Origin of the sequence: Soonwooa sp. (assembly GCF_032062245.1) — a bacterium.
GTDB lineage: Bacteria > Bacteroidota > Bacteroidia > Flavobacteriales > Weeksellaceae > Soonwooa.
On record NZ_DAMBQF010000006.1, the window covers coordinates 57,672 to 115,342 of the forward strand.

53 protein-coding genes, 2 tRNA genes and 1 pseudogene (2 of these 56 cut by a window edge) are annotated in these 57,671 nt (G+C 35.1%); 38 read left to right on the forward strand and 18 right to left on the reverse strand.

Translation table 11 applies throughout. The features are described 5' to 3' along the window. Together RT037_RS05250 and RT037_RS05255 are read left to right on the forward strand one after the other, a co-directional pair. Window positions 1-1,307 carry the 3' portion of a peptide chain release factor 3 gene (locus RT037_RS05250; protein WP_313028625.1) on the forward strand. 289 nt of this gene lie to the left of the window's left edge, so the window shows 1,307 of its 1,596 coding nt (coding positions 290-1,596); the start codon falls outside the window, past its left edge; its stop codon occupies window positions 1,305-1,307. Window positions 1,308-1,549: 242 nt separating this feature from the next. After that, window positions 1,550-1,828, forward strand: coding sequence for a hypothetical protein (locus tag RT037_RS05255; RefSeq protein ID WP_313028626.1), 279 nt, complete (start codon window positions 1,550-1,552; stop codon window positions 1,826-1,828). A 77-nt stretch (window positions 1,829-1,905) separates the two neighbouring features. Here RT037_RS05255 and pruA read toward each other — a convergent pair whose 3' ends face one another. Next, on the reverse strand, window positions 1,906-3,531 hold the full coding sequence (gene pruA, locus RT037_RS05260; RefSeq protein ID WP_313028628.1) for an L-glutamate gamma-semialdehyde dehydrogenase: 1,626 nt from the start codon (window positions 3,529-3,531) through the stop codon (window positions 1,906-1,908). 198 nt (window positions 3,532-3,729) lie between these two features. Between pruA and dacB the strand changes: the two genes are divergently transcribed. Beyond that, on the forward strand, window positions 3,730-5,103 hold the full coding sequence (gene dacB, locus RT037_RS05265) for a D-alanyl-D-alanine carboxypeptidase/D-alanyl-D-alanine-endopeptidase (RefSeq protein WP_313028630.1): 1,374 nt from the start codon (window positions 3,730-3,732) through the stop codon (window positions 5,101-5,103). Continuing rightward, window positions 5,104-5,613, forward strand: coding sequence for a DNA-deoxyinosine glycosylase (locus tag RT037_RS05270; RefSeq protein WP_313028632.1), 510 nt, complete (start codon window positions 5,104-5,106; stop codon window positions 5,611-5,613). It abuts the gene before it with no gap. Here the strand turns inward: RT037_RS05270 and RT037_RS05275 are convergent. Further along, window positions 5,576-5,764 (reverse strand): hypothetical protein, encoded by a 189-nt coding sequence (locus RT037_RS05275; RefSeq protein WP_313028634.1) that lies wholly within the window; start codon window positions 5,762-5,764, stop codon window positions 5,576-5,578. The genes RT037_RS05270 and RT037_RS05275 overlap by 38 nt on opposite strands. 203 nt (window positions 5,765-5,967) lie before the next feature. On the opposite strand from RT037_RS05275, the gene queA reads away from it, so the two are divergent. The 9 genes from queA to RT037_RS05320 all read left to right on the forward strand — a co-directional run bounded on the left by queA (window position 5,968) and on the right by RT037_RS05320 (window position 15,525). Further along, window positions 5,968-7,017, forward strand: coding sequence for a tRNA preQ1(34) S-adenosylmethionine ribosyltransferase-isomerase QueA (queA, locus tag RT037_RS05280; RefSeq protein WP_312324638.1), 1,050 nt, complete (start codon window positions 5,968-5,970; stop codon window positions 7,015-7,017). A gap of 80 nt (window positions 7,018-7,097) precedes the next feature. Further along, window positions 7,098-7,964: a hypothetical protein gene (locus RT037_RS05285; protein WP_313028636.1), complete on the forward strand. Its 867-nt coding sequence runs from the start codon at window positions 7,098-7,100 to the stop codon at window positions 7,962-7,964. A gap of 98 nt (window positions 7,965-8,062) precedes the next feature. After that, window positions 8,063-8,593, forward strand: a complete 531-nt coding sequence (locus RT037_RS05290) for a PLDc N-terminal domain-containing protein (RefSeq protein WP_313028638.1) — start codon at window positions 8,063-8,065, stop codon at window positions 8,591-8,593. A gap of 18 nt (window positions 8,594-8,611) precedes the next feature. Further along, window positions 8,612-9,526 carry a cardiolipin synthase gene (gene cls, locus RT037_RS05295; RefSeq protein WP_313028640.1) on the forward strand — a complete coding sequence of 305 codons (915 nt, stop codon included), beginning with the start codon at window positions 8,612-8,614 and terminating at the stop codon, window positions 9,524-9,526. Between the two features lie 104 nt (window positions 9,527-9,630). Beyond that, the gene (locus RT037_RS05300; RefSeq protein ID WP_313028642.1) at window positions 9,631-11,490 is read left to right on the forward strand and encodes a DNA topoisomerase IV subunit B; all 1,860 of its coding nucleotides are present in this window, start codon (window positions 9,631-9,633) and stop codon (window positions 11,488-11,490) included. A gap of 23 nt (window positions 11,491-11,513) precedes the next feature. Beyond that, complete coding sequence (locus RT037_RS05305) at window positions 11,514-12,008, forward strand: hypothetical protein (protein ID WP_313028644.1); 495 nt, start codon at window positions 11,514-11,516, stop codon at window positions 12,006-12,008. Beyond that, window positions 12,008-14,623: a DNA gyrase/topoisomerase IV subunit A gene (locus tag RT037_RS05310; RefSeq protein WP_313028646.1), complete on the forward strand. Its 2,616-nt coding sequence runs from the start codon at window positions 12,008-12,010 to the stop codon at window positions 14,621-14,623. Before RT037_RS05305 ends, RT037_RS05310 begins: the two co-directional genes overlap by 1 nt. After that, window positions 14,623-15,279, forward strand: coding sequence for a rhomboid family intramembrane serine protease (locus RT037_RS05315; protein ID WP_313028648.1), 657 nt, complete (start codon window positions 14,623-14,625; stop codon window positions 15,277-15,279). The genes RT037_RS05310 and RT037_RS05315 overlap by 1 nt, the downstream gene beginning before the upstream one ends. A 90-nt stretch (window positions 15,280-15,369) precedes the next feature. Next, window positions 15,370-15,525, forward strand: coding sequence for a (4Fe-4S)-binding protein (locus RT037_RS05320; RefSeq protein WP_313028651.1), 156 nt, complete (start codon window positions 15,370-15,372; stop codon window positions 15,523-15,525). Between the two features lie 33 nt (window positions 15,526-15,558). Here the strand turns inward: RT037_RS05320 and prmC are convergent, their stop codons facing one another. The 3 genes from prmC to RT037_RS05335 all read right to left on the reverse strand — a co-directional run bounded on the left by prmC (window position 15,559) and on the right by RT037_RS05335 (window position 18,043). Beyond that, complete coding sequence (gene prmC / locus RT037_RS05325) at window positions 15,559-16,413, reverse strand: peptide chain release factor N(5)-glutamine methyltransferase (RefSeq protein ID WP_313028653.1); 855 nt, start codon at window positions 16,411-16,413, stop codon at window positions 15,559-15,561. Between the two features lie 39 nt (window positions 16,414-16,452). Then, entirely contained in the window at window positions 16,453-17,214 is a 762-nt protein-coding gene (gene yaaA / locus RT037_RS05330; RefSeq protein ID WP_313028654.1) for a peroxide stress protein YaaA, read from the reverse strand. Between the two features lie 217 nt (window positions 17,215-17,431). Continuing rightward, window positions 17,432-18,043 carry an L-threonylcarbamoyladenylate synthase gene (locus RT037_RS05335; RefSeq protein WP_313028656.1) on the reverse strand — a complete coding sequence of 204 codons (612 nt, stop codon included), beginning with the start codon at window positions 18,041-18,043 and terminating at the stop codon, window positions 17,432-17,434. A gap of 729 nt (window positions 18,044-18,772) precedes the next feature. On the opposite strand from RT037_RS05335, the gene RT037_RS05340 reads away from it, so the two are divergent. From RT037_RS05340 to RT037_RS05350, 3 genes are all read left to right on the forward strand, one after another. Beyond that, complete coding sequence (locus RT037_RS05340; RefSeq protein WP_313028659.1) at window positions 18,773-23,107, forward strand: CusA/CzcA family heavy metal efflux RND transporter; 4,335 nt, start codon at window positions 18,773-18,775, stop codon at window positions 23,105-23,107. 4 nt (window positions 23,108-23,111) lie between these two features. Beyond that, on the forward strand, window positions 23,112-24,263 hold the full coding sequence (locus tag RT037_RS05345) for an efflux RND transporter periplasmic adaptor subunit (protein ID WP_313028660.1): 1,152 nt from the start codon (window positions 23,112-23,114) through the stop codon (window positions 24,261-24,263). Window positions 24,264-24,455: 192 nt separating this feature from the next. Then, a tRNA-Met gene (locus RT037_RS05350) sits at window positions 24,456-24,528 on the forward strand. A 280-nt stretch (window positions 24,529-24,808) separates the two neighbouring features. On the opposite strand, the gene RT037_RS05355 is transcribed toward RT037_RS05350, so the two are convergent. Continuing rightward, a complete protein-coding gene (locus tag RT037_RS05355; RefSeq protein ID WP_313028661.1) occupies window positions 24,809-25,756 on the reverse strand; it encodes a hypothetical protein in 948 nt (315 codons plus the stop codon). Between the two features lie 227 nt (window positions 25,757-25,983). Here RT037_RS05355 and RT037_RS05360 point away from each other — a divergent pair. From RT037_RS05360 to RT037_RS05385, 6 genes are all read left to right on the forward strand, one after another. After that, window positions 25,984-26,056: transfer RNA gene (locus RT037_RS05360), tRNA-Met, on the forward strand. A gap of 56 nt (window positions 26,057-26,112) precedes the next feature. Further along, complete coding sequence (locus RT037_RS05365; RefSeq protein WP_312322992.1) at window positions 26,113-26,340, forward strand: hypothetical protein; 228 nt, start codon at window positions 26,113-26,115, stop codon at window positions 26,338-26,340. Window positions 26,341-26,570: 230 nt separating this feature from the next. Further along, window positions 26,571-26,930, forward strand: a complete 360-nt coding sequence (locus RT037_RS05370; protein WP_079668116.1) for a BlaI/MecI/CopY family transcriptional regulator — start codon at window positions 26,571-26,573, stop codon at window positions 26,928-26,930. Beyond that, on the forward strand, window positions 26,930-28,981 hold the full coding sequence (locus tag RT037_RS05375; protein WP_313028664.1) for a M56 family metallopeptidase: 2,052 nt from the start codon (window positions 26,930-26,932) through the stop codon (window positions 28,979-28,981). The genes RT037_RS05370 and RT037_RS05375 overlap by 1 nt, the downstream gene beginning before the upstream one ends. Before the next feature lie 79 nt (window positions 28,982-29,060). Continuing rightward, entirely contained in the window at window positions 29,061-29,399 is a 339-nt protein-coding gene (locus RT037_RS05380) for a hypothetical protein (protein WP_313028666.1), read from the forward strand. Between the two features lie 62 nt (window positions 29,400-29,461). Next, the gene (locus RT037_RS05385) at window positions 29,462-29,890 is read left to right on the forward strand and encodes a GLPGLI family protein (protein WP_313028700.1); all 429 of its coding nucleotides are present in this window, start codon (window positions 29,462-29,464) and stop codon (window positions 29,888-29,890) included. A gap of 62 nt (window positions 29,891-29,952) precedes the next feature. Here the strand turns inward: RT037_RS05385 and fsa are convergent, their stop codons facing one another. From fsa to gyrA, 3 genes are all read right to left on the reverse strand, one after another. Next, window positions 29,953-30,606: a fructose-6-phosphate aldolase gene (gene fsa / locus RT037_RS05390; protein ID WP_313028667.1), complete on the reverse strand. Its 654-nt coding sequence runs from the start codon at window positions 30,604-30,606 to the stop codon at window positions 29,953-29,955. 87 nt (window positions 30,607-30,693) lie between these two features. Then, on the reverse strand, window positions 30,694-32,076 hold the full coding sequence (locus RT037_RS05395) for a tetratricopeptide repeat protein (protein ID WP_313028668.1): 1,383 nt from the start codon (window positions 32,074-32,076) through the stop codon (window positions 30,694-30,696). Window positions 32,077-32,088: 12 nt separating this feature from the next. Continuing rightward, the gene (gene gyrA / locus RT037_RS05400; RefSeq protein WP_313028670.1) at window positions 32,089-34,680 is read right to left on the reverse strand and encodes a DNA gyrase subunit A; all 2,592 of its coding nucleotides are present in this window, start codon (window positions 34,678-34,680) and stop codon (window positions 32,089-32,091) included. A gap of 172 nt (window positions 34,681-34,852) precedes the next feature. Here gyrA and RT037_RS05405 point away from each other — a divergent pair, with 172 nt between their 5' ends. Next, window positions 34,853-35,167 (forward strand): DUF4286 family protein, encoded by a 315-nt coding sequence (locus RT037_RS05405; protein ID WP_312322453.1) that lies wholly within the window; start codon window positions 34,853-34,855, stop codon window positions 35,165-35,167. 35 nt (window positions 35,168-35,202) lie between these two features. Here the strand turns inward: RT037_RS05405 and RT037_RS05410 are convergent, their stop codons facing one another. The 4 genes from RT037_RS05410 to RT037_RS05425 all read right to left on the reverse strand — a co-directional run bounded on the left by RT037_RS05410 (window position 35,203) and on the right by RT037_RS05425 (window position 39,287). Next, a complete protein-coding gene (locus RT037_RS05410) occupies window positions 35,203-35,883 on the reverse strand; it encodes a Bax inhibitor-1 family protein (protein WP_313028671.1) in 681 nt (226 codons plus the stop codon). Window positions 35,884-35,986: 103 nt separating this feature from the next. Beyond that, window positions 35,987-36,673 carry a VTT domain-containing protein gene (locus tag RT037_RS05415; RefSeq protein ID WP_312322451.1) on the reverse strand — a complete coding sequence of 229 codons (687 nt, stop codon included), beginning with the start codon at window positions 36,671-36,673 and terminating at the stop codon, window positions 35,987-35,989. Window positions 36,674-36,757: 84 nt separating this feature from the next. Then, window positions 36,758-37,867: a peptide chain release factor 2 gene (prfB, locus tag RT037_RS05420; protein WP_313028672.1), complete on the reverse strand. Its 1,110-nt coding sequence runs from the start codon at window positions 37,865-37,867 to the stop codon at window positions 36,758-36,760. A 58-nt stretch (window positions 37,868-37,925) separates the two neighbouring features. Further along, window positions 37,926-39,287 (reverse strand): ATP-binding protein, encoded by a 1,362-nt coding sequence (locus RT037_RS05425; protein ID WP_313028674.1) that lies wholly within the window; start codon window positions 39,285-39,287, stop codon window positions 37,926-37,928. A 92-nt stretch (window positions 39,288-39,379) separates the two neighbouring features. Here RT037_RS05425 and RT037_RS05430 point away from each other — a divergent pair, with 92 nt between their 5' ends. After that, window positions 39,380-40,021 (forward strand): uracil-DNA glycosylase, encoded by a 642-nt coding sequence (locus RT037_RS05430; protein WP_313028675.1) that lies wholly within the window; start codon window positions 39,380-39,382, stop codon window positions 40,019-40,021. Window position 40,022: 1 nt separating this feature from the next. Here the strand turns inward: RT037_RS05430 and RT037_RS05435 are convergent, their stop codons facing one another. Together RT037_RS05435 and RT037_RS05440 are read right to left on the reverse strand one after the other, a co-directional pair. Then, complete coding sequence (locus tag RT037_RS05435) at window positions 40,023-40,505, reverse strand: hypothetical protein (protein ID WP_313028676.1); 483 nt, start codon at window positions 40,503-40,505, stop codon at window positions 40,023-40,025. A 30-nt stretch (window positions 40,506-40,535) separates the two neighbouring features. Next, entirely contained in the window at window positions 40,536-41,024 is a 489-nt protein-coding gene (locus RT037_RS05440; RefSeq protein WP_312322898.1) for a DUF456 domain-containing protein, read from the reverse strand. Window positions 41,025-41,091: 67 nt separating this feature from the next. On the opposite strand from RT037_RS05440, the gene RT037_RS05445 reads away from it, so the two are divergent. From RT037_RS05445 to RT037_RS05475, 7 genes and pseudogenes are all read left to right on the forward strand, one after another. Then, window positions 41,092-42,357 (forward strand): mechanosensitive ion channel domain-containing protein, encoded by a 1,266-nt coding sequence (locus RT037_RS05445; RefSeq protein WP_313028678.1) that lies wholly within the window; start codon window positions 41,092-41,094, stop codon window positions 42,355-42,357. A 14-nt stretch (window positions 42,358-42,371) separates the two neighbouring features. Further along, window positions 42,372-43,094, forward strand: coding sequence for a pyridoxine 5'-phosphate synthase (locus RT037_RS05450; protein WP_312322896.1), 723 nt, complete (start codon window positions 42,372-42,374; stop codon window positions 43,092-43,094). Between the two features lie 76 nt (window positions 43,095-43,170). Continuing rightward, window positions 43,171-43,950 (forward strand): alpha/beta fold hydrolase, encoded by a 780-nt coding sequence (locus tag RT037_RS05455; RefSeq protein ID WP_313028680.1) that lies wholly within the window; start codon window positions 43,171-43,173, stop codon window positions 43,948-43,950. A 64-nt stretch (window positions 43,951-44,014) separates the two neighbouring features. Further along, window positions 44,015-45,040, forward strand: coding sequence for an NAD-dependent epimerase/dehydratase family protein (locus tag RT037_RS05460; protein WP_313028681.1), 1,026 nt, complete (start codon window positions 44,015-44,017; stop codon window positions 45,038-45,040). Beyond that, window positions 45,041-46,807: a long-chain fatty acid--CoA ligase gene (locus tag RT037_RS05465; RefSeq protein ID WP_313028682.1), complete on the forward strand. Its 1,767-nt coding sequence runs from the start codon at window positions 45,041-45,043 to the stop codon at window positions 46,805-46,807. 314 nt (window positions 46,808-47,121) lie between these two features. Continuing rightward, window positions 47,122-48,189: a diphosphomevalonate decarboxylase gene (locus tag RT037_RS05470; RefSeq protein ID WP_313028683.1), complete on the forward strand. Its 1,068-nt coding sequence runs from the start codon at window positions 47,122-47,124 to the stop codon at window positions 48,187-48,189. Between the two features lie 218 nt (window positions 48,190-48,407). Further along, a pseudogene (locus RT037_RS05475) lies at window positions 48,408-48,785 on the forward strand (VOC family protein). Here RT037_RS05475 and RT037_RS05480 read toward each other — a convergent pair. Beyond that, window positions 48,786-49,163 (reverse strand): DUF1634 domain-containing protein, encoded by a 378-nt coding sequence (locus tag RT037_RS05480; RefSeq protein ID WP_079668088.1) that lies wholly within the window; start codon window positions 49,161-49,163, stop codon window positions 48,786-48,788. It lies immediately after the preceding pseudogene. 6 nt (window positions 49,164-49,169) lie between these two features. Continuing rightward, window positions 49,170-50,000, reverse strand: a complete 831-nt coding sequence (locus tag RT037_RS05485; protein WP_079668086.1) for a sulfite exporter TauE/SafE family protein — start codon at window positions 49,998-50,000, stop codon at window positions 49,170-49,172. Window positions 50,001-50,116: 116 nt separating this feature from the next. Between RT037_RS05485 and RT037_RS05490 the strand changes: the two genes are divergently transcribed. From RT037_RS05490 to RT037_RS05520, 7 genes are all read left to right on the forward strand, one after another. Beyond that, window positions 50,117-50,449 (forward strand): zinc ribbon domain-containing protein YjdM, encoded by a 333-nt coding sequence (locus tag RT037_RS05490; protein WP_313028687.1) that lies wholly within the window; start codon window positions 50,117-50,119, stop codon window positions 50,447-50,449. A 37-nt stretch (window positions 50,450-50,486) separates the two neighbouring features. Beyond that, window positions 50,487-51,596 (forward strand): 5-(carboxyamino)imidazole ribonucleotide synthase, encoded by a 1,110-nt coding sequence (locus tag RT037_RS05495; protein WP_312324138.1) that lies wholly within the window; start codon window positions 50,487-50,489, stop codon window positions 51,594-51,596. A gap of 81 nt (window positions 51,597-51,677) precedes the next feature. Further along, window positions 51,678-52,055 carry a hypothetical protein gene (locus RT037_RS05500; protein WP_313028688.1) on the forward strand — a complete coding sequence of 126 codons (378 nt, stop codon included), beginning with the start codon at window positions 51,678-51,680 and terminating at the stop codon, window positions 52,053-52,055. A 154-nt stretch (window positions 52,056-52,209) separates the two neighbouring features. Then, window positions 52,210-53,685, forward strand: a complete 1,476-nt coding sequence (locus tag RT037_RS05505) for an ankyrin repeat domain-containing protein (RefSeq protein ID WP_313028689.1) — start codon at window positions 52,210-52,212, stop codon at window positions 53,683-53,685. Between the two features lie 6 nt (window positions 53,686-53,691). Continuing rightward, window positions 53,692-54,183 (forward strand): DUF2271 domain-containing protein, encoded by a 492-nt coding sequence (locus RT037_RS05510; RefSeq protein ID WP_313028691.1) that lies wholly within the window; start codon window positions 53,692-53,694, stop codon window positions 54,181-54,183. A 3-nt stretch (window positions 54,184-54,186) separates the two neighbouring features. Continuing rightward, window positions 54,187-56,373, forward strand: coding sequence for a PepSY domain-containing protein (locus RT037_RS05515; protein ID WP_313028692.1), 2,187 nt, complete (start codon window positions 54,187-54,189; stop codon window positions 56,371-56,373). A gap of 14 nt (window positions 56,374-56,387) precedes the next feature. Next, complete coding sequence (locus tag RT037_RS05520) at window positions 56,388-57,359, forward strand: FAD:protein FMN transferase (RefSeq protein ID WP_313028693.1); 972 nt, start codon at window positions 56,388-56,390, stop codon at window positions 57,357-57,359. Window positions 57,360-57,377: 18 nt separating this feature from the next. Here the strand turns inward: RT037_RS05520 and RT037_RS05525 are convergent, their stop codons facing one another. Continuing rightward, on the reverse strand, window positions 57,378-57,671 hold the 3' portion of the coding sequence (locus tag RT037_RS05525) for a TonB-dependent receptor domain-containing protein (RefSeq protein ID WP_313028694.1). The gene runs 1,737 nt beyond the window's last position; 294 of the gene's 2,031 nt are visible here — the last part of the coding sequence; its start codon lies beyond the right edge, outside the window — the gene reads right to left on this strand; the stop codon is at window positions 57,378-57,380.

The following is a 57,671-nucleotide window of genomic DNA, read 5'->3' on the forward strand; positions in this document are numbered from 1 at the left end:
ACAGAACATTAACTGCGGTTGACTCGGTGATTGTGGTTGTTGACGTTGCAAAAGGTGTTGAGGAACAAACTGAAAAATTGGTTCAGGTTTGTCAAATGAGAAATATTCCGATGTTGGTTTTCATCAACAAGTTGGATAGAGAAGGGAAGGACGCCTTCGATCTTTTGGATGAAGTTGAACAAAAATTAGGTCTTAGCGTTGTGCCACTTTCTTTGCCAATCGGTATGGGAAGCGACTTCCAAGGGATTTATAATATTTGGGAAAAGAACATTCAATTATTCTTAGAAGAGAAAAAACAAAAAGTTGGAGATTCAATAAAATTTGATGATATCACCGATCCCAAAATCGACGAAATGATTGGCGAAAAAGCAGCAGCTCAACTTCGTGAAGAATTGGAATTGATTGCATCTGTCTATCCAGAATTTGATAGAGAGGCTTATGTTAATGGTAATCAACAACCAGTTTTCTTTGGTTCGGCATTAAATAATTTTGGTGTTCGTGAGCTTTTGGATGCGTTTATTGAAATCGCGCCGATGCCTCAACCAAAAGAGTCAGATCTTAGGATTGTAAAACCAGAAGAGAAAAACTTTACTGGCTTTGTTTTCAAAATCCACGCGAATATGGATCCAAAACACCGTGACCGTTTGGCTTTCGTGAAGATCGTTTCTGGTACTTTCAAAAGAAATGAAAATTATCTTTTGGTAAGAGATGGCAAAAAAATGAAATTTTCGTCACCTAATGCATTCTTCGCTGACAAAAAGGAAATTGTTGAAGAGAGTTTCCCAGGTGATATTGTTGGTCTTCACGATACGGGGAATTTTAGAATTGGTGATACTTTGACCGCTGGCGAAAAGCTAAACTTTAAAGGTATTCCGAGTTTCTCGCCAGAACATTTCCGTTTCATTAATAACGATGATCCTCTCAAGGCTAAACAATTGTCCAAAGGTATTGATCAATTAATGGACGAAGGCGTTGCGCAGTTATTCATCATGGAAATGAATGGTCGTAAGATTATCGGGACAGTTGGGGCGCTTCAGTTTGAAGTTATTCAGTATCGTCTAGAGCACGAATATGGTGCAAAATGTTCTTATGAGCCATTGTCAATCCACAAAGCTTGTTGGGTTGAGGCGGATGAAAAGTCTGAGGAATTCCGTGAGTTTGCAAGACTTAAGCAACGTTTTTTAGCGAGAGATAAGTACGATCAATTGGTGTTCTTGGCAGATTCATCATTCACCATTCACATGACTCAGGAGAAATTCCCGAACATTAAATTACACTTCATAAGTGAATTTAGAAATCGAGATTAAATTTTATTTCAGATAAATTATCAAAAGCCAATTTGGAAACAAGTTGGCTTTTTTTTGTTTATATATTTTGAATTTTAGGCTAAAAAAATAGAAATAAAGCTTTGTTAAAATATTATAAAAGCTTTTAAAATATTATAAATTGTAAATAACTAAATAATAATTAACTATTAATATTGTTTTAATACAAGCTAAAAAAAAATTATAAATAGTGAAAAAAAAGTAGTAAAATTATTTACCTATTGTTGTTGGAATTAGGATTTACAATTTTGTCATGTCGAGATGACGATGATGATAATCCTTATAATCCAAATAACGCAGGGGTACCAAAAATTAGTTTTGTAACTAATCTGGCCGATGACGCTAATGTTAAATTCTACATTACAACAAAAGATGATTTCGAAGTAGATTTTGGCGATGGAAAGAAGATTAAACAAACTAAAAGTACAACGACTGACGAAATTATTGTAAATTCTAAATTACTAGGTAAAGAGGTAAAAATCTCTAGGAAGAAACTAGAATAGTTTGTGTTTTTTTAATAAAGAAGAAAGCCAGTCTAATTGCGGACTGGCTTTCTTTATTTTTTTTTAATTAAATAGGATTAACCTAAATAAGGATATTTATAATCTTTAGGCGATACAAAAGTCTCTTTAATAGATCGTACAGATACCCAACGTAGAAGATTCATTTTAGAACCTGCTTTGTCATTAGTTCCTGATGCTCTACCACCACCGAAAGGTTGTTGACCAACAACTGCACCAGTTGGCTTGTCGTTGATGTAGAAGTTACCAGATGCATTTTCTAAAGCTTTGTAAGCTTCGTCAATGGCATAACGACATTGTGAGAATACAGATCCAGTTAAAGAATATGGAGACGAAGAATCTACTAATTTCAATGTCTCTGCCCAATCTGCATCTTGGTAAACATAAACAGATAGGATAGGACCAAAGATTTCTTCAACCATACTTTCGTATTGAGGATTTGTTGTTTCGATAACTGTAGGATGTACGAACCAACCTTTAGCATCGTCATATTTACCACCGATTGCAACAGTTGCTTCAGAAGATGCGTTAGCTCTATCGATGTAACCTTTACATTTTTCGAAAGAATTTTTGTCAATAACAGCATTAACAAAGTTAGAAGGATCTTCTGGAGAACCAACTTTAATAGTTGACATTTGGTTTTCCATTACTTTTTTAACATCGTTCCAAAGCGATTGAGGAATATAAGCTCTAGATGCCGCAGAACATTTTTGACCTTGGTATTCGAAAGCACCTCTTACCAAAGCAGTTGCAACAGCTTCTACATTAGCCGATGGATGTGCGATTACAAAATCTTTACCACCTGTCTCACCAACGATTCTTGGATAAGTTCTGTAGTTGTGGATATTATCACCAATCATTTTCCACATCCCTTGGAAAACTTTAGTAGAACCAGTAAAGTGAAGACCAGCAAAATCTCTGTGAGCCATTACTTTCTCAGCAGTTTCTTTACCGTCAGTGAAGATCATATTGATAACTCCGTCAGGAAGACCAGCTTCTTTTAGGACGTCCATAATAACTTTTGCAGAGTAGATTTGCTTGTCAGATGGTTTCCAAACTACAACGTTACCCATCATCGCCATACAAGCTGGTAGGTTACCAGAAATTGCTGTGAAGTTAAAAGGCGTCACCGCAAAACAGAATCCTTCTAAAGGTCTGTATTCAACTCTGTTCCAAATTCCGTTATCAGAAATTGGTTGCTCAGCATACATTTCTGTCATAAACTCCGCATTGAATCTTAAAAAGTCAATAAACTCACAAGCAGCATCAATCTCAGCTTGATGAACGTTTTTAGATTGACCAATCATCGTTGCTGCGTTGATGATATCTCTATAAGGTCCTGCAATAAGATCAGCTGCTTTTAAAAAGATAGAAACACGTTGTTCCCAACCTAGCGCATTCCATTTTGCTTTCGCAGCTAAGGCTGTGTCAATTGCTTGGTCAACGTGCGACATATCACCTTGGTGATAAAATCCAAAATCATGTTGGTGATCTTGTGGCGATTGCAATCTAACGTGGTTATTAGTTTTAACATTTTTACCATTGATAACCATTGGGATTTCGATCTTTTCTGCCCACATTTTTTTGTAAGTGGCGATTAAGCTTTTTACTTCTGAAGATCCTGGTTCGTAAGAGTTTACAGGTTCATTAATCGCAATAGGAACTTGCGAAATTGCTTTTGACATATTGTAATATTTTTAATTTTCGAATTAAAGTCTTACAAATTTACCCAATATTTAATGAAAGAAAAAATTAAAATACCTAATGTTTGTTACAACAAACTTAAATGTATTGTTTAAAAAGAATATAGACATTAAAAAAGTTCTTAGCCGCATGATTTATCCTGCATTTCTTATATTTGAAATGCATAAAGTTTTTATTAAATGAAAAGGATATTCTTGAGTTTGGTATTGGTAACGCAAGTTGCTATGGCACAAAATGTTGCAGATCAATTGGATAAATCGACGCAGAAACTTCTAAATTCTTCGGGAGCATATTCTGCAAATTTATCTTTCTATGTTGCTGATGATAACGGGAATGTGGTGTACGAATATCAACCCAACAAAGGTCTTTCTACGGCAAGTACGCAAAAGATTTTTACGGCAGCAGCAGCTTTAGAAATTTTAGGAAAAGATTATCGATATACGACGACTGCAAGTTACTCTGGACAAATCAAGAATGGTAATTTGGAAGGCGATCTTTGGGTAAGTTCTAACGGTGATCCCACTTTGGGAAGTTGGCGCTATGATGATTACAAACCCGAAAAGTTTAAAGAAAAACTTTATCATGCTTTACAACAAAAAGGCATAAAATCTATTGCAGGAAATATTATAATTGATGATTCTTATTTCGATTTTCAGTCGGTGCCAGGTGGGTGGCCTTGGGACGATATCGGGAATTATTACGGTGCCGGAACATGGGGAATCAATTGGCGCGAAAATCAGTTTGACATCAATACCAACGGAACGCAGTTTAAGAATTTTTCTTACGATTTAGAAAATGTAAAATGGATTAATGAGCTAAAAGCTGCAGGTTCTTCAGATCAAAGTTTGATTTTTACAGCGCCACATTCGGATGTTGCTTTAATTAATGGAAGTTTGCCCGCAGGGAAAGCGATGACGGTTTCTGGTTCGGTTCCCAATCCGCCTTTGCAATTAGGAGCAGAATTAAAATCATTTTTAAATTCTAAAAACATTAGTGTTTCTGGAAATGTGGAAACCTACTACGGCAACCAACTTTCTGGTAAAAAAATGGATTCTTATCCTGTCAAAAATAATTTTTTCGAATACCAGTCGCCGACTTTGGACAAAATGGTATTTTGGTTTTTAAGAAAAAGTATCAACTTCTATGGCGAAACTTTTTTAAAAACAATGGCAAAAGAGAAGAAAGGAAATCCATCTTATAAAGTTGGCGTTCAGTTTTTGAAAGATTTTTGGAAGTCAAAAGGGATTAATGCATCTATGATAAATTTTGCGGATGGAAGCGGCTTATCACCACAAAATTATGTGTCTGCAAAAGCGGAAGTTCAAGCTTTGTTATATGCGCAAAAGCAGCCTTGGTTTTTGGCTTATTTTGAAGGATTTCCAACACAGAACGCCATGAAAATGAAAAGTGGAACCATCCGCGATACCAAATCTTTTGCAGGCTATCACACTTCGAAAGCGGGCAAAAAATATGTCTACGCGATTATTCTCAACAACTATCAATCGGGCGATATCAGCCAAGCTTTGTTCAATGTTTTGGATAATTTGAAGTAAATGTCAAAACGTATTTCCTCGTTTCCGGCGGTTATTCATGAAGATTCCGAAATTTTGATTTTAGGATCAATTCCGGGTGTTAAGTCTTTGGAGATGCAAGAATATTATGCGCATCCTCAGAATAAATTTTGGTCGATTATTTTTGAATTATTTAATGAAGATTTCACTAAAGATTATCAAAGAAAACTTCAAATTTTAAAGAAGAATAAAATTGCGCTTTGGGATGTCATCGACTCTTGCGAACGCAAAGGAAGTCTCGATTCTGAAATTAAAAACGAAAAGGAAAATGACATTTTAAAACTTTTAAAAGATTATCCTAATCTTAAAGTCATCTTTTGTAATGGGCAAAAATCTTACAAAAATTTAATAAAAACTTTCGGAAAAGAAATTGAAGTTCCAGTTGTTGCTTTGCCTTCTACAAGCCCTTTACATACGATTTCGTTTGATAAAAAATTGGAAGTTTGGCAACAGATTAAAGATCATGCTTCATCATGCCTTTCAGAAGATTAATTTGATTTTTTGCACGGACAAGATTTTGTCCTTCGTAACTCAAACCGTAATAGATATCGCCTCTTATATAGTCAACCAAAAAACGCATGGCGTGGATGTGGACAATAATTTTCGGTGCAAAATTGAAGTGCTCAATTTCTAGTGGCGGCAAGACTGGCTGTTTTTATGAAATCTCTTCTGTTAGTTGCCATATTAATTTTTGTAAAAGTGGATTGAATTTAGAAATATTATTCTTAAAAAAGATGTTTTTTAGAAAAAAAATTTATAAAAGTTTAAAGGCTTGACAAAGGCTTTTTAATATCGTATCTTTGCAAATCTATTATTCACAAATTTTTAAACCGTAATTTAAAAAAAATGAAAACTTCAGATTTTAATTTCGACTTGCCAGAAGAGTTATTGGCAGAGCATCCAGCAGAACACAGAGACGAAGCAAGATTAATGGTTCTTAACCGTAAAGATAGAACAATTGAGCACAAACTTTTCAAAGATGTTATTGATTATTTTGATGAGCATGACTTGTTCATTTTTAATAACACTAAAGTTTTTCCTGCAAGATTGTACGGAAACAAAGAGAAAACTGGTGCTAAAATCGAGGTTTTCTTGCTAAGAGAATTAGATAAAGAAACTAGAGTGTGGGACGTATTGGTTGATCCTGCTCGTAAAATAAGAATTGGTAACAAATTATTCTTCACAGAAGACGAATCTTTGGTAGCGGAAGTTATCGATAACACGACGTCTAGAGGTAGAACTTTAAGATTCTTATACGATGGGTCTTACGAAGAATTCCGTGCTAAGTTGAACGAACTTGGAGAAACACCACTTCCAAAATATATTAAAAGAGAAGTTGAACCAGAAGATGCAGAGCGTTACCAAACAATCTACGCTAAAGTTGAAGGTGCGGTTGCAGCGCCAACTGCAGGTTTGCATTTCTCAAAACATCTGATGAAGCGTCTTGAGATTAAAGGTGTTGACTTTGCAGAAATCACGTTGCACGTTGGTTTAGGAACATTTAATCCGATCGAAGTGGAAGATTTGTCAAAGCACAAAATGGAATCGGAGGAAGTTATTATCGATCAACATAATGCAGACATTATCAACAAAGCGGTAGAAGAGAAAAGAAGAATTTGTGCAGTTGGTACAACAACAATGCGTGCTATCGAAACTTCTGTGTCATCTAATCGCAAGATTGGACCTTTCAATGGATGGACTAACAAATTTATCTATCCACCTCATGATTTTGGAGTTGCTAATGCAATGATCACTAACTTCCATACACCGAAGTCAACATTAATTATGATGATCGCTGCTTTTGCTGATAAAGATTTTATCATGGAAGCTTATGAAGAAGCGATTAAAGAAAAATATAAATTCTATTCTTACGGTGACGCCATGTTGATCATCTAAGATTGGTAACATATTTGATACAAATGCACAGTTGATAATAGCTGTGCATTTTTTGTTTTAGCTATTTTAAAAATAAAATTATGAAAGCAATATTATTAAGTGTCACAACAATTGGTCTTTTCTCTTGTCAATCGCCAACAGACAGTAAGTTGGAGGTGTTAACGACCTTACCGAAAGTTATTAAAGAAGCTTCTGCAGCTGAGGTTACATCAGCATCGCCAGATTTAGTTTGGACGATAGAGGATCAAAAAAATGATAATATTTTATTTGGTTTTACTAAAAATGGAGAATTAAAAAAAGAAATCCGAATTAACAATGTTAAAAATAATGACTGGGAAGATCTAACGGCGGATGATGCTGGTAATATCTACATTGGTGACTTTGGAAACAACGATAACGAAAGACAAAATCTAGCGATTTATAAAATTAATGCTTCGGATTTGGCGAAAGATCAAACTGACGCTTCGGAGATTGTTGAGTTTTATTATCCGGAGCAAACCGAATTTCCTACCAAGAAAAAAGATCGAATTTACGATTCGGAGTCATTCTTTATTTTCAATAATCAATTTTACTTATTTACAAAAAATAGAAGTTCAAAATTTGATGGCACAACCTCTTTGTATCGCGTTGATAACAAACCGGGGCAACGATTACCTGCTAAAAAGATTTCGAGCTTTGTGACTTGCGATAACTTCAACCATTGCGCGGTGACAAGTGCTGCGATGAGTCCTGATAAAAAGAAAGTTGCGATTTTGAGTTCGGATAAAGTTTGGATTTTTACAGATTTCAAAGGGGATGATTTCTTTTCTGGAAAATCTCAGATGATCGAGTTGGATCATTTTACACAAAAAGAAGGTTTGACTTTCGAGAGCAATGATAGTCTTTTGATTACCGATGAAGCAGCCAAAAAAGGCGAATCTTTTCTGTATCGTTTAAAACTGAAATAAAATCTATTTAATTAAAACAAATACAACCGTCGATAATGACGGTTTTTTTGTTTTTTTTCTAAACTTAATTTTCTTACTTTTAATTTCAAATCTTGGTTATGAAAGAATTTCTAGAACAACATCATATTTTAATATTAATTCTCGAAACTCTTTATTTCGTGGGCATTATCTTACTTTCTGCAAAGATTATTACCGATACCAAAACTACGAGTAAAACCTTAGCTTATCTTTTATTGATCATTTTTTTACCCATTATTGGGATTTTAATTTATTTTTTCTTTGGCGTTAATTATCGCAAGAATAAGTTTTATGATTTCAAAGTGGAGCGAAATGAGAAGATTTATGACGATATTAAAAAGTTTATTAAAAGCTCTCATCATAAAGTTTTGGAATCGCATCAGAAGGAATTGCAAAAGTATTTTTCGACTTTTTCGTTTTTGTTCAATGCGACGCAATCTCCGCTTACAGATAGCAATACTGTCGAATTATTAATAAATGGTGAAGAAAAATTTCCTAAAGTTTTTGAAGTTTTAAAATCTGCAAAACATCATATTCATCTAGAATATTACATTTTCGAAGACGATTATATTGGACAAGAACTTAGTAATATTTTAATTGAAAAAGCTTAAAATAATGTCGTTGTACGGATGCTTTATGATGATCTTGGAAGTGGTAAATTATCAAAATCTCTTAAAAATGAATTAAAAGCTGCAGGTGTAGAACTTTATCCTGTTAACAAAATTACGTTCCGATTGTTCGCTAATCGGGTTAATTATCGCGATCACCGTAAGATAATTATTGTTGACGGACGCGAGGTTTTCTCAGGCGGCATCAATGTTTCGCAAAAGTATGTTAATGATAAACCTGATAAGTTATTTTGGCGCGATACACATCTTTATATTAAAGGAACAGGTGCGTTTTATTATCAGTTTTTATTTTTGAGTAACTGGTTGTTTTCGACTAAAAAGATTCCAGAAATTGATGCTTCTTATTTTAATTATTCAGATTTTGATGGAGATCAAATTATCCAAGTTGCAGCGAGTGGACCAGACATCAAACCAGCGATTATGATGTCTACAGTTTCTGCAATTTATTCTGCAACCAAAAGGGTTTTTATTACCACGCCATATTTTATTCCTGTAGAGTCGGTGTTGCAGGCTATCAAGCAAGTTTCTCTTTCTGGCGTTGATGTCAGATTGCTGGTGCCCGCAAAGGGAGATTCGATGATTGTTAATGCGGCTGCCTATTCTTATTACGAAGAATTATTGGAGTCTGGTGTCAAAATATATTTTTACGAAAAAGGTTTTGTACATGCGAAAACGATTGTCGTTGACGATGATTTATCAATTGTTGGGACAGCAAATATGGATGTGAGAAGTCAAGAACTCAATTTCGAAGTTAACACCATGGTGTATGATAAGATTATTACAGAAAAATTGGCTGCTAGTTATTTTGAAGATTTAAAACAGTCTAAAGAGATCTTTTTAAAAGACTGGAAAGCGCGACCAAAACTAAAATCTTTCTTCGAACATTTAGCACGATTGTTCTCTCCATTATTATGATTTTTTAACAATAATTTTCAATTCTAAAACTTAATCTTTATTTTTGTAAAGAGTGTCAAAATTTTTTAGAAATTAAGACTAAAAGTGGCGCGAGAGCTTATAATATGGTAGAAAATAACACAGTTAATTATTCCGAAGACAATATCAGAACCCTCGATTGGCAAGAGCACATTCGACTGCGTCCTGGGATGTATATCGGGAAGTTGGGAGATGGCTCATCGGCGGATGATGGTATTTATATTTTGCTGAAGGAGATTATCGATAACTCTATCGATGAATTCCGTATGAAATCTGGGAAAAGAATCGAAATCAAAGTTGATGAAGGCAAGGTTTCGATCCGAGATTTTGGACGTGGAATTCCGTTGGGGAAGGTGGTTGACGCTGTTTCTAAAATGAATACCGGAGGTAAGTACGATAGCAAAGCTTTTAAAAAATCGGTTGGTCTTAACGGTGTTGGTACAAAGGCGGTTAATGCACTTTCAGGATATTTTAAAGTGAGATCTTTCCGTGATGGGAAGATGAAAGTTGCCGAGTTTTCGCGCGGAATTATTACTGAAAACCATGAAGAAAAAGAAACTTCGGACAGAAACGGTACCGAAATTTCCTTCGTTCCTGATGCGGATATTTTCTTAAATTTTAAATTTAGAAAAGAGTATATCGAAAGAATGCTTCGCAATTATGCGTATCTTAATCCAGGACTGAAAATTCTTTTCAATGGTGAAACTTTCTATTCCGAAAATGGATTAAAAGACCTTTTGGATGAGGAACTAGAAGGCGAAATCCTTTATCCAATTATCCATTTGCAAGATAATGATATAGAAGTTGCCATCACGCATTCTGACAAGTCGCAGACAGAGACTTATTTTTCGTTTGTTAACGGACAAAATACAACGCAAGGAGGGACGCACCTTAATGCTTTTCGAGAAGCTTATGTTAAAACCATTCGTGAGTTTTTTAATAAAAACTTTGATGCGTCAGATATTAGAAAATCGATTATTGCAGCTATCTCCATTAATGTTGAAGAACCTGTATTTGAATCTCAAACTAAAACTAAACTTGGCTCTAACGATGTTGGACCAAATGGACCGACGGTTCGTACTTTTATAATTGATTTCTTAAAAAGTAAATTAGATAATTTTTTACATAAGAATCCAGAATTTGCGGAAACTATTCAGAGAAAAATTTTAATTTCTGAACGTGAAAGAAAAGAGCTTTCTGGTATCCAGAAATTAGCGAGAGAGCGTGCTAAAAAAGTGTCGCTACATAATAAAAAACTGAGAGATTGTCGTCATCATTACAACGATCAAAAGGCGGCTCGTAAGGCCGAAACAATGATCTTTATTACCGAAGGAGATTCGGCTTCTGGATCGATTACAAAGTCTCGTGATGTAGAAACCCAAGCGGTATTTTCATTAAAAGGTAAGCCACTAAATACTTATGGTTTAACAAAGAAAATTGTATACGAAAACGAAGAATTCAACTTGTTACAAGCTGCTCTTAATATCGAAGAAAGTATGGAGGATTTGCGTTATAATCACGTGATTATCGCAACCGATGCCGATGTCGATGGTATGCACATTAGATTGTTGATGATTACATTTTTCTTGCAATTCTTCCCAGATGTTATTAAAAATGGACATCTTTTTATTTTGCAAACGCCTTTGTTTAGAGTAAGAAATAAAAAAGAAACGAGATATTGTTATACCGAAGAAGAGCGTGTTAGAGCACTTAACGAACTTGGTAAAAATCCTGAGATCACACGATTCAAAGGTTTGGGAGAGATTTCGCCTGATGAGTTCAAGCATTTTATAGGAAAAGACATTCGATTGGAGCCAGTTGTTTTGGGTAAAGACCAAACAATTGAGCAACTTTTAGAGTTTTATATGGGAAAAAACACGCCCGAAAGACAGTTATTCATATTGGATAATCTTGTTGTAGAAAATGATGATATTGATCAAAAATAGGTTTAATAAAGGCTTTGTTTTTCATGAGATTAAGTAATAAAAAGAGAACTCCGATATATAATTTTATCCAAACTATACTTTTTGTGGGGATTATTTTGGGGATGGTAGCATTTTTTGTCGAGCGTTATAAGATTGTTTTTTTAGGCTGGGAAAGTTACCTTCTTATTGTAATTCCTGTTTTTATAGGGATTTTGTACTGGACTCGAGGCAAGCAGATTTTTGAATATGATAGCGATGGCGAAACTTTGACGATCAACAATTATAGTATTGTCCCTTTTTTTAAAGATCAAAAAAAAGACGAATTTCCTAAGTACAAACTACAGAATTTTCAAGTTGTGAATTTGATTATTATTAAAAGACTTCTTATAACGATACATAGTAAAAAGAACCATCATTTACATTTAAAATACGATGTTTCTTATCTGAGGAATAAAGAAGTTAAAGACTTAAAAATATCATTGCGAAAGGTTTTAAAGGCTAATAAAGAAGAAAACCAAGTGGTTACCGAAACAGTATAATGGAAGAGAATAATTATCAAGAAGAAAGCCTGAAAAAAGTTTCGGGATTATATAAAGATTGGTTTTTAGATTATGCATCTTATGTAATTTTGGATCGTGCGATTCCATCCGTTTTTGATGGCTTCAAACCAGTACAAAGACGTATTCTACACTCGATGCGAGAGTTAGAAGATGGTCGTTACAATAAGGTTGCAAATATCGTTGGTAACACGATGAAGTACCACCCGCACGGTGATGCGTCGATTACAGATGCAATGGTGCAGATTGGTCAAAAAGAGTTATTGATCGATACGCAAGGTAACTGGGGGAATATCTTTACTGGAGATTCTGCGGCTGCTGCGCGTTATATCGAAGCACGTTTGACGCCTTTTGCGCTGGAAGTTGTTTTTAATCCGAAAACAACAGATTGGGTAAAATCTTATGATGGTCGTAACAACGAGCCAGTCGATCTTCCTGTTAAATTCCCGATGTTGTTGGCACAAGGTGCGGAAGGTATTGGTGTTGGTCTTTCGACAAAGATTTTGCCTCATAATTTTAATGAGTTAATCAATGCGTCTATAGCTCATCTTAAAGGTAAAAAGTTCGATATTTTTCCAGACTTTTTAACGGGTGGGATGCTCGATGTTAGCAATTATAATGATGGACATCGGGGCGGAAAACTTCGTGCTAGAGCAAGAATTATCCAAAAAGATAAAAATACGCTTTGCATAACAGAACTTCCTTTTTCTAAAAATACTGGAGATCTGATTGATAGCATCATCAAAGCTAATGAAAGAGGTAAGATTAAAATTAAAAAAATTGAAGACAATACATCTGACAAGGTGGAGATTATCATTCATTTGACGAATGATGTTTCCCCGGATAAGATGATTGATGCGTTGTATGCTTTCACGGATTGTGAAGTGGCAATTTCGCCGAATGCTTGCGTTATTGTTGGTGATAAGCCGATGTTTTTGTCGGTTTCAGAAATTCTTAGAAGAAATACTGATCATACAGTTTCTCTTTTAAAACTCGAACTTGAGATTGAGTTGGGCGAATTGGAGGAGAAGTGGCATTTCGCATCACTTGAGAAGATCTTCATCGAAAACGAAATTTACCAAGAAATTAAAAACCGAACTTCCAAAGAAGAAGTTTATGCAGCAATTGATAAAGCTTTAAAGCCTTTTACTAAACATTTGATGCGAGCGGTGACAACCGAGGATATTATTCGATTGACCGAGTTGCCATTTATGAGGATTTCGCGTTATGACCAAGATAAAGCTTTAGAAAACATTGCTTCTTTAGAAGGTAAAATCGAGCAAGTAAAACATCATCTTGCAAATTTGGTAACCTATGCGATTGACTATTTTTTAAACATCCAAAAGAAATTTGGGAAGAACAAAGAACGTCGTACAGAACTTAGAGTTTTTGATACAATTGATGCGACGAAAGTTGCTGTAGCCAACGAGAAATTCTATGTGAATAGGGAAGAAGGCTTCATCGGGACTTCACTTAAAAAAGACGAATATGTTTTCGATTGTTCGGATATTGACGATATTATCACTTTCCGAAAAGATGGCGGTATGCAAGTCACCAAAGTTGAAAGTAAAACTTTCGTTGGTAAGAATATTTTGCATGTTGGTATTTGGAAGAAGAATGATAAGCGCACCGTTTACAACATGATTTATCGTGAAGGTAAAGAAGGTCCATATTACATGAAGCGTTTTGCGGTGACAGGTGTTATCAGAGCGAATGATTATAAATTAGCTTCGGATAAAAGAGGTTCGGAAGTGCTTTATTTTTCAGCAAATCCTAATGGTGAAGCAGAAGTTGTTTCGGTATTATTAAAACCGAATGCGCGTATCCGTAAGAATAGAATTGAAGTCGATTTTTCTGAGTTAGCGATTAAAGGTCGTGATTCTCGTGGAAATTTAGTGACAAAATATGCTGTTAAAAAAGTTGATTTAAAAGAGGAAGGGGTTTCGACTTTAGCACCAAGAAAAATTTGGTTTGATGAAAGTGTGCGCCGTCTTAATGCTGATGGACGCGGAACTTTATTAGGAAGTTTTAAAGGTGAGGACAAAATTTTAACGATTAATACGCAAGGTGAAGCCAAGTTGGTGTCGTTTGATCTGAGTAATCGTTTTGATGATGAATATTTAATTTTAGAAAAATGGAAACCTGAGCAACCTGTGACTTGTATCTATTTTGATGGAGAAAAAGCAATTTATTTCATCAAGCGTTTCTTGTTTGAAAATACGCCAAGTGTACAAACCTTTATGCCGTCTGAGCATCCAAAATCTTTTATAGAATTTGTTGGGACTAACGATGGCTGCATTGCGGAAATTAATTTTGCTAAAGATAAAACAGGAAAAGAAAAAGAAGCAGAAAGCATCAACCTTGACGAATTTATCACTGTTAAAGGCATCAAAGCGATGGGCAATCAGTTTATAAAAGACAAGGTTAAAAACATCAATATCATTATTCCTGAGCCTGTTGAAGAACCAGAAGTAGAAGAGGAGTTTGATGCAAATGCTGTCAATTCGGCAGAGTTTGACGAAGGTGGAACCATTGGAGACCTTTTTGATGAACCAGAAGGAGATCAAGACTCAGAACCAGAAAATAACGAAGAATAATGCCACCATTACTATTAACTTTAATTGTCATCACTTGCGGAATCAGTATTTACGGATTCCAAAATCAAGCTTTTTTTGAAAAGTATAAATTCAATGTAGGTGCAGTCCAATCACGAAAAGAGTATATCCGATTGTTGTCAGCGGGTTTTTTGCATGGCGACTTTATGCACTTGTTTTTCAACATGTTTACGCTGTATTTCTTTGCGCCGATTGTGATGTCAGCATTTGGAGAAATCGGATTTTTGGTGGTGTATTTCGGATCAATTTTGCTTGGGAATTTATTCAGTTTGTATATTTATAAACATCAAAGTTATTATTCGGCAATTGGTGCTAGTGGAGGAGTTTCGGGGATTTTGTTTGCAGCAATTGCAGCGTATCCCCATATTGGTATTGGTATTATGTTTATTCCGTTGCCGATTCCGGGTTACATATTTGGAGCCTTGTATTTTGCCTATTCAGTTTATATGATGTTAAATCCTAAACAATGGGATAATCTTGGTCATGCGGCGCATTTGGGTGGTGCAGGTTTCGGATTGTTGTATGCGATTGTTTTCCATTTAGATTTAGTCCTTGAAAATGCGATGTATTTAGGAATAATGTCTTTACCGCTGGTTTATTTAGCTTATCAAATTTTTACAAAGAAAAAAATTGGTTAACTTTAAACTATAAATACAAAGAATATGGAAACTAAAAGATAACCAATAACAAAGACATTACAGTGCTTTGAACACCCGATAAATGCAAGCATGCGGGAGTTTGTTAAGACGCTTCAAAAAGTTTATGATCACAAAGCTATACCTTGGATAACTCCAGAAAACGCAACAAAAGAAGAACTTATTGCTCAAATTGACGCTTGTCCGTCAGGTGCTTTAGGTTATGTTTTAGAAGGTAATTCTAAATAAAATACAAAGAAAAGCGAACTATTTTGGTTCGCTTTATTTTTTGACGTAGATCATTCTGTCGTTGTCTGAGAGGTCTTTTATAAGTTTTGAAACTTTAAATTCTCTGTATAATTCTAAAGTTTCGGGACCATATTTTTGATTAATTTCCAGGAAGATTAATCCTTTTTCTTTGAGGTGAGATTTCCCGAGTTCTGCGATTCTTTTATAAAATATCAACACATCTTCTGTTGGCGAAAATAAAGCTAAATTGGGTTCAAACGACTTTACCGAATCTTCGATATTGATATTCTCTTCAATGCCAATGTAAGGCGGATTACTGATGATAATGTCGTAAACATCCTCTGGACTTTCGTTAAGAATATCTTTTTTATGAATTTGAATGTCAACTTCATGTAAAGCCGCATTTTGCTTAGCTATTTCTAAAGCTTCTTCGGAAACGTCTAATGCATGAACTTCCGCGTCTGGGAAATTTAATTTTAAAATTATAGGAATAATGCCACTTCCAGTTCCGATGTCAAGGATTTTTAGATTTTGAATGGCATTTTCTTTTTGAAACTCTTTGATGTAATGCGAAGCCAATTCTAAAAGTTCTTCCGTCTCAGGTCGTGGTATTAAAACATGTTCGTTAACCTTAAATAATTTACCATAAAACTCTGTTTCACCAGTAATCTGTTGATAAGGTTTTCCTGATTTTAAATCTTCTAAAATACTGTCAAATGTTTCTTTATCGGCATTTAGTAATTCTTGATTTTCAAACTTATAATCTTCATATCTTTTAAATCCAAAGATTTTGTCCGCAAAAATATAAAATAGAATGATGCTTTCGGAAGTTGAATATTGCTCTGAAAGTTCATTTTGAAAACGTTTCTTAAGATCTGAAATGGTCAATTGGATATACGAATTATGAATTATTTGATTTAATTAAAACTATCTTGTGAAAACAAGATTGGTGTCGGTTGATAGTTTTTCGTCGATTAAGTAATTTTCATAATTGAATGCTTTAACGTCGTTAAGTGTTTTAGCATTGCTTTCGGCACAAAAGCGAATCATTAATCCTCTCGCATGTTTGGTGTACACAACAATCGTTTTTAGTTTTCCGTCGGGTTGTATTTGTCGGAATTCGAAATCGATGATTGGCGCTTTTATCTTTTTGCGATCGATAACTTTTACGTATTCGTTACTGGCTAAGTTTAGAATTAAATCTTTGGCTTCCAGCTCTGAGTTAAGTTGCTCTGTCACACGCTCTGTCCAAAAATCGTAAAGGTTTTTGTTTTTGTCAAACGCAAAAGGACGTCCCATTTCTAGTCGATACAACATAATGCGGTCAGACGGTTTTAGCAAACCATAAAGTCCCGACAACATTCTGTAGTTTTTTTGTAAATAATCGATGGCTGACTTGTCCAAAGTTGTGGCATCCAAACCTCTGTAAACTTCTCCAACAAAAGCAAACATTGCTGGTGCTGATTCTTTAGGTTTTGGATTAGCTTTCCAGTTTTGGTTACGTTCCCAGTTTTCGTCCGCTAATTTGGAAGAAATCTCCATAAGTTCGGACAAATATTTGGGGTCTTTATGTTTGAGGTAAGATTGTATTTCTTCGGCTTCTTTGATGAATTTTGGCGTTGTGGAGCGCAGTAGATCGGTTTGATTTTCGATGTTCATCAATTTGGCTGGTGAGCTTAGTATTTTCATAATTTTTTTAAGTTTTCTAATGCGCTTGCATTTTTACTTTTGAAATTTTATGTTCTTTAGTTTTAAGATTTTCAATAAAAACTAAAATCTGCCATGTCAATTTCAACTATGCGGGATTGCGCCCCGACGTAGTCGGAACTCCTTTTGCGAGAGGCTTTGCCGAGCAAAAGAGTGGGAGACGAAGACGGAAATGTGCGCCCAAAATAATTTTGAAATTCTAGATTTCGCCTTTTCCTTGACGGATAATTTCGGGTTCGCCAGAGGTTAAGTCCACAATGGTTGATGCCACGTTGTCGCCATAACCGCTGTCAATAACGATGTCTACGAGGTTGTCATACTTTTCGGCGATCAATTCGGGATCGGTAGAATATTCGAGAATTTCGTCATCATCGCGGATGGATGTCGAGGCAATGGGATGGCCAAGCTTCTCCACAATTAGTTGCGGAATGCTGTGGTCGGGTACTCTGATACCCACTGTTTTAGCGCCTTTGTAAGCTAGAGGCAGATTTTTGTTGGCGTCCAAAATGAAGGTGAATGGCCCTGGCAAATGGTTTTTTAGAAATCTGAAAGTCGACGTCTCAATAGGCTTGGTGAACTCCGACAAATGACTAAGGTCGTTGCAGATAATCGAAAACTTTGCTTTCTCTAGCTTTATACCTTTTAGACTTGCCAACTTTTCCATGGCCTTTAGGTTGTTGATGTCGCAGCCTAGCGCATAGATTGTGTCGGAGGGATAGATGATAAGCCCGCCGTCCCGCAAGGTTTTCACGACTTGGTCGATGTAGTTTTCTTGCGGATTGTCTGGATAGATTTTCAGAATTTTTGCCATAAGGCAAAGTTAGTGAATTAGGAGGTAAAAATTACAAGCTATAATTGCAGACTTATTTTAGAAAATAGAATAATTATAAAATAAATATCATGTATCAAATGTTGTTTAATTGTTATTCAATAGAAATTTAGAACCATTATAACGAAGATATATTGTAATTTTGCACCGTGAAGAAATGGTTTTCTATATTGATGCTTAGTTTGTATCTGTTTTCTACGACGGAGCTTTATCAGTTCCTCAAAGTACCGATACTTATTGAGCATTTCATAGAACACAAGTCACAGAATAATACAATAAGCTTCTTTCAGTTTATAAAAATGCACTATCAAAACCCTGTGAAAGATGCAGATTATGACAAGGATCAGAAGTTGCCATTTATCGTGCATTCCGAGCACATGGTCGTGGTTTTTACGATCACACCCAGATTACATCTCGATTTAGAGTCTCATCATTTACATTTATTTTCTAAAGACAAGATCGTTGCGTACGATGACTTGTTCTTGGATGTAGATTATTTCAATGCCATTTGGCAACCCCCCAAATTTAGTTAAGCACTTGTTTAATAATTTTAGTATTAAAATTTAAACAAGTCACAAAAATTCTGAAATTTTTTACCCGTTGTAATAGACTTTTGTTTATTCAAAATTATTGATAGGGATTTCTCTATCTAGTTTTTCGAAGTACACAAAGTATATTATAGCTATTTTTTAAGCTTAACTAAAATTCCACATGCTTACAAGAATTATTGAGTTTTCTGTAAAGAATAAACTCATCATTTCCATTATGATATTGGGGCTTATTTTGGTTGGTAGTTATCAAGTTACAAAACTGCCAATTGACGCTGTCCCAGATATTACCAACAATCAAGTACAGGTGATTACAGTTGCACCATCTTTTGGCGCGACAGACATCGAACGTTTGGTAACTTTCCCGATAGAACAAGCTAATAGCAACATTTCTGGACTAAAAGAGATACGGAGTTTCTCACGCTTCGGATTGTCTTTAGTAACCATTGTTTTCGATGATGATGTTGATGTATATTGGGCGCGACAGCAAGTTGCAGAACGCCTACAAACAGTACGAACAGAAATCCCTGCAGGAATCGGAAATCCCGAGCTTGGTCCTATTTCCACGGGCTTGGGGGAAATATACCAATATGTTGTTCGCCCCAAGAAAGGTTACGAGCAAAAATACAATGTTACTGAACTACGAAGCATTCAGGATTGGATTGTTCGAAGACAACTTTTAGGGGTAAAAGGTGTTGCAGAAGTCAGCAGTTTCGGAGGTAAACTGAAACAATACGAAATAGCTGTTGAACCCGATCGACTCAATGCTTATGGCATCAGCATTAACGATGTTTTTGATGCTTTGGAAGCCAACAATCAGAACACTGGAGGATCATATATCGAAAAAGGACCGACTGTGCTCTACATCCGTAGCGAGGGTTTGGTAACCAATGCCGAAGACATTGAAAATATTGCCATAAAAACCAGTGAAGATGCGCCACCTTTATTTATTCGGGATGTTGCAAAAGTAGAAATGGGTTTTGCCACACGTTATGGCGCTTTAACTTATAACGATGATGGTGAAGTGGCAGGTGGTATCGTGATGATGCTAAAAGGCGCCAATAGTAGTGAAGTGATTAAAGATGTTAAAACCAAAGTTGGAGACATCCAAAAAAACTTGCCTGAAGGCGTACAAATAGAAGCTTTCCTGGATAGAACCAAAATGGTGAATAATGCTATTACTACTGTAGAAACCAACTTGTTAGAAGGTGCTTTAATTGTAGTTTTTGTATTGGTGATTTTCTTGGGAAATTTCCGGGCGGGGCTTTTGGTAGCATCGGTCATTCCGTTGTCTATGTTATTTGCAATTTGTATGATGAATCTCTTTGGTGTTAGTGGAAATTTGATGAGTCTCGGCGCCTTGGATTTTGGCTTAATCATTGATGGTGCGGTGATTATTGTTGAAGCAATTTTGCATTATTTTGCGCATCATACAAAGTTTAATAACATTCAAAAAATTAAAACTAAAGAAGTGGATCGCATCGTCATCTCTTCAGCGGGAAGGATGATGAACAGTGCGGTCTTCGGACAAATAATTATTTTAATTGTTTACCTACCGATTCTCACTTTGCAAGGTATCGAAGGAAAAATGTTCAAACCAATGGCACAAACTGTTGCATTTGCTTTGTTAGGCGCATTTATTTTATCCTTGACTTACATCCCGATGATGAGTTCTATCTTGTTAAAAAAACGAAGTTTAAAACCAAGTTTTTCCGATAGAATGATGAAGAAAGTAGAGGCTTGGTACCTTAAAATGCTTCTTAAAGTTATCCGAATTCCAAAAACAATTTTTGCTATCGTTATGGCATTATTTATAACAGCTATTGCGATACTGAGTCAGCTTGGTGGTGAGTTTATCCCATCTTTGGAAGAAGGCGATTTCGCTGTAGAAACAAGAGTATTATCTGGATCTAATCTCAAAACAACTTTGGAAAGCACTCAAAAAGCCGCTCATATTTTAAAATCTCAGTTTCCTGAGGTAGAAAAAGTGGTCACCAAAATCGGAAGTGGAGAAGTTCCAACCGATCCAATGCCAATGGATGCTGCAGATATGATGGTGATTCTAAAAAATAAAAAAGAATGGACTTCCGCCAAGACCTTCCCCGAATTGTCCGAGAAAATGTCAAAAGCTCTACAAGACGTTCCTGGGATAACCGTTGGATTTCAGTTTCCTGTGCAAATGCGATTTAATGAATTGATGACGGGTGCGCGCCAAGATGTAGTGGTGAAAGTTTTTGGGCACGATCTTGATGAACTTTCTAAAAAAGCACAAGAATTAGGAAAAATAATTGAAGGAATTGATGGTACTCAAAATCTATATATTGAACCTATTTCTGGCCTTCCACAAGTGGTCATCAATTACAATCGACCTTTGATGGCACAATATAAATTATCGATTTCTGATGTTAATAGAATTGTAAATGCGGCATTTGCAGGACAAAGCGCAGGTATGGTTTTCGAGGGAGAAAAACGCTTTGATATGGTGGTTCGTTTGAAAGATACGAGTCGAAAAAACATTAATGACATTCGCAATCTTTTGGTGCCAACGCCGTCTGGTAACCAAATACCCTTGTCACAATTGGCGCAAGTTGACATTGTGCAAGGTCCTAACCAAATTCAGCGTGAAAATACGCAACGTAGAATAGTTGTTGGTTTTAATATCAAGGACCGAGATGTACAAAGCATTGTAGAAGAATTGCAGCAGAAAGTAAATAAAAATGTAAAGTTGCAACCAGGTTACTCTATTACCTATGGAGGTTCTTTTGAAAATTTGAACCATGCAAAAAATCGTTTAATGATTGCAGTTCCAGCTGCATTAGGTTTAATATTTTTATTACTCTTTTTAGCATTTGGCTCTCTTAAGGAAAGTATTTTAATATATACTGCTATTCCGTTGTCTATTATTGGTGGTGTTTTCTTTTTAGCGCTTCGGGGGATGCCGTTTAGCATCAGTGCAGGTGTCGGTTTTATCGCACTTTTTGGTGTTGCAGTACTTAACGGTATAGTTTTGATTTCAGAATTCAACAGACTCCGCAAAGCTGGTATCAAAAATATTGTGAGAATAGTCGTAGATGGTGGCGAAGCGCGATTACGCCCAGTGTTGATGACGGCTTTTGTGGCATCGCTTGGTTTTATCCCAATGGCATTGAGTAACGGAGCAGGTGCCGAAGTACAAAGACCTTTAGCAACAGTAGTTATTGGCGGTTTGGTAATCGCAACTTTCCTTACATTATTCGTACTTCCTCTCTTATTTATTAATTTCGAAAAAGGTTTTAAAATGAACAATAAAATCTCAAAACATAGTCTTCCAATCCTTATTTTATTGGGGATGTCTGGGTTTAATCTTTTACAAGCCCAACAAACAATCGATTTGAAATCGGCGATCCAAATGGCAGAGCAGTACAATCGAATTTTAAAAAATGAAAAATTAAAATCAGAGTATTCCAAAGCTTTGATAAAGTCGGCTTCGGATGTTCCTCAAACTTCTGTTTCTGCCGATTATGGACAGATAAATTCTGCTTATAACGATGTTAAATTGGGTTTGTCTCAAGGTTTTGCTTTTCCTGGTGTTTATAAAAAACAAAGAAATCTTTTGACCGAAGAATGGAAAAAATCAGAATTAAATTTCGCTGTAAATGTTTTCGAAATTAAAAAAGCAGTGAGTTTGGTATTTTACAACCAACTTTATTGGAAGGAGAAAGAAAAGTTATTGCGCGAAGCGTATGAATTGTATTCGGAGTTTTCGGATAAGGCAAAATTGAGATTGAAAGTTGGCGAAAGTAATCTTTTGGAAAAAACAACGGCTGATAATCAAAAGGCAGCAATTGATATTCAATTAAAACAAGTACAGGAAGAAATTCGACAAAGCGAATTGCAGTTGCAATATCTTCTTAATTCTTCACAAAATTGGATTGCACAAGATGAAGCTTTCTACATCAACAGTAATCAGGATACAGAAAATCCCATGTTAGCGCTTCTTAAGCAACAAGTTATAGTGGCTGAGAATCAAACCGAAGTTGAAAAGTCAAAGTTGTTGCCAGGTTTATCTTTCGGTTATAATTTAAATAGTTTCAAAGGTCTTGGTCCAGATGACAAGTTGTACACAGGAACTCCTCAATTCCATTCGGTGCAGTTAGGGATAACTTTACCAATTTTTTCATCTGCTCAAAAAGCACGAATTGATGCTTCTAAATTGGCACAAAATATTGCGGTGAACGATGTTCAGAATGCTGAATTTAATTTAAAAAACAAACAAGAAAAAGCCTACAACTTGTATCAGTCTAATCTTAAAATCGTTCAACAATATCAATCTACAGAGCTAAAAAACGCTGATATTATCACGGAAACTTCGAAGAAGCAATTTCTAAATGGAGAGATTAATTATCTGGAATTTGTAATGCTCGTTAACCAAGCAATTGCTTTGAAAAGTAATTATACTGATGCTGTTTGGAAACTGAATGAAAGTGCCATTTTGTTGAACTATTTAAGTCTTAATTAATCTCATGAATACCTATTTTAAATATTATAAAATTTCTGTAGCTTTTATAGCTTTATTCTTATTTTTTCAATGTAACAAAAACGAAGAAGCTAACCCAAAACCTACAATTAAGACAGACGAAACCATCGTCCACCTAACCGATGCGCAATTAAAAAATGCACCAATAGAAACCGCAATTTTGAGCGAGCAAAGTATTTCGACTACTTTAAAACTCAACGGAAAAGTGGATGTGCCACCACAAAATTTAGTTTCTGTAAGTACGCCAATGGGCGGTTATCTTCGTAGCACGTCTCTGTTACCTGGTATGCAAGTGAAAAACGGTCAGGTGATTGCCATTATAGAAAACCCCGAATTTGTACAACTTCAACAAGATTATTTATTGGCAAAATCTAAACTTCATTTTGCAGATTTGGATTATAAACGCCAAAAAACCTTGAACCAAAGCCAAGCAAGTAGTGATAAGGTAACGCAGCAAGCACAATCTGAGGTAAGCAATCAACAAATCGCTATGAATGCTTTAGCACAACAACTTCAGATTATTAATATTAATCCATCTTCTGTAACTTCTTCGAATATTAAACGTAGTATTCCTGTGTACAGCAGTATCAACGGTTATGTAAGCAAAGTGAACGTTAATATTGGTAAATATGTAACGCCATCGGACATACTTTTCGAGTTGATTAACCCTAATGATATTCATCTAAATTTAAAGGTGTACGAAAAGGATTTGCAACTTCTAAAAACTGGTCAACGTTTTATTGCCTTTACCAATAGCGAACCCAATAAAAAATACTATGGCGAAATTCTGCTTACCAGTAAAGATGTTGGCGCTAACGGTATTGCAGAAGTGCATTGTCATTTCGAAAACTACGACCACAGTTTAATTCCAGGAATGTATATGAATGCTGTAATTGAAACTCAAAACTCCTTTGTTGATGCGATTCCTGAAGAAAGTATCGTTAGTTTTGAAGGTAAAGATTTCGTTTTTGTAGAATTAAAAAAACAAACTTACAAAATGACTCCAGTACAATTAGGAGAATCGGAAAATGGTTTTGTGAAAATACAAAATGCCACAGATTTTAGCGGGAAAAAAATTGTAACCAAAAATGCATACACGCTTTTGATGAAACTTAAAAATATGGAGGAAGAGGAGTAGATGTAATGTCATTAAGGGTGCAAATTACCTGAATTTATAATCAATGTAAATTGAAACAATTTTTTCAGAAAAATCAATTGTTTTTAAAATTTTGTTCTTAGTTAATGTTGTATTTAAATAGTGATTAATACTAGATTATTTTAACTTTTATTTGTAATTGTAAAAAATAGTTGTATATTTGCACCACAATATCGCGGGATGGAGCAGTAGGTAGCTCGTCGGGCTCATAACCCGAAGGTCATCGGTTCGAGTCCGGTTCCCGCTACTACGAAAAGGAGATTCAGAAATGACTCTCCTTTTTACTTTTTTTAAGCGCTTTAATCTTTTATAATTTAAAAACTATTTTCGAACAATTCTTTGTAGAAGTTAATTTCGTTTTTATAATAATCAGAATGCATTTGTTGAAGCTCTGGGAAATCTTTAAAGATAAAATAATCGCCGCTTTTTGATTTGCTAAACAAACATAATATCTGTCGATCGCCTCTAGGGAAGATTAGACTTTTGTTGGATTTAGAAATAAGTTTACAATTTTCTGAGTAAAAAAGTCAGAAATCATTATCAAACAAATATTGAAAATCCTTTTCGTTGATCTTAAGATTTGTGTTTATGGTGACGGAACTAAGTTTTTTCCAAACCTCATTAATTTCAGGATTTGATTTGAAGACGCTATAATATTTGATGTTTCCTTTATCGGCAGGAGAGAAAACTTTTTCGTTGGGATCAGATTTGAAAGCAGCCAACACTTCAGAATTCAATTTTTCAAAAAAGCTATTTTCTAAAAGTGATAGTTGAGATTTGTACATCGACCAACTTTCTTTTTGAGTGGTTATAGGCTTTAGGATATGTTTTGCCATTCTTAAATGATAAGCCAATTGGTTAATCTCTAATTCCGGATTTAATTCTGGCTGGATATTCCAAAAAGGAGAGTTGCTAGAAAATAAGATGTATTCTTTCTTATCCGCTAAATAATCAAAATATATTGCCTTGTATTTACCATCAATTTTAAAGATTGCGCTGTTGTCGTCTTTGTAAAATACTTTGTCAGCAGGTTTAATTAAATCTTCAATTTTAACGACAGAAGAATTTGTTTTCTTGAAGATATTAAACTCACCCTGGTCAGACGAAAAGGGTATTATGTTTATGAAATTATAAACTTGGAATCGTCTAAAACCCTCGGATTGACTGTCAATTTCAAAATCAGGTTTCACTTTCCCACGCATTTTGAAAGAATGATTTGGACTATTTTCTGTGGACAATTCGTTGATCCTAAAATTAAATGGAAGGTTAAAATTGTAGCCATCTAAATTCTGCGAATACCTATTAGTTGGTATTTCTAAAATCTTTTTAATATCGTCATTATAATTATTAATGTTCGCTGGTTGTTCGTTGTTTACGATTGGATAATCTGTGGTTGGAACTGATTTTTTGTCTTTGCTATCACAACTAAAAAATATAGCTGAGAAAAAAAGTATAAGAAAAATTTTTAAGCTCATCTATTTGATATCTTAGATAAAAAAAGATAAAAAAAAACAGAATTTATTTGCGGTTGTAATTGAAATTTTTAAAAAAGACTTAAAACTAAACAGTAAAAATTACTTTTTTTTATATTCTAATTTAGAGTTCATTTTCAATGGTTTAAATTCAATTAATATTGAAAATAATATTTTCATCTATTTTAGTTGCAGTATTAAAATATTGTTGTATATTTGCAGTCCAATATCGCGGGATGGAGCAGTAGGTAGCTCGTCGGGCTCATAACCCGAAGGTCATCGGTTCGAGTCCGGTTCCCGCTACTACAAAGGAGATTCAAGAAGAGTCTCCTTTTTTTGTTATTGATAAAATTCTAAATATGGTTTTGCCCGACAACATCTTCATGAGCAAAGGTGCTGACTACGCCCTGTGGAAGTTGAAAATGCTCAACCAATTAAAACAAGAGCCAGAGAATAAGAGGATGAAACGTATTTTCGCTTTTGGAATTAAGAAAATTAGTTTCGATGATGTGGATTTTCAAGACAAAACTTTGACGCGTAAAATGGTAATATCGTACAAAATTCTTGGTGTAATCGAAGATTTTTAAGACGCTTCTCTTAAGCCAACCTGGATTCTTATTGCTATTCAGTGGTTATTATTAGTGTCTTATTGGTTGGTTAAGTTCTAGTTTTAATTTTAAATAATTGATTTTTAGTTAGTTGTAAATTTTAACATGCTTTAACTATAAAAATAGTTGTACGAATTAAAAATTAGTCTACATTTGTATTACTAAGAAATTAGTGATATAAGATTGATTGATATATTAAACTGAAGATTATGAACAAGTTGACAAAAGCGGAAGAACAAGTCATGCAGTATCTGTGGACAATAGAAAAAGGATTTCTAAAAGATATTTTAGAACATTTTCCTGAGCCCAAACCGCACACTAACACCGTATCTACCATCCTTAAAATCCTTATGGAAAAAGGATTTGTCGACTATACAACTTTTGGAAGACAACACGAATATTTTGCGTTGGTGTCTAAAGAAAGTTACAGTGGTAGAAGCATCAAAAGTCTCGTAAGAAACTATTTTGAAGGCTCTTATAAAAATGCGGTGTCGTTTTTAGTCGAAAAAAATGAAATCAGCGTTGAAGATTTAGAAAAACTTTTGGACGAACTCAAAAACAAAGACTAATGGACGCTTTTCTATTATATTGTCTCAAGATGATCACTTGCTCAGCGGTGATGTACGCTTACTATTTGTTGTTTTTAAAAGACAAAACTTTTCACCATTATAACCGGTTTTATTTACTATTAACGGTAATAATAAGTGTTAGTCTGCCATTGTTAAAGCTGTCGTATTTCACGATAGATGTTAATCCGAAGCTTATATTTTTGTTTCAAAATTTACAATCAACCGAAAATCCTATTAATCATGGCATCACTATTCATCAAATTTTTTATGCTGTTATTGGACTTGTTTCAGTCGTACTTATAGCAAAATTAGTAATAAGTTTAATAAGAATCAATCACATCAAAAAGTTATTTCCTCATGAGGAATTGCAGGGTATTAAGTTTTACCAAACCAACCTAGACGAAGCACCGTTTTCGTTTTTTAGAAATCTATTTTGGAAGCAATCGATCCAAATGGAATCTGCTGTAGGACAACAAATCCTAAAGCACGAGATGGTACACATCGAGCAAAAACATACTTGGGATAAGCTGTTTATGCAAATCATGAAGTCTGTTTTTTGGATGAATCCCATTTTCTATATCATTAATAAAGAAATCAATCTTATACACGAATACTTAGCGGACAACAAAGCTGTTAAACGTTCTGACACCAAGGCATTTGCGCAGATGCTTTTGGAGAGTCACTTTCCGGGGACGACTTTGCCAGCGACAAGTCCATTTTTATCATCTAACCTCAAAAAAAGATTAAAAATGCTTACTAAAAGTAAAACCAAATACAGTTATGCGCGCAGGATTTTTGCTTTGCCGCTATTGTTTATGCTGTCTTTCGCCTACCTCGTTAACGCGAAAAACCAAAAAATAAAAAAGACAAATATTGAAATTGAACAAGCAATCCAAGGTATGAAAAAAGATACTACGATTGTCGATACAATATCGTTGTCTTCGATGCCTAAAGCGGTTAAGTCTGCTCAGGAAGGACTTTCGTCTGTTAACAATCAGATTAGTAATGATAACAAATTGATTTCTGAAATCAATAAAAAAATCTCTGATAAAAACAAAGCAATCAATGATTTAATAAAAGCAAAAAAAGATGACTCACCAGAGTATCTTGCAAAAACGAAAGAAGTTGAAGCTTTAGCAAATGAAGCTGATAAAATCATCACCTCTGACCGTTATCAAGCGATGTTAAAAAGATCAGACGACTATGCCAAACAAATTGATGAGTATTATAACTCCGCAGAATGGAAACAAAAAGTAGCGCAAATTGAAAGAAATGCTGCCGAAATTGAGAAAAAATATAATTCTCCAGAATGGAAAAAGAAAGTGTCAGACATGGAGCAACGTGCTGTAGAAATTGAGAAAAAATATAATTCTCCAGAATGGAAAAAGATAGTGTCAGACATGGAGCAACGTGCTTTAGAAATGGAGAAAAAATACAACTCTCCAGAATGGAAAAAGAAAATGGAAGAAGCTGCTAAAAGTGGTCGCAATGTCTATATCTACAACGGAAAAGATTATGTAAGTGCAAATGATGGGTCTAAACTAAATCGCGTCTTAAATCTTTCTGACTTTACAATGCCAGATATCGAATTGGAAAAAATACTGAAGGATTTACCGACTTTCGAATTCAAGGATTTTGGTTTTGAAGACATTGCGTTTGGTAGAGAGTTGACTGCAAAAGATAAACGTCAGTACGAAAAACGTAAAAAAGAAATCCAAGAGCTTCAGAAAAAAATAAACGAAAAGCGTAAAGATTTGAGAAGCGAAAAATCAATGGTTGATCGTCCTTGGGTTGTTAGTTCTGCAAAAACAATTGCTGCGCCAAGAATCTTTGCTGCGCCTTCTAGCGGAATTACGTTATTCAAAAATGATAATCTTTTTACAATTGATGGATTAGATTTTAGAAATTATTCTTCAGGACAAATGAAGTTTTTCATCAATGGTAAAGAAGTTACAAAAGCGGAAATGGATAAAATTGCACCAAAAGATATCAAAAATGTTAATGTTAATAAATACAATGACAAAGGTGAAATAAGAATCGAAACTAAATAAACCACACACAGTTATATTTACACATACTGCCTCTATTTTATTTTAAATTATGAGGCAGTTTTTTTAATAAATTAAGACTATGAGATTATTACTTATTTTTTGTTTAGCATTAAATTTTTTAAACCTTTTCGCGCAAAATCAGCGTTACATTTATGAATACAAATTGGTCAAAGATTCCACAAATAAGGCTAATCAACGTATCGAAATGATGTATTTGGATACATCCAAAGAAGGTTCAGAATATTACAGTTATACGGCTTATCGTTCGGATTCGTTGGTTCGTGCAGCTTTAGAAATGGAGTTAAAAGCAACAGGGATGGTTAATATTAAACCTAATATGAAGGTCGATGCAGAACGTTATTCGGTTTCAAAACTTACCCTGATTTTAAAACAGAATTGCATAACCGTATCGGAATGAATCGCTATAAAATTGCAGACGAAAGAAAACTAACTTGGAAAATACTTCCGGATAAATAACAAATAGGGAAGTGGCAGACGCAAAAAGCAACTTTAGATTTTTCGGGAAGAGAATGGACGGCGTGGTTTGCTAACGAAATTCCGTTGCAGGACGATCCTTACAAGTTTTCTGGACTTCCTGGTTTAATTGTTAAAATTGAAGATAAGACGCAATCTCATATTTTGGAACTGAAAGGTATTAAAACCTTAACTGCTGAAGAGGTTAAAAATTTCAAAAAACCAAAAAACGAATTGACTTTAAATATGAAAGAGTATCAAAAGTTGCTGGATGATTATGCGAAAGATCCCACACAAGGCTTCAAACAAGCAACTATGGGCGGGATTATCATTATGCCAGCGGAAGGCGATAATCGTTGGATGAAGGAGCGCGAAGCTCGGTTAAAAGAAGAACTTAAAAAAGACAATAACAAAATAGAATTGTCTTTTAAATAAATTTTTAAAACAAAAAAATCCGAAGCTAAAAACTTCGGATTTTATATGTATAAATAAAATGATTAGTTCATTTTTTTAGCATCAGCAACAAATTGTGCTAATCCGCTGTCTGTTAATGGGTGTTTTAACAAGTTAAGGATTGATGGAAGTGGCGAAGTGATAACATCAGCACCGATTTTTGCACAATTGATGATATGCATTGGATTTCTGATAGACGCTGCTAAAATTTGAGTGTCAAATAAATAGTTATCGTAGATTGTTCTGATCTCTTGGATTAACTCGATACCATCAACAGAAATATCATCTAATCTTCCTAAGAACGGCGAAACATAAGTAGCGCCAGCTTTAGCAGCTAACAAAGCTTGACCAGCTGAGAATACTAATGTACAATTGGTTTTGATGCCTTTGTCAGAGAAGTATTTTAGCGCTTTGATACCGTCTTTAATCATTGGGATTTTAACAACGATTCTTTCGTGTAAAGCTGCTAACTCTTCACCTTCTTTGATCATTTCTTCATAAGTTGTTGAAAGAACTTCTGCAGAAACGTCACCATCAACGATATTGCAAATGTCAACATAATGTTTGTTGATTGCTTCTTGACCAGCGATACCTTCTTTAGCCATTAGCGATGGGTTGGTTGTAACACCATCCAAAATTCCTAAGTCTTGAGCTTCTTTAATCTGCTCCAAATTAGCAGTGTCGATGAAAAATTTCATTATTTTTTAGTTTTAAAATCTTAATTACAAAGATAGTTTAATTATTTTCCTTTAAACAAAAATTGGAAGCCAAGGCCTCCAATTTTTTTATTTTTTTAGTTCAGCTTCTTTAGCTTTAAACTCGTTGTACTTCGCTGTGTTTTGCGTCGCATTATAAAGTCCTTTTAGTAAAGAAACCATGTCGGCATCTTTAGGGTCTAATGCATAAGCTTTCTCTGCATATGGGATTGCTTTTGCAAACCTTGCACGACGTAATTCCATCACTTTGTTAGCTTCATCGATTTTCTTAGCTTTTCTAAGGGCGTTGAATTCATCAACTGTTTTTGAATCATCTCCCATGATAAGATATACCATATTGGTTAATGCATTCTTATTGCTAGGGTCAAGACTAATTGACTTGTTGAACGCCTCTTCAGCTTCTTTTTGTTTAGAAGCATCTTTGCTTAAAATTACACCTAGATTGTAGTAGTTAACTGCATCGTTAGGGTTTTTAGCAATTTGAGACTTTAATGAATTTACAAACTCATCAGTTTTCCCAGCTTTATAATAAGCAAGACCTAAAGTATTACCAAGTTTTGCGTTGTTCGGGAATTTTTTAAGACCTTTCTGTGCAACATCAATGGCTTGATCATACTTTTCCATTTCCATTAACAAAGCAGATTGGATGTCGTACATTTCCTCTTCTTTGCTTGGTGTTTTTTCTTCTTTAAAGTCAGTATAATCACTAGAAGCGCCCATCTTTTTATAAAGATCAAAAGTCGCTTTATCTAGGTTGTCAACAGCATTAGTTTTTTTATTTTTAGCAGTATATACGGTTTCAACACCTGTATAATTCATTGCGATTAATTGATCGAAAACTCTTGCAGATTCTTCTTTCTTGTTACCTTGCGCATAAGACACAGCTGAAGAATAAAGCAAACTTTGATTTTCGGCACCTGCAGCTTTAGATAAATAGTAAGCTTCTTCGAACTGTTTTGCTGCACCAGCTAAATCTTTAGCCTGATAAAGGTCATAAGCTTTTTTGTTAATCGTTTGGTATGACGCATTGAGTTGGTTACCCAATTTACTAGCTAAAGATGGAGAATACTTTTCTTCTTTTAAAGATAATCCAGCACCTAGCTTATCAGCTTGTTCTTTTCCAACAAAGTAAACTTTGTTTTTGTCATTGTCTTTACCTGAATAGATTGTAGACTTTCCTAAATCTGTAATTTTTGAAAGGATTTGTGCGCCTTCCGCAATTTTTCCAGCTTTTACTAGGCCAAGACCTTTAGCATAATAATATTGTTCTTGAAGAGATGGCTCTAATAAATAGATTTTGTCTCCGAAAATAGCTTCAGCTTTTGATACTTCAGCCGCAGTTCCGTTAACATCGCCTTGGTCTGCAGCCTTTACTGCATTAGCGATTTCTTTTTTTTGAGCAAATGACAGCGAAGCCGCAATCATTGTTAAGCTTAAAAATATTTTTTTCATTTATTTTAAAATTTATTCTTCGTTATTGTTGTCTTGGTTTTCTTCCGTAGTTTCCGATGTTGGATTTTCTTCAGAAGATGTTTCATTTACAATTGTTGTACCATCTTCGTTAGTTGTTGCTTCTCCGTTTTCAGATTCTTCATCTTCAACCTCTTTGTCCATTTCTACTTTTGCAATCGCAGCAATTTCGTCATTTCCTTTTAGGTTAATCAATTTAACACCTTGTGTATTTCTACCCATCACACGAAGTTCGGCAGTGTTCATTCTAATAGCAACACCAGAACGGTTGATAATCATTAATCCATCTTCGTCAGTAACTGATTGGATGGCGATAAGATCGCCCGTTTTTTCTGTAATGTTAAGTGTAATAACACCTTTACCACCACGGTTTGTGATACGATAATCTTCAACAGCAGTACGTTTTCCGTAACCTTTTTCTGAAACAACTAATACAGTATCATTTTCTAAATCATTAACGACGATCATACCTATTACTTCGTCACCCGCTCCAAGGTCGATACCACGTACACCAATTGATGTTCTACCAACAGCACGTACTTTTTCTTCTGGGAAACGAATACATTTACCACCTTTAGAAGCGATCATAATTTCAGAACTTCCGTTCGTTAATTTAGCACCTAAAAGCATATCGTCTTCACGAATTTCGATCGCGTTAACACCATTAGTTCTTGGTCTAGAATATGCAGCCAATGAGGTTTTTTTGATGGTTCCGTTTTTGGTAATCATCACAACATTCATTTGGTTTGTGTAGTCTTCGTTTTTAAGATCTTTGGTACGGATGTAAGCTTTAATCTTATCATCTGGTTCGATGTTTATAAGGTTTTGAACCGCTCTACCTTTAGCCGTTTTAGAACCTTCAGGAACTTCGAATACTCTTAACCAGAAACATTTTCCTTTTTCGGTAAAGAATAATAAATACTCGTGGTTGGTTGCTGTAACGATGTATTCTAAGAAATCTTCGTCACGCGTTGTTGCGCCACGGTTACCTACGCCACCTCTTGACTGAACTTTGTATTCTGAAAGAAGTGTTCTTTTAATATAACCAGCGTGCGAAATTGTTAATACAACTTTCTCATCTGGGATAAGGTCTTCGATTGACATTTCTCCACCAGAATAATCGATTTCTGAACGTCTTTCGTCACCATATTTTTCTTTAACTTCAAGAAGTTCATCTTTAATAATTTGATATCTTCTCGGTTCGTTTGCTAAAATATCTTCCAAGTCATTGATTAAAGCCATGATTTGCTCGTACTCATCACGGATTTTGTCCAATTCCATTCCTGTAAGACGAGCAAGTCTTAGGTCAAGAATCGCTTGAGCTTGGATGTCGCTAAGATCGAATTCTGCAATTAATCCTTCTTTTGCTTCCGCTGGATTTGCACTATGACGAATAATAGAAATCGCTTTGTCCAAAGACTCTTGCGTTCCGATTACCTTCATGAATCCTTCTAAGATATGCGCTCTTTCACGCGCTTTTCTCAATTCGTATTCTGTACGTCTAACGATCACAACGTGACGATGATCTACGAAATGATGAATGATGTCTTTTAAATTAAGTTGCTCTGGACGCCCTTTAACCAAGGCAATATTATTAACACTGAAAGAAGTTTGTAGTGCAGTATATTTGTACAATAAGTTAAGTACAACATTCGGGATCGCGTCGTTTTTCAATTCATAAACAACACGAAGACCGTTTCTGTCAGACTCGTCACGGATTTCATAAATTCCAGGGATTTTATCATCCTTAACCAACTCTGCAGTTCTTGCAATCATTTCAGCTTTGTTAACCTGATAAGGAATTTCTGAAACGATAATTGCATTACGGTTTCCGATTTCTTCAAAGCCAACTTTAGCTCTCAAAATAATACGCCCACGACCTGTATGGAAAGCATCTCTAACGCCATCGTAACCGTAGATAATACCACCAGTTGGGAAGTCAGGCGCAATAATATGCTTCATCAATTCATCAATCGTAATTTCGCGATTATCGATATATGCACAAATTGCATCAATACTTTCTGACAAGTTGTGTGGCGCCATATTAGTTGCCATACCAACCGCAATACCAGATGCACCATTCACCAATAGGTTAGGGATTTTCGTTGGTAAAACCGTTGGCTCTGTTAAGCTGTCATCGAAGTTATTTTGGAAATCTACAGTTTCTTTGTCAAGATCTGCAAGGATTTCGTCAGAGATTTTTTTAAGTCTAGCTTCGGTGTAACGCATTGCTGCTGGCGGGTCACCATCCATAGATCCGAAGTTACCTTGACCATCTACCTGCTCGTAACGAAGGCTCCAAGGTTGAGCCATACGTACCATTGCATCGTAAACCGAGCTGTCGCCATGTGGGTGATATTTACCCAAAACATCCCCAACAATTCTGGCAGATTTTAAATATTTTCTATTAGAAAAAACACCCAAGCCATACATCCCGTAAAGTACTCTTCTGTGTACTGGTTTTAATCCGTCTCTTACGTCAGGTAAGGCTCTGGACACAATTACCGACATCGAATAATCGATATAAGAGGACTTCATTTCATCAACAATGTTGATAGGAATTAACTTTTCTCCTTCTGATCTCATCTATATTCTTTAAAATTAACCGGGAAAATTCCCTATTTTTTAGTTCTTTAAAATTGATTTTAATGCTATTTTTGCTAAAATTTTCCATTAGCAAACGCATCTGCTAAAATACGAAAATTTTGCCTAATATTGCCTATCAAATTCAACTTATTGTCTAATTAAAATCAAATAAATGAGTATTTTAAGTATCACTTTTCATACAACCGAAAATCGCATTCCAGAATGGGATCAATATTGTGATAATGAGCTTCATAACATGGTCGAAAACTTAATAGATGTGGACAAATATATTCTGTCCGAAGTTAGCACTGATATGGTAAGAGAAGGTCGTAATACCAATCTTCTTTTGGTCTTCGCAAATGAGGAACTAAGAGAAGGATTCCTGTTAAGCGAGCTTCCAAATATTGCTGAACGCATCGATAAGGTTTTTGGACAAGAAGTAATGATTTTTCCAACGATGTTAAATTCAAAAAGGCTCAGATTTTAAAATCCGAGCCTTTCATTTTTGATATATTGATTTGATTAATTTCTTCTACTCATCAAGATTCTAAGAATGTACCAGAATAGTAACATAATTGATGAGAATAATTGTAAAGATGCCCCTACATATTGATCTGTAGCATAAGTGTCTTTTAGTTTGCTGGTTTGGTAAAGGATACTTGCAGATGCTATCAAAATCATCCCTACAGAAAACCAAAGCCCTAAGTTGAATCCGAAAATTGCGCCTGCAACAATAAGTCCTAAAGCGACAAATCCTCCAATTACGATGATGGATCTTAAGAAAGAGAAATCAGTTTTACTAAAGAAAGCGTAAGCGCTAAGTCCAACAAATAAAGCCAATGTAAGAATTGCAGCTTGATAAATAACTTCTAAACCTGTGTATACAACGGCAATGTACATGATTGGTAAGAAGATGATAGCTTCTAACAAAACATAAAAACCAAGTCCCATGTACTGTGTCGAGCGGCTTTGCGCCAATGTCCATTTGTTAGCTAATGTCGATGCCAGCCAAAATGCACCAAGGATAAATAACCAAGTGAATTTTTGCTGAAACATTGCAAAAATATATTGTTCTGGGACGATATTAATTAATACTGTTTCGACAACGATGAAAGCCAAAATTGCTAAAGCAACGTGTCCGTAGGTTTTCTTATAAAACTCCGCCTTTTCTAGGTCGGTAGCTTGCGATACTAATGTTTGCATATTGTGTTATTTTTTATTCTTTTTCGAATATAGAAAAATATTATTTTCCAACAAAAAAAGAACCTCATTTGAGATTCTTTTTTAATATAATTTAAGAAGAAATTTATGCTTGTGGACCTTTTGGTTCTTCTTTTGGACCTCCAAATACAAATTTGATTAATACTGGAAGTGTCGTAACAAGAACAATGATAATGATAATCCATTCTAGGTGAGACTTAAGATCGATGCCGAATTGATCTTTAAACACTTTATCTAAATAATGTCCCGCAAATACCAAACTGAATGACCAAAGTACCGCACCAATAATGTTGTCTAGCAAAAATCTTTTCTTGTCCATTTTAACAATACCAGCAACAATCGGGGTGAAAGTTCTTACAACTGGTAAAAATCTTGCCATAATAACAGCCATACTACCGTGTTTTTCGAAAAAGTCATGTGCTTGGTAAAGGTATTTCTTTTTGAAAAGCATTGTGTCAGGACGTTTGTACAAAGCTGGTCCAGTTTTAACACCGAAATAATATCCAACTTCGTTACCGATGATTGCAGCTAAAGAGATGCAACTTGCAAGAAGGGTAGTATCTAGAAGATCGTTGCCTGTCCCACCAAGTGATTCTTTAACGATTTCCACTGCATAAATTCCCGATACGAATAATAGAGAATCTCCTGGTAAAAAGAAACCAACGAAAAGTCCAGTTTCTGCAAAAATGATGAATAATATTAGCCAAAACCCACCCATTTTAATGTAAAACTCGGGGTTTAATAAGTCTTTCCAGCTTTCAAAGTGTTCCATATTAATTTTTGTGTCGCAAATATACTTAATTGATTAATTTTATCTATGATAGGGGGAGTTAATTTTAGTTAAAATTTATCGGTTTTAAAACTGACTTTCATCAGTTTCGGCTTGTCCTTCCGCCATTAGAAAGGATTTTAAAAAGGCAGTTATGTTGCCATTCATCACGCCATCGACATCTGAAGTCTCAAATCCTGACCGTACATCTTTTACCAATTTGTAAGGATGCATAACATAATTTCGGATTTGGCTTCCCCATTCAATTTTCATTTTGTTGGCTTCAATTTCGTTACGGGCACGCATTTTTTCTTCAAGTTCCATTTCATAAAGTCGAGACTTTAAGAGTTGCATCGCTTTTTCTTTGTTTTGAAGCTGAGATCGCGATTCGGAGTTTTCTATGATAATACCAGTCGGTGCGTGTCGAAGTCTAACTGCAGTTTCTACCTTGTTAACATTCTGGCCACCAGCACCAGACGAACGCATGGTTTCAAAACTAATATCAGCAGGATTAATGTTAATCTCAATAGTATCATCAACCAAAGGATAAACGTAAACCGAAGCAAAACTCGTATGTCGCTTTGCATTACTGTCAAACGGCGAAATTCTCACCAAACGATGGACGCCATTTTCACCTTTTAGATAGCCAAAAGCAAATTCGCCTTCGATCTCCAATGTCACCGTTTTGACACCAGCAACGTCGCCTTCTTGGAAGTTAAGCTCCTTTACTTTATAGCCTTGCTTTTCAGCCCACATGATGTACATACGCATCAACATCCCAGCCCAATCGCAGCTTTCGGTTCCGCCTGCGCCAGCGGTAATTTGAAGCACCGCAGAAAGCTCATCGCCTTCATTAGAAAGCATATTTTTGAATTCTAAATTTTCAATTTTTTCGACAAGTTTTGGGAAATTTTCGTTCAGTTCTTTTTCGCTGTCAGCATCTTCTTTTGCAAATTCTATCAAAACTTGGAAATCTTCGAACTCAGTAAAAATATCTTCGTAATCTTCAACCCACTTCTTTTTAGAACGAAGTTGTTTTAAGAAAACTTCGGCTTCTTTTGGATTATCCCAAAATTCTGGAGCAGCCGTTTTTTCGTCATCATTGCTGATCTCGATTTTCTTTTTTTCGATTTGAAGATACTTATGCAAATCCTTAATTCTAGCACTGATTTCTTTTATCTGGTCGTTGTTGATCACGGGTATTTGTCAATTAGTTTTGCAAAATTAGGCATTCAAAAATATTTATAGCCATTTTCTACGAATTATTCTCGGGATTTTCATCTTTATTAAAACCGATACTTCGCACAGGTTCTTCTTTTCTAATATAGAATTGAAGCTCTTGTTGCAACGTCAAGATTCTTGGATAAAATTCTTCTTCCGAATTAATACTTACTTCTTGCAAAAATAAATGTATACTGTTAAGATATTCTTGTGTCAATTTTCCCGCAGCTTCCTTGAGTGCAGCATCCAAAATTGTTTGATCAATTTTTAAAGTTGTAACCTCTTTTTTAAGATAAAGATTACGGATTCGTTTTTTGAGACTTTGTGTAAAGTCAATAATCATCGTGTTGGAGAAGGCTTTCATTTTGTTTGCGCTTTCTCGCCAAAAAGGCAATTGGTCCGCTTTGTTAAATTTTAAAACTTCTAACAAGGTTGCGTCTTCGGAAAGATTTTGTAACATATAATACAAAATCATTTCGGCACGTTCTTGCGGATTCGGCGGGAAAATCGGAATCATCACATCAAAGCGACCTGGCGCAAGGATTTCTGAGTCTATATCCGAGACATTTTTTGCAGCACCAATCATTAAAATATGCTCTTTCTCGAACTTGTCGATGGTGTGGAAAATAATGTTTTTAGTTTCTTTAAGTTCCCAAGCGTAACCATCTTGACTTTCTTTTTCTTCCATAATAACATCGAAATCATCCAAGAACAGAAGGATTTTTTCTTGCTTCATAATGCTAACTAAAAAGTCATTAAAATCAGATTTTTCATTATTAAAGAAATTAGTTTTCAGATAAGATTTTCGGATTTCCTCGAATTTGTAATCGATAATTTTTGCAATGCGTTTTGCCCAAAATATTTTTCCGCTTCCTGGAGGTCCATAAAGTATAATTCCTGCCGCACGATGGATTCCCCAATTGTTAAGCTGATTCTCGTCGGTGAAAGGCTCTAGCATGTCGATAATGTAAAAATACAAATCACTATATCCTATAAAATCTTTTTGGAAAAGTGGCGTTTTCTTCCCAAAATAATCATACACAAATTGATAATCACCGCCTAATTCTCGATCGATATTGTAACTAGACACAGACGCTTTGTAAAGTCCGTTGTCAAAAAGATTTTTATGTTCTTTATTAATTAAATCATCAACTTCTTCTATTGGTTTCGAAATTGTTTCCGCGATGTCTTTTGGTGTTTTCTCTTTTCCTAGGTCGCTACTGTATTTTGAGAGAAAGTCTTTTTGTTCTTTCACAAATTTTGTAAATTCTGGTGTCGCTTGCATTTTGTCATTGATGACAGAGTCGATGTTTAATTCAAAATCTTGAACGAATTTTTTTAAATTCTCCGTTGGTATGTTGATATCTTTTGCAAGACTTGAAAAATCTGTAAGCATATTCTTTCTTTTGTTCTAAATTATCAAAAATTATACAAACTAGATTTGTGCTGACATTTGTTCATGAAAATTATTACAATTAATTTTGTCAAATGACTTGGGATGAAATTTTAAAACCGATAAAAGAAAGCGACTATTTTAAAAATTTGTGGCAAAATGTTAATCAGGAATATGCATCCAGTAAATGTTTTCCACCAAAAGACCAAATTTTTCGCGCTTTAGAATTGACGCCTTTTGATGAGGTTAAGGTCGTAATTATTGGTCAAGATCCTTATCATAATGACAACCAAGCCAACGGACTTTGTTTTTCTGTGACCGAAGGTGTTAAGGCGCCACCATCACTTAAAAATATTTTTACTGAATTAAAAAACGATCTCAATATTGATCGTTCCAAAACCGAATTGGATGATTGGGGAAAGCAAGGTGTTTTGCTACTGAATGCAACGTTGACGGTTAAAGCGCACGAACCAAATTCGCACAAAGATTTGGGTTGGGAAAAATTCACCAATTTTATTATCGAAAAAATTTCGGAGGAAAAGGAAAATGTTGTTTTTGTATTGTGGGGTGCTTTTGCACAAAAAAAAGCAGGATTAATAAACCCTGCAAAACATTTTATTCTTCAATCTGCCCATCCATCGCCGTTTTCGGTACATCGTGGATTTTATGGAAGTAAAGTTTTTTCCAAAATCAACGAATATTTAATATCGAAACAAAAATCTGCGATTGACTGGTAATTTATTTCTGCTTTTGAATTTCTAAACCGATAGAATTTTTGGTGCCAGCTGGTTTTTCATTTTTGGAAGGATGAGGCGACACGGTTTTTAAACTAATGTCATAACCATATACTGTTTCGGATTTTTTAAGACCGCGAGATTCCATTTCGGTCGTTGCTAATTGTATCATTCTAGGTCGAGAACTTGGCGTCATAACTTCTAACTCCGCAACTGCAACGCCTGCCCAAACGCAAGTCATACCTTCAGGACAACGGCTATCTTCGATAATTCCGTTATATTTTATGCTTAGATCTGTACCTGCGATTTGTTGATAATCGCCCATGTCGATGTTTACTTTTTTCAAACCTGATGTGTTTGTTGATTGGCTGCTAGTCGATGTAGAAGTTGAACTAGAATTGGATGTAGAAGTTGTTGTTTTCTTCTGAGCTTCGCAACTTAAAATTCCTAAAGATAGGATTGTTGTTAATAAAATAGGACGTATCATAGTTTAATATTTTGTGAGGTTTAAATGTATTTAAAAAAATGCATAATACATAACTACCAAAAACATTGCCATTCCGACCATGAAGTTAAATCCTGTCCCATAAAGGAAGCCTATTAAAGCGCCTTTCATCGAGTTGAAAGCTTTTTTCTTGTCGTTCATGTCATGCAGAAGTTCTCCGATTAATACGCCCAAAAGCATCCCAATTAAAAAGCCAAAAGGAACCGGAATTAAAAACATACCTGCAATCGTCCCAACAAACGAGCCAATGCTTCCCCAGCGTGTTCCGCCATATTTTTTATTAGTTCTTGCAGGAATTACATAATTGAGAACCGCAGAAATTGCTGTCAAAATTCCGAAAATCCAAACGTACAACATCGGCATATCCGAATCTGTCCCAAATTTAAAAATTAAAAAGCCAGCCAAACTTATGACCAATCCTGGTAATACGGGGAGAAACGTCCCAAGAATCCCGATGATTAATAATATGATGCTGACAAGTGTGATTAATCCTTCCTCCATGTTCTAAATTTGAGTTAAAAATAAGGATTTTCGGTAAGGTGAAAAATAAATTGTTAATTTTGTAAATATGAAAGACGAATTGGACGATACCAAAGATTTTTTGCAAAACATTAGTGACCAGATTAATGTTTTTTTTGCACAGTATTTTCGAGGTGATGCTGCTTGGATTTTTCAGGTGACGTGCAAAATTTTGGTGCTATTAGGCTTTTTATTTTTAGTAGATTTTCTAATCAAATTAGGCTTTAAACTGGTTTCAAAATATTTTTCGAATCCAGAAAAGTATCCATTTGTCTATTCTTTAATTAAAGCTCGTTTTTTTAACTCAATTGCGCACATTATTGCGTTGGGTCTTTGTACGTTTGCTCTGGATTCCATTTTTTATGCGGGCATGCATAAGATTACTAAAGGTATTCTCGATAAGATTGTCGACATTGGGCAAGTTGTTGTTATCGCTGGTTTGGGCTTGCGACTTTACAACGCGATTGAGAAGTATTATATCCTTACAAAAGACAGTTACAAATTGATTGCTTTTCGTGCGATTTCGCAAACCGTTAAGATTTTTGGTGGTGTAATTTTGTTTTTTATCGCTATCAAAATCATATTTAACATCAGTGCTGGGACAATTTTGGGAAGTCTTGGGGCAATTACTGCAGTAATGGTTTTGGTGTTTAGAGATACTATTTTGGGTTTTGTAACAGGGATCCATGTGGCGACCTCTCGAAGTTTGAAAGTTGGTGATTGGATTGGCATTCCGAAATATAATTTGGAGGGTAATGTTATGGAAATTAGTCTTTTAACAACCAAAATTATGAATTTTGATAAGACAATTTCTACCGTTCCGACTTATGATTTGATGACCACCGAAATTCGAAATTATCAAGTGATGACCGAAGGAAATCTTCGTCGTATAAAGCGTTCGATGATTTTTAATATTAAATCTTTTCATTTTTTAGAAGAAGCAGATCTAGATCGTTTAGAAAAAGTAAATTTAATTTCTGATTATATTAAAACCAAACGTTCCGAAATCGCAAGGGAACAAAACGATTATCAGAATCCTGAAAATGATCTCAACCGTCAACAATTGACCAATATTGGGGTTTTCAGAAAGTATGTAGAAGCTTATCTTAAACATAATCCTAATATCGAGCAGAAGGAAATTATCCTCGTTCGACAACTCGAAAACACAACGCAAGGTCTTCCATTGGAGATTTATTGTTTTACAATTTACTCGAATTTAGCAGACTACGAGCGCGTTCAGTCAGATATTTTTGACCATCTTTTGGTCGCAGCGCAAGACTTTGAGTTGGAGATTATGCAAGTCAATAAAATTTAAAATCAAATTAAAAAATGACAACAAAACTAAGTGTCAATATCAATAAAATTGCAACTTTAAGAAATGCAAGAGGTGGTGATGTGCCAAGTGTAACACAAATTGCAATCGATGCGCAGAAATTTGGCGCACAAGGTATTACCATTCATCCAAGACCTGATGAAAGACATATCACTCGCAAAGATGTTTATAATCTAAAACCTTTGGTCACAACCGAATTTAATATTGAAGGAAATCCTTATCCAGATTTTATTAAAATGGTTTTGGAAGTGAAGCCTGAGCAAGTAACTTTAGTTCCTGATGCAGAAGATGCGATTACATCAAATGCTGGCTGGGATTGTAAAACGCATTTGGATAAGTTGACAGACATCGTTTCGACTTTTAAAAATGCGGGAATTCGAACTTCGATTTTCTTAGATCCATATCCCGAAATGGTAGAGTGGGCAGCAAAAACGGGAGCAGATCGAATCGAACTTTACACAGAAGCTTTTGCAAAAGAATATCCAAATAATCCTGAAGCAGCGATTAAAGATTACTACGAAACTTCACTTAAAGCAACCGAATTTGGTTTAGGAATTAACGCAGGACATGATTTAAGTTTAGACAATTTAAAATATTTTTCTGACAATATTCCTAACTTATTGGAAGTTTCGATTGGTCATGCTTTGATTTCGGAAGCTTTGTACATGGGATTAGAAAACACCATCCAAGCTTATCTGAAGAGATTGGCGAAATGGTAGAACATAAATGATGAATTATTAATTATGAATTTTGGAAAATATTTAAAATCTAAAATTCAAAATTAAAAGTTTTAAAATGGAAATATTACATTCTAAAATATACGGAGAAGATAAGGCTGGGACGCCTTTGTTGGTGCTACATGGACTTTTCGGAATGCTCGACAACTGGGGAAGTTTCGGGAAAGAATTTGGAGAAATGATGCCAACGCATTTGTTGGATCTTAGAAATCACGGCAGAAGTTTTCATTCGTCGTCGATGACGCATGATGATTTAGCAAACGATATTATCAATTACATGAATGCTCATAACATGGATAAAGCCTATCTTTTGGGACATTCTCTTGGTGGAAAAGCGGTAATGCAATGCGCTATTAATTTCCCTGAAAAAATAGAAAAACTTATCGTTGTTGATATTTCGCCAAAAGCATATCCAGCACATCATCAAGGTATTATTAAAGCTTTGCAGTCGGTTGATTTTTCTAAAGTTGAATCGCGTCACGATGTGGAAGATGTTCTCAAAGAATTTATCCCAGAGACTTTTGTTATTCAGTTTTTGATGAAGAATCTTTATTGGACAGAGGATAAGAAGTTGGACTGGCGTTTTAACCTACAAACTTTGGCGGATAACTATACAGAATTTGTGTCTAACGCAATCAAATTTGGTGTTTACAATGGTCCGACTTTGTTTATAAAAGGTTCTAAGTCCAATTATATTCTTCCGCAAGACGATTTCTTAATCAAGCAACAGTTTCCGAATTCTAATTTGGTAGAGATTCCAAATGCCTCGCATTGGGTGCAAGCCAATAATCCAACTGATTTTGCAATTGCAGTTAAAGCATTTTTGTTTGATAAATAAGAGGTTTTAATTTAGAGTTTCAATGCGTATCTTTGTCGGAACTTGATTTTATAAAAACTACAGCTTGGAGGCACATCCGAAGGAAGAATACATTTTAGTAACTGGTGCAACGGGGATTTTGGGGCGCGTTATTGTTTTAGAACTTCTGAAACAAGGACGTAAAGTTCGTGCTACCAAACGTCCAAATAGCGATTTAAAAGATGTTTTGAATTCTTATAAATTCTATACCGATCAGCCTGATTTTTATTTTAACCAAATCGAATGGATTAATACCGATTTTGACGATATTTTTTCTTTAGAAAAAGCCGTTGAAAATGTCTCCGAAATTTACCATTGTGCGGCAAAGGTTAGCTTTCACCCGAAAGATCGTGACTTGATGTACAAAACCAATATCGAAGGAACAAAAAATCTACTTTACGCAGTACAAGATTCTGGTGTCGAAAAATTTTGTTTTGTAAGTTCTGTAGCGGTTTTAGATGGTTTTAATGACGAAAAATTACAGGACGAAACCTGCGATTTTAATTCTAAATTAGATCATTCAGCTTATGCTAAATCCAAACATTTCTCTGAAATGGAAATTTGGCGCGCAGCAGCTGAAGGACTCAATGTTGTCATCGTTAATCCGTCGATTATCATTGGTTCTGGCAATTGGTCGAGTAGTAGTGGTGAGATGTTTGGACAACTTGCAAAATCAGGCTTTTCGACAGATGGATCATCAGGTTATGTTGACGTTCGTGATGTGGCAAAAATTAGTATTCAGTTGATGGATTCTAATATATTTGATCAAAGATTTGTTTTAAATTCTGAAAATATTAAAAATGAAATCATCGCTAATAAAGTGAGAACAGCTGTTGGTCAATCACCAGTCAAAATTATTTCTAAATCTGTTTTAAATATTGGAAAAACGCTTAACATGCTATTTGGTTGGCTTATTCCGAGTCTTCGTATGGCGAACAAAGTTAATATTGAAGCCATAACTTCTGAGTCCAAACTCAGCAATCAAAAAATTAAAAAACAATTGAATTTCGATTTTATGCCCGTTTCGGAAAGCTTCGATTTTCATTTGAAAAATTATATACAAGATAAATAAATGAATATTGCAAATTTCTTGATAACCAATGCACAAAATTATCCTCTAAAGCAAGCTATCGGTTTCAAAAGTGGAGCAGGATGGTCGCATCTTAATTGGAGAAAATTGAAGACGGTGGTTTTCAAAACCGCAAATGCATTGAAGGAAGCCGGCATACAAAAAGGTGACCGTGTAGCGATCTATTCTGACAACTCGGCAGAGTGGATTACGATGGACTTGGCGACTTTGGCGATTGGTGCAGTAACGGTGCCGATATATTCGAGCAATACTAAAGATCAAGCCAAGCATGTTATCCTCGATTCGGGTGCAAAAATTATCTTGACAGGTAACAAAGACCATTACGACAACGCGATTGCTTTGTTGGAAGAATGTCCAAGTCTTGAAAGAATTATCGTTACCAAAACTTACGAAAGAATTATTCACGACCAAAGTATTCATCTTCAAAAATTCATAAAACCTGCAAGCGAAAACTTGGAGATTTTGGATATGCAAGAAGATGATTTGGCGACCATCATTTATACTTCTGGTACGACAGGAACACCAAAAGGCGTGATGTTGATGCATGGGAATTTTGTGAAAGCTTTTGACGCACATTTTGAATTTTTTAAATTTAAGAACTTTGAAGACGAACATTCATTTGCGTTTTTACCATTAACTCACGTTTTCGAAAGAAGTTGGACTTTATTAGCAATGTCTGGCGGTGCAAAAGTTTCGTTTTTGACGAATACAAAAGCCATTGCGGAAGAATTGCCGATTGTGCAACCAACGATGATGTGCTCGGTTCCGAGATTTTATCAGAAGATTTATATTAAAATTCAAGAAACGATTCAGAGTTTTTCACCAACTAAACAGAAGATCTTTAATTGGGCTTTGGGTGTTGGTTCTCAATATCACGAATTAAAACGACAAGAAAAATCAATTCCATTGGGATTGGGTTTAAAATATAATCTTGCCGATACTTTAGTTTTCAAAAAGATAAAAGGACAATTAGGTGGTCGATTATGGTTTATGCCTTGTGGTGGTGCTTCAATTTCTCCTGAGATTGCAAAATTTTTTGATGCGATGGGCATTCATTTGACGGTTGGCTACGGACTAACTGAAACGACGGCAACTTTGGCGCTTTATCCTTTAACTAAATATAAATTTGGGACAACTGGTCGTACGTTACCAGGCGTTGAAATTAAAATTGGTAATGACGAAGAAATTCTTGCAAAAGGAAATGGCATCATGAAAGGTTACTACAATCGTCCAGAAGAAACAGCGGAAGTTTTTACAGAAGATGGTTGGTTCCGGACGGGAGATTGCGGAACGATTGACGCCGAAGGCAATTTGACAATTACTGATCGTATCAAAGATTTGATGAAAACCTCGAATGGGAAGTATATTTCACCACAAGCGACGGAGAATCTTTTGACCAACGATGCTTTTGTACAACAAGCGGTTCTTATTGCAGAAGGTCGATCTTATGTAACAGCTTTAATTGTTCCAAATTTTGAAACTTTGGAAGAAAAAGCAAAACAAGAAAATATTACGTATCAATCTCACGAGGATTTAATTAAAAATCCGATAGTTGTGGAGTTTTACAATCAAAAAATAAATGAACTTCAAAAAGATTTAGCATCTTACGAAAAGATTAAAAAAATAAGTTTGATACCTCGAGATTTCCAAATGGATTTAGGTGAGATGACACCAACTTTGAAAGTTCGTCGTAAAGTGGTTTTAGAAAAATTTGCTGATCTTATCGAAGAAATGTACAAAGGTCATTAATTGAAAATCGAGTCCCGAAGGGACGATTTATTATAGAATAGGATGTAATCCTATTAAAGGGTGAATTTATTTTTAAAAAGTTAGAAGGGACAATTTATTATAGAATAGGATGTAATCCTATTAAAAGATGAATTTATTTTTAAAAATTTCGAAGGGACGATTAAGTACAGAATAGGAGGTATAATATATGTGATAAAATCCCGAAGGGATGAATTATCATAGTCTAGGACGGAAGTCATAGGAAAATAAAACATTTACGCAATAATCCCGAAAGGACAAATAATCATAACCTAGGACGCAGTCCTGAAAAAAATATGGAAAATCAATTTTTAGGAAATAAAAACTTTAATATTAGTAATCAAACGGTGACAGAATCTTGTCCGTCGAATATTGCGATTATTAAATATTGGGGAAAATACGAAAATCAGATTCCAGCGAATCCAAGTATTAGTTATACGCTTAACAACTGTAAAACCAATACAACGATGGAATTTTTAGCGAACGAAGAATTTTCTGTTCAAACTTTTCTTGCAGGAAATGAAGAAAAAAAATTCGCTGAAAAAATTGAAAAATATTTTAAAAACATCGAAAAGTATTTACCTTGGATTCTGAAAGGTAAGTTCATTATTAAAACTGAAAACACTTTTCCTCACAGTTCTGGTATTGCAAGTTCGGCTTCTGGTTTTGGCGCGATTGCAAAATGTCTAATGGCTTTGGACGAAAAATTTTCGGCGGAAAATCACCAACCAACAACCAGCAACTTAGATATTCAAAAAGCTAGTTTTTTAGCGAGATTGGGAAGTGGGAGCGCTTGTAGAAGCCTTTACAACGGCCTAATTGTTTGGGGAAAAACCAAGGAAGTTGCAGAAAGTTCGGACTTGTTTGCAGTTCCTTATCCGAAGGACGAAATTCACTCGATTTTCAAAAATTTTAACGATTGGGTTTTGCTGATTCATGAAGGTGAAAAAAGCGTATCATCTACTGTTGGCCATGGATTGATGAACACAAATCCTTATGCAGAAAGACGTTTTCAAGAAGCTCACGAGAATTTTGACACATTAAAAACGATTCTAGCGACTGGCGATTTGGATGGATTTATCAAATTGACAGAACACGAAGCTTTGACTCTTCATGCGATGATGATGATGAGCGATCCTGCTTTTATTTTGATGAAAACAGGCACTTTGGAAGTGATTAATAAAATTTGGGAGTTCCGAAGAATAACGAGTCTACCGTTATTTTTTACTTTAGATGCTGGTGCAAATGTTCATCTTCTGTTCCCGAATCATCCCGAACAAGATAAAATCGAGAACTTTATTAATCAAGAATTATTGCCATTTACGCAAAAAGGTGGCGTTGTTAAAGATGTGATGAGGTTTTAATTTTTAATAAAGAAATAATTTTATAAGTTGAGTAGAGTGAAGATTCTGCTCAATTTTTTTTAATGATATTTAAATGAAAGTAAGAAAAAACACAAATCATTTTATTTTGCGGACTTTCGCCACTTTGTGGTTTCACCAAAGCAAATCTTATCATTTCAAATGAAGGGAAAGATCAATTTTGAACAAAAAAATCTAATTTTAAATTTTAAAATAACATTATGAAAATCCACCACATCGCAATAATTTGTTCTGATTATGAGGTTTCGAGAAAGTTTTACACTGAAATTTTAGGTTTAAATATTATTCGTGAAGTTTATCGTGAAGAAAGACAATCTTACAAATTAGATTTATCGATTCATAATCATTATGTTATCGAGCTTTTTTCGTTCCCGAATCCACCCAAAAGAATGTCTCAACCAGAAGCATGTGGACTATGACATTTAGCTTTTTCGGTTGAAGATGTCGAGAAAAAAAGACAAGAATTTATTTTAAAATCTTTAGTCTGTGAAGACATCAGAATTGATGAATTTACCGAGAAAAAATTCTTTTTTACGCAAGATCCAGATGGACTGCCAATGGAGTTTTACGAAAAATAATTAATGCGCATAACCACTAATAAAACTTACAAACATAATTCCCAAAACAATCAACGAAATGACAACATAAGTGTAATCTTTCTCTTTTAGATAACCGATTAGCGCAAAGATAATTCGCATTAACGGGGTGAGAATCAACAGTAAAATCCCTAATTGGATAATGCCCATGCCTTCAAAATGCTTAAGCGAATTCCAAAAGCTTTGCCATACATTTTCACTAGGAATACCAAGTTGATCGTAGTTTTTTGGCATTTCAAAACCTTCAAGATAAAGCTTAATAAAACCAACTAATGAGGTCGTTACTGACAAAATAACGCCCAGACGAAGAAGATTTCCTACTGAGCGGTTAAGGTCCAAATCTGTGAATTCCTTTCTCATTTGTCGTTATTTAAAATTGTTGGTTAACCCGTTATACATCATATAAATCGACAAAATTGTAATAACAATCGCGAAGAAAGTTTTTAGTTTTTTAGTTTTAGAAACCATCAAAGTTTTAGCGCCGATAAGACTTCCCACAACAACGCCAATTAATACTGGCGCAACAATAACAGGGATAATTTCGCCTCGCTGAAAATAAATCAACGCACCAGCAACTGCCGTTACACCAATCATAAAATTACTAGTCGTCGTCGAAACTTTGAAAGGTAATTTCATCATATTATCCATGGCCAAAACCTTTAGTGCACCAGATCCGATACCAAGTAAACCAGACATTGCACCTGCAAAAACCATCATCAAAAATCCAGGAACTGTGTTTCTCGCCGAATAGTTTTTAATAACGCCTTTGTCTGGGAAAGTCCCATAAAGTTTTAATTTGTCCTCGAGACTTCCTTTTATTAAAGTTTCCTGATGATCAGGTTTTCCTTTTAAATTTAAGATTACGGTTAAAATTAAAATACTAGCAAAGATAATCCCGATGGTGTTAGGATTTAACATCCCCGAAACTAAAGCTCCCAAAATGGCGCCTGCAGTTGTTGCAATTTCTAAAAACATCCCAATTCGCATATTGGTGAAGCCTTCTTTAACAAAAGCAACCGCCGAACCTGAAGATGTGCCGATAACCGAGATAAGAGATGCGCCGATGGCATAATGCATTGGGACGCCGAAGCCTAATGTTAAAAGCGGGATAATGATGACGCCGCCGCCTAGTCCTGTTAGTGAGCCTAATAGTCCTGCTGAGACTGCACCTAGGAATAAAATTATGATTTCCGTCATATCGCAAATATAATTGTATTGCGTCGCTTTTACAAGATATTCTGTATTTTTCTGTTGTAAACTTTAACTTCTTAGTTTTCTTCGGTATCTTTGGCATTATTATAATTTTTTTAAACATGAGCGAAACACACATCTGTCCAAAATGTCAATCAGAATATACTTACGAAAACGGAAATTTAATGACTTGTTCTCAATGTTTCAATGAGTGGGATCCCGCAGAAATTGACATGGAAGGCAGAATTTTGGACGCTAACGGTAACGAATTGAAAGACGGCGATTCTGTTGTTGTGGTTAAAGATCTTCCTGTTAAAGGTGCGCCGAAGCCTGTTAAAGCGGGTACCAAAGTTAAAAATATTCGACTAAGACCTGATAGCGATCATAATATCGATTGCAAAATTGATGGTTTTGGAGCAATGGCTTTAAAATCTGAATTTGTAAAAAAAGCTTAAAATTCTAAAATCAATCTAATTTAAAAGTAAAAGAAAAATGAAAATCGGAATTCTAGGTGGTGGACAATTAGGTCGAATGTTTATCCAAAATGCACTAAAGTATGATGATGAATTTTATACGATTGATCCCGCTTATGATGCCCCTTGTCACAATATTTCTTATTTTACGCAAGGCAATTTTAAAGATTATCAAACGGTTTTAGATTTTGGAAAAGATAAAGATGTTGTAACTATTGAGATAGAACATGTTAATGCTGATGCTTTGGCAGAACTAGAAAATCAAGGTGTTAAAGTGGTTCCTAATTCTAAAATTATTACAACCATTCAACAAAAGATTCTTCAAAAAGAGTTTTATAAAGAGAATGATATCCCGAGTCCAGATTTTGAAATTATGGACGGCACTTCCGAAGAAATCAAAATAGAATTTCCGTTTGTTCAGAAGCTTAATACGGGCGGTTATGATGGTAAAGGTGTACAACTTATCAAGAATGCAGACGATCTTAAAAAGCTTTGGGTAGAAGATTCGGTTTTAGAAAAATTAGTCGATATCGATAAAGAATTATCCGTTATCGTTGCTAAAAATGAACGTGGCGAAACCAAAACTTTTCCCGTAACAGAAATGGTTGCAGATCCCAAATTAAATCTTTTGGATTTTAATATTTGCCCAACCAATATTAGCGACGATGTAGCGCAACAGATAGAAAAGATTACTAACAAATTTTTGCAGGTTGTAGAATCTCCAGGACTTTTTGCCATCGAATTATTTTTGGATAAAAATGGAAAAGTTTGGGTTAACGAAACTGCGCCTAGGTTACACAATTCTGGACATCAAAGTCAAGAAGGTAACGCCAATTCTCAGTTTGAGCAGATGTATCGCGTGGTGACAAACTCTCCGTTAGCAGATACTGAGGCATTCACATTTAGTGGCATGTTAAACTTGGTAGGAGCGGACGGATTTATGGGAAAAGTGATTTATGACGGACTAGATGAAGTTATGAAAATGCCCAAAACCTATGTTCATCTTTACGGAAAAACAGAGACCAAACCTGGTCGAAAAATGGGACACATTAACGTTCTCGCAGATTCTCGCGAAGAGCTGATGGATAAATTAATTAGCATTAAATCTAAGGTTATCGTTAAATCTTAAATTATTAAGTTTGTTTTCGCATTTGTTTTCACAATTATTTTCGGAAGCTTAGTTTCTGCACAACTTTTCTCGATAGAAGATTTGTCCAAACTAAATTCGATGGATGAAGATGATTTTCAAAAAGAAATGACGAAATACAAGTTCACAGGTTTTGATAAAATAGAATCTAGTAAAGTTAAAGTCGTCAATTATAGTGGCGAAAATGCTTCGCTTGCGAAGGAAATTGCAAAAAACAATTATGCTACTTCCAAAATCACTTATAGTTTTGAAAGTAAAGTTTTTTTTGACAATTATTTTAAATTAATTTCTGAACTAAAATTCCAACCAGTTCTTCAAGAACAAACCGCTGACGGAATGGTTAAACATTATAAAAAAGCAAATCAGATTTTAAAATTAATAGATACTCAAGATCCGATAACCGATGCAAAAATTTATCGAATCGAAGTTTCACAAGAATAAAATAAATCCCGAGCAAATTCTTTTGTTCGGTTTTTTATTTCCTGCATTTTATCACTTTTTTAATATTTATTTTGGAGGTGTTATTTTTATTCTTAATTTTGTTATTTATAATTATTATAAATAAAATTAACGAATTAATTATACCATATACCTTATGAAAAAGATCTTTTTTGCTGCTGTTTTTTTAGTAGCTTTTGCTTTCGGGAAAGCTCAAAAAAACACTTTATTAGATGGTGCTTTTTGGAAGAATAACCCAACTTTAGAAACTGTAAAAGCAGAAATCGTAAAAGGAAATAGTCCGTCACAACAAAACGGAGGATTCTTTGATCCCGTTGTAATGGCGATTAATAATAAGGTTTCAACGCCTGTTGTTCAATTTATGGTGGAGCAAGCAGGAAATTCGATTGATAAAAAAACACACCATTCTAGAACGTATTTGCAGTGGGCAGCGGCTTCTGGAAATTTAGAATTGGTGAATTATCTTTTGGCGAAAGGTTCGGATGTTCATTATAAAGACAGTCACGGTTCGTCGGTTATCGAGTATGCAGCCGAAGCTGGAAACCAAAATACCGCAGTTTTTGATGCGTTAATTAAAGCTGGAGCTAATCCAAAATTAAAGCATGAAGACGGTTCAACTTTAATCATGATGAGCATTGCGAATGATGATGATTTGAAGTTGGCGAATTATTTCGTTTCTAAAGGTTTGTCGCTTCAGGATAAAGATGCAGCGGGAAGAACGGTTGCAGATTATGCGATGAAGTTGGGAAATTTCAAAATTTTAGATCAATTGGTTGCGAAAGGGGTAAAACCAACCGACCAAGCTTTGTTCTTTGCAACGCAAGGTTCGCGTGCAAAAGCTAATGGATTGGACGTTTTCCAAACTTTAGTAGAAAAATATAAGTTGAATCCAAAGGCTTTGAATCCAAATGGAGCAACGATTTTAAATTCATTGATGAGAAGACCAAATCTTGAAATTGTTCAATATTTTTTGAACAAAGGTGTTGATACAGGAATTGCTGATAAAGAGGGCAACACGGCGTTAATGATGGCTTCTCAAGGAAAAGATGTGAAAGTAATTGAAACACTTTTAGCAAAATCTAAAAACGTAAATGCAGCCAATGTAAAAGGCCAAACTGCGTTAATGAAAGCAATTGAAAGCGGTTCTGCTGACGTTGCAACTTTATTAATTAAAAGCGGAGCCAACGCAAAAGCGACTGATAAAGCTGGAAATTCGTTAGCTTATTATTGGTTCAATTCGTATAAATCAAATCCAGAAGCGATTGCAGATTTTACAGCGAAACAAGCTTTGTTGCAAACGGCTGGTGTTGATTTCAAATCGACTCCAAAAAACGGAAACTCGTTATTGTTATTGGCTGTTGACAAAGGTGAAATCGATTTAGTGAAAAAAGCAGCGGAATTGGGAGTTGATGTTAATGCTCAAGATGCCGATGGAAACTCAGCTTTACACAAGGCGGCTTTGGTTTCTAAAGACGATAAAATGCTAAAAACTTTGGTGGATTTAGGTGTTAGAAAAGATTTAAAAACAGAGTTCGAAGAAACGGCATACGATTTGGCTAAAGAAAACGAATTCTTAACAAAAAATAAAGTGTCAATCGACTTTTTGAAATAAAAGATTATGAAAAAGAACTGGAAAGTTATGGTTTTGAGCATTTTTGCACTGGTTTTGTCCAATTCGGTTTTCGCTCAAACAACGAAGTACAAAACGATGATTCAGATGAATGCCTATTCGGGGAAAGAAGCCTATGTGCTAATTTCACTAATTAATCCGAAAGGACAGTACGAGCAGACTTTGGGCGTTTTAGGAACCGATAACGAGTGGTACAACACGCTGAAAGAATGGGACAAATTTCAAAAAGTTAAAAAGCAAAAATTAAACGGAATCACTGGCGCTTCGGTTGCTGGTGGGGCGAGAGCAACGCGTTTAATTGAATTTGACACAGCTAAACTAGACAAAGGTTACAAAATCCGTTTTGAATCTGCCGTTGAAACTCAAAAATACTACGCAAAAGATGCGGAAGTTGCTTTGTCATCAGCAGTTTTAGACAATAAAGCGGGCGTTACGGGCGGCGGTTACATCAAAGCGATTCGATTTTTAAAAGTTCAGTAAAAAATGACCGTATCCATTTGGCGGTATGCTCATTTGGCGTTGGCGATTGTTTCGTCCGCTTTCCTTTTGATTCTGTCGGTTACGGGCGTTATTTTGGCCTACGATGCGATAGATGAAAAAGCTCCGGCGTACCGTGTAGAAAATTTTCAAGAACTCAATCTGGGACAGGTTTTGCCCACACTTCGAGACTCGTATTTTGAAGTGATAGAAGTGAAGGTGGATCACAACGATTTCGTGACCATAGACGCTTTGGACGAAAACGGAAATCCCGTAAAATCCTATATTGATCCCAATTCTGGAAAGAAAATTGGCGATATAAAACCCAAAAGCGACTTCATCAATTGGACGACCGCTTTGCACCGTTCTTTGTTTTTGAAAGAAACCGGAAGAGCGATTGTTGGCGTGGTTTCCTTCATTTTATTTTTGATTTCCATTAGTGGTTTTGTCCTTATTTTAAAGCGTCAACAAGGGATAAAACATTTCTTTACACGAATCCGAAAAGATTTCTTCTCGCAATATTTCCATGTTGTTTCGGGACGATTATTATTGATTCCGATCTTGATTGTTGCCTTAACTGGAACCATTATTTTCATGGTTCGATTGGATTTTTTTAAAGGTGAAAATCAAGAGATAAAACATACCGCGAAAGCTGGTGAAGCCAAGGATTTAAAAGATATTCCTTTCTTTAAAAATACGGCTTTGGACGATGTGGAACGCATCGAATTTCCATTTGTTCCTGATGATGAAGCCGAACCGTTTATCGTTCATTTAAAAGATCGTTCGGTGTCGGTAAATCAAGTTACGGGCGAAATTATTTCTGAAACCAAATATCCGTATTCCGCAGTTTTAGAAAAGATAAATCTCGATCTTCATACAGGAAAAACGAGCCGTATTTGGGCATTTATCTTAGGTTTAGCTTCGTTGAATATTGTGTTTTTTATTTACACCGGTTTCGTGATTATGTTCCGCAGAACACGAACTAAAATTAAAAATCAATACAAAAGCAAAGATGCCGAAATCATCTTATTGGTCGGCTCTGAGAATGGTACAACGCTAACTTTTGCTGATAATATTCACAAACAATTGTTAGGGCAAGGGAAGAAATCCTTTTTGTCTCAAATGAATCAATACGAGGCCTATCCAAAAGCGCAACATTTGGTGATTTTTACGTCAACCTATGGACTTGGAGAAGCGCCAACCAATGCTAATCGTTTTGATAATTTGGTTAAAAGAACACCTCAAGATCATCCGATTTCGTTTTCGGTGGTTGGTTTTGGTTCAAAATCCTATCCAGATTATTGTGAATTTGCCGTTTCGGTTAATCAACTTCTAAATGAACAATCTTGGGCAAACGAATTGGTGAATTTCTGTACTGTAAATGATAGATCGACGCAAGAGTTTGTGCATTGGGCGAAACTTTGGAGCGAGAAAAGTTTATTGGCTTTGGCAACGGCACCAACAGTTTACGAAGCTAAAATTCCAAATCTTAAAGAATTTGAAGTGGTTGAAAAATCGATTCCAACAGAAGAGAATACGACTTTTAAAGTTGTTTTAAAACCAACAAAAAAACAAAATTTTGAATCGGGAGATTTACTTGCGATTTATCCTGAAAACAATAATAAAGAGCGTTTTTATTCGGTTGGAAAAGTCGGGCAAAACATTCAATTGTTGGTTAAATTATTCCCTGGTGGTTTAGGTTCTGAATATTTGCATCAATTAAAAATCGGTTCCAAAATTAATGGACGAATCATGGAAAATGCAAAATTCCATTTGCCGAAAGATGCTCAGAAAATTGCGATGATTGCAAACGGAACAGGAATCGCGCCGTTTTTAGGAATGATTGATGAAAATTTCAGTAAGAAAAATATTCGATTGTATTCTGGTTTTAGATTTGATAATTCGCAAGCCAAAGAATATCAAAAATTCGCACAAGAACAGCAATCGAAAGGTCATTTAGAAAGTTTACACTTGGCTTTTTCTCGTGAAGGAAATAAGCAATATGTGATGAATTTAATCAAAAATAATGAAACCTATTTTGCTGATTTATTGAAAGAAGGCGGAATTATTATGATTTGTGGTGCGTTAAAAATGCAACGGGATGTTGAAAAAGTTTTAGAAGAAATCACTTTAAAATATCATCAACAGCCGCTAAGCTCGTATGAAAACCAAATTCTAACGGATTGTTATTAAATCAAAAATATAAAATGTACCAAAACAGAATCGTTTTTACGCTTCTGTTTTTGGTTTTTCCAAGCAGCTTTGTTTTCGCTCAAAAACCTGTTGTAGTCGAGCGTCAAGTCACTTTGATGGGTTCGATTTTTAACATTACTTTGGTGGATAAAGATTCGGCGAGTGCAAATAAAAATATTGATTTAACCATTGAAGAAATTTGTCGAATTGAAAATTTAATATCCGAATGGCAACCGCATACGCAGATTTCACAAGTCAATCAAAATGCAGGAATCCATCCTGTGAAAGTCGATAAGGAAGTTTTTGATCTTACAAATCGTGCGATTGATTATTCTAAAATGTCAAACGGAGCGTTCGATATTTCAACGGTTTCTATGGATAAAATTTGGCGTTTTGATGGTTCAATGAACGAAATGCCAAGTCAGGAATCCATCAAAAAATCGATTTCAAATGTCGATTATCGAAATATTATTTTGGATTCCATAAACTCAACCATTTTCTTGAAAAATAAAGGCATGAAAATCGGTTTTGGTTCAATAGGAAAGGGTTATGCTGCGGATAAAGGTCGAGAATTTATGCAAAAAAAAGGTATCAAAGCTGGAATTGTAAACGCTTCTGGCGATATTGCGACTTGGGGAACGCAACCTAACGGGAAACCTTGGGCAATTGGTATCCGAAATCCTTTTAAGCGTCAGAAAGTTGCTAAAGTTTTAAAACTTAAAAACTCAGCTGTTGCCACTTCTGGAAGTTATGAAAAGTACGCCGAAATCGAAGGTGTGCGTTATTCTCATATCATCAATCCAAAAACGGGATTTCCTGCAACTGGAATTACGAGCGTCACAATTTACGGCCCTTCTTCTGAATTTTGCAACGCGCTAAGCACTTCCATCATGGTTTTAGGTGAAAAAGAAGGACTGAAATTAGTCCGAAAGTTCCCTGAATATCGCTATTTGTTGATAACGGACGAGGGGAAAATTAAGAAATAATTCAGTCCTTTTTTTCTTTTAAAAATTCACAAAAACGCCAAGATTAAAACTACGTCCGCGTTCCAAAATTCTTTGTTGATTGTTGCTGCTCAAAGTTCTACTCAAATGTTCTGCGTAGGCTCTGTTGAACAAATTGCTGACTTCAACTTGAAATTTAATATTCTCTTGAATTTTAAAATTTGTGTATAAATCCACCACCGAAAAATCAGGTGTTTTCAATTCTTTAAAATCGGTGTTCACACGGTTTTGAGCGCCCGAAAAACGGTAATTTATTCCGTATGAAAATTGCTGATATTGTCCTTCAAGATTCCA

Coding starts and splice junctions, on each gene's coding strand:
- RT037_RS05440 (WP_312322898.1), bottom strand. CDS start 41,024: ATGGAGGAAGGATTAATCACACTTGTCAGCATCATATTATTAATCATC.
- RT037_RS05340 (WP_313028659.1), top strand. CDS start 18,773: ATGCTTACAAGAATTATTGAGTTTTCTGTAAAGAATAAACTCATCATT.
- RT037_RS05450 (WP_312322896.1), top strand. CDS start 42,372: ATGACAACAAAACTAAGTGTCAATATCAATAAAATTGCAACTTTAAGA.
- RT037_RS05300 (WP_313028642.1), top strand. CDS start 9,631: ATGGTAGAAAATAACACAGTTAATTATTCCGAAGACAATATCAGAACC.
- RT037_RS05510 (WP_313028691.1), top strand. CDS start 53,692: ATGAAAAAGAACTGGAAAGTTATGGTTTTGAGCATTTTTGCACTGGTT.
- RT037_RS05320 (WP_313028651.1), top strand. CDS start 15,370: ATGCGGGAGTTTGTTAAGACGCTTCAAAAAGTTTATGATCACAAAGCT.
- RT037_RS05370 (WP_079668116.1), top strand. CDS start 26,571: ATGAACAAGTTGACAAAAGCGGAAGAACAAGTCATGCAGTATCTGTGG.
- RT037_RS05520 (WP_313028693.1), top strand. CDS start 56,388: ATGTACCAAAACAGAATCGTTTTTACGCTTCTGTTTTTGGTTTTTCCA.
- RT037_RS05505 (WP_313028689.1), top strand. CDS start 52,210: ATGAAAAAGATCTTTTTTGCTGCTGTTTTTTTAGTAGCTTTTGCTTTC.
- cls (WP_313028640.1), top strand. CDS start 8,612: ATGCTTTATGATGATCTTGGAAGTGGTAAATTATCAAAATCTCTTAAA.
- RT037_RS05375 (WP_313028664.1), top strand. CDS start 26,930: ATGGACGCTTTTCTATTATATTGTCTCAAGATGATCACTTGCTCAGCG.
- RT037_RS05410 (WP_313028671.1), bottom strand. CDS start 35,883: ATGCAAACATTAGTATCGCAAGCTACCGACCTAGAAAAGGCGGAGTTT.
- gyrA (WP_313028670.1), bottom strand. CDS start 34,680: ATGAGATCAGAAGGAGAAAAGTTAATTCCTATCAACATTGTTGATGAA.
- pruA (WP_313028628.1), bottom strand. CDS start 3,531: ATGTCAAAAGCAATTTCGCAAGTTCCTATTGCGATTAATGAACCTGTA.
- queA (WP_312324638.1), top strand. CDS start 5,968: ATGAAAACTTCAGATTTTAATTTCGACTTGCCAGAAGAGTTATTGGCA.
- RT037_RS05445 (WP_313028678.1), top strand. CDS start 41,092: ATGAAAGACGAATTGGACGATACCAAAGATTTTTTGCAAAACATTAGT.
- RT037_RS05290 (WP_313028638.1), top strand. CDS start 8,063: ATGAAAGAATTTCTAGAACAACATCATATTTTAATATTAATTCTCGAA.
- RT037_RS05435 (WP_313028676.1), bottom strand. CDS start 40,505: ATGATACGTCCTATTTTATTAACAACAATCCTATCTTTAGGAATTTTA.
- RT037_RS05470 (WP_313028683.1), top strand. CDS start 47,122: ATGGAAAATCAATTTTTAGGAAATAAAAACTTTAATATTAGTAATCAA.
- RT037_RS05485 (WP_079668086.1), bottom strand. CDS start 50,000: ATGACGGAAATCATAATTTTATTCCTAGGTGCAGTCTCAGCAGGACTA.
- RT037_RS05310 (WP_313028646.1), top strand. CDS start 12,008: ATGGAAGAGAATAATTATCAAGAAGAAAGCCTGAAAAAAGTTTCGGGA.
- RT037_RS05480 (WP_079668088.1), bottom strand. CDS start 49,163: ATGAGAAAGGAATTCACAGATTTGGACCTTAACCGCTCAGTAGGAAAT.
- RT037_RS05425 (WP_313028674.1), bottom strand. CDS start 39,287: ATGCTTACAGATTTTTCAAGTCTTGCAAAAGATATCAACATACCAACG.
- RT037_RS05315 (WP_313028648.1), top strand. CDS start 14,623: ATGCCACCATTACTATTAACTTTAATTGTCATCACTTGCGGAATCAGT.
- RT037_RS05365 (WP_312322992.1), top strand. CDS start 26,113: ATGGTTTTGCCCGACAACATCTTCATGAGCAAAGGTGCTGACTACGCC.
- fsa (WP_313028667.1), bottom strand. CDS start 30,606: ATGAAATTTTTCATCGACACTGCTAATTTGGAGCAGATTAAAGAAGCT.
- RT037_RS05395 (WP_313028668.1), bottom strand. CDS start 32,076: ATGAAAAAAATATTTTTAAGCTTAACAATGATTGCGGCTTCGCTGTCA.
- RT037_RS05495 (WP_312324138.1), top strand. CDS start 50,487: ATGAAAATCGGAATTCTAGGTGGTGGACAATTAGGTCGAATGTTTATC.
- RT037_RS05285 (WP_313028636.1), top strand. CDS start 7,098: ATGAAAGCAATATTATTAAGTGTCACAACAATTGGTCTTTTCTCTTGT.
- RT037_RS05380 (WP_313028666.1), top strand. CDS start 29,061: ATGAGATTATTACTTATTTTTTGTTTAGCATTAAATTTTTTAAACCTT.
- RT037_RS05270 (WP_313028632.1), top strand. CDS start 5,104: ATGTCAAAACGTATTTCCTCGTTTCCGGCGGTTATTCATGAAGATTCC.
- RT037_RS05405 (WP_312322453.1), top strand. CDS start 34,853: ATGAGTATTTTAAGTATCACTTTTCATACAACCGAAAATCGCATTCCA.
- RT037_RS05455 (WP_313028680.1), top strand. CDS start 43,171: ATGGAAATATTACATTCTAAAATATACGGAGAAGATAAGGCTGGGACG.
- yaaA (WP_313028654.1), bottom strand. CDS start 17,214: ATGAAAATACTAAGCTCACCAGCCAAATTGATGAACATCGAAAATCAA.
- RT037_RS05345 (WP_313028660.1), top strand. CDS start 23,112: ATGAATACCTATTTTAAATATTATAAAATTTCTGTAGCTTTTATAGCT.
- RT037_RS05335 (WP_313028656.1), bottom strand. CDS start 18,043: ATGGCAAAAATTCTGAAAATCTATCCAGACAATCCGCAAGAAAACTAC.
- RT037_RS05515 (WP_313028692.1), top strand. CDS start 54,187: ATGACCGTATCCATTTGGCGGTATGCTCATTTGGCGTTGGCGATTGTT.
- dacB (WP_313028630.1), top strand. CDS start 3,730: ATGAAAAGGATATTCTTGAGTTTGGTATTGGTAACGCAAGTTGCTATG.
- RT037_RS05465 (WP_313028682.1), top strand. CDS start 45,041: ATGAATATTGCAAATTTCTTGATAACCAATGCACAAAATTATCCTCTA.
- RT037_RS05355 (WP_313028661.1), bottom strand. CDS start 25,756: ATGAGCTTAAAAATTTTTCTTATACTTTTTTTCTCAGCTATATTTTTT.
- RT037_RS05415 (WP_312322451.1), bottom strand. CDS start 36,673: ATGGAACACTTTGAAAGCTGGAAAGACTTATTAAACCCCGAGTTTTAC.
- RT037_RS05490 (WP_313028687.1), top strand. CDS start 50,117: ATGAGCGAAACACACATCTGTCCAAAATGTCAATCAGAATATACTTAC.
- RT037_RS05430 (WP_313028675.1), top strand. CDS start 39,380: ATGACTTGGGATGAAATTTTAAAACCGATAAAAGAAAGCGACTATTTT.
- RT037_RS05305 (WP_313028644.1), top strand. CDS start 11,514: ATGAGATTAAGTAATAAAAAGAGAACTCCGATATATAATTTTATCCAA.